The organism is Micromonospora sp. NPDC005220 (genome assembly GCF_040607895.1).
GTDB lineage: Bacteria > Actinomycetota > Actinomycetes > Mycobacteriales > Micromonosporaceae > Micromonospora.
Genome location: NZ_JBEXHP010000030.1, coordinates 1 through 57407, shown reverse-complemented (window position 1 = coordinate 57407; position 57407 = coordinate 1). Strand labels below are relative to the sequence as shown.

General features: G+C 71.5%; 49 protein-coding genes, 1 tRNA gene and 2 pseudogenes. 24 read left to right on the top strand and 28 right to left on the bottom strand.

The features are described 5' to 3' along the window. Window positions 1–485: 485 nt before the first annotated feature. Window positions 486–611, bottom strand: a complete 126-nt coding sequence (locus ABZU52_RS14925) for a hypothetical protein (protein ID WP_354971588.1) — start codon at window positions 609–611, stop codon at window positions 486–488. Window positions 612–669: 58 nt separating this feature from the next. On the opposite strand from ABZU52_RS14925, the gene ABZU52_RS14920 reads away from it, so the two are divergent. The 3 genes from ABZU52_RS14920 to ABZU52_RS14910 all read left to right on the top strand — a co-directional run bounded on the left by ABZU52_RS14920 (window position 670) and on the right by ABZU52_RS14910 (window position 3276). Continuing rightward, window positions 670–1248, top strand: a complete 579-nt coding sequence (locus ABZU52_RS14920; protein WP_354971587.1) for a TetR/AcrR family transcriptional regulator — start codon at window positions 670–672, stop codon at window positions 1246–1248. Between the two features lie 99 nt (window positions 1249–1347). Next, the gene (locus ABZU52_RS14915) at window positions 1348–2058 is read left to right on the top strand and encodes an HAD family hydrolase (RefSeq protein ID WP_354971586.1); all 711 of its coding nucleotides are present in this window, start codon (window positions 1348–1350) and stop codon (window positions 2056–2058) included. A 435-nt stretch (window positions 2059–2493) separates the two neighbouring features. Further along, window positions 2494–3276 (top strand): L,D-transpeptidase family protein, encoded by a 783-nt coding sequence (locus ABZU52_RS14910; RefSeq protein WP_354971585.1) that lies wholly within the window; start codon window positions 2494–2496, stop codon window positions 3274–3276. Window positions 3277–3288: 12 nt separating this feature from the next. Here ABZU52_RS14910 and ABZU52_RS14905 read toward each other — a convergent pair whose 3' ends face one another. The 6 genes from ABZU52_RS14905 to ABZU52_RS14880 form a co-directional block, all read right to left on the bottom strand. Next, complete coding sequence (locus ABZU52_RS14905; RefSeq protein WP_354971584.1) at window positions 3289–3564, bottom strand: hypothetical protein; 276 nt, start codon at window positions 3562–3564, stop codon at window positions 3289–3291. Between the two features lie 47 nt (window positions 3565–3611). Further along, entirely contained in the window at window positions 3612–4043 is a 432-nt protein-coding gene (locus tag ABZU52_RS14900; RefSeq protein ID WP_354971583.1) for a hypothetical protein, read from the bottom strand. Window positions 4044–4229: 186 nt separating this feature from the next. Continuing rightward, the gene (locus ABZU52_RS14895) at window positions 4230–4988 is read right to left on the bottom strand and encodes a VOC family protein (protein WP_354971582.1); all 759 of its coding nucleotides are present in this window, start codon (window positions 4986–4988) and stop codon (window positions 4230–4232) included. 75 nt (window positions 4989–5063) lie between these two features. Continuing rightward, window positions 5064–5198, bottom strand: a complete 135-nt coding sequence (locus ABZU52_RS14890) for a hypothetical protein (protein WP_354971581.1) — start codon at window positions 5196–5198, stop codon at window positions 5064–5066. A 344-nt stretch (window positions 5199–5542) separates the two neighbouring features. After that, complete coding sequence (locus ABZU52_RS14885; RefSeq protein ID WP_354971593.1) at window positions 5543–5725, bottom strand: DUF397 domain-containing protein; 183 nt, start codon at window positions 5723–5725, stop codon at window positions 5543–5545. Next, window positions 5719–6519 carry a helix-turn-helix transcriptional regulator gene (locus tag ABZU52_RS14880; RefSeq protein WP_354971580.1) on the bottom strand — a complete coding sequence of 267 codons (801 nt, stop codon included), beginning with the start codon at window positions 6517–6519 and terminating at the stop codon, window positions 5719–5721. The genes ABZU52_RS14885 and ABZU52_RS14880 overlap by 7 nt, the downstream gene beginning before the upstream one ends. Before the next feature lie 272 nt (window positions 6520–6791). Here ABZU52_RS14880 and ABZU52_RS14875 point away from each other — a divergent pair, with 272 nt between their 5' ends. Beyond that, window positions 6792–7046: a flavin reductase gene (locus ABZU52_RS14875; RefSeq protein WP_354971592.1), complete on the top strand. Its 255-nt coding sequence runs from the start codon at window positions 6792–6794 to the stop codon at window positions 7044–7046. 18 nt (window positions 7047–7064) lie between these two features. Here the strand turns inward: ABZU52_RS14875 and ABZU52_RS14870 are convergent, their stop codons facing one another. Genes ABZU52_RS14870 through ABZU52_RS14855 form a run of 4 tightly spaced genes read right to left on the bottom strand, consistent with a single transcriptional unit; the run spans window position 7065 to window position 8900 of the window. Continuing rightward, window positions 7065–7463, bottom strand: a complete 399-nt coding sequence (locus ABZU52_RS14870) for a hypothetical protein (RefSeq protein ID WP_354971579.1) — start codon at window positions 7461–7463, stop codon at window positions 7065–7067. Beyond that, window positions 7460–7783, bottom strand: coding sequence for a hypothetical protein (locus ABZU52_RS14865; RefSeq protein ID WP_354971578.1), 324 nt, complete (start codon window positions 7781–7783; stop codon window positions 7460–7462). The genes ABZU52_RS14870 and ABZU52_RS14865 overlap by 4 nt, the downstream gene beginning before the upstream one ends. Window positions 7784–7824: 41 nt before the next feature. After that, the gene (locus tag ABZU52_RS14860; protein ID WP_354971577.1) at window positions 7825–8520 is read right to left on the bottom strand and encodes a hypothetical protein; all 696 of its coding nucleotides are present in this window, start codon (window positions 8518–8520) and stop codon (window positions 7825–7827) included. 2 nt (window positions 8521–8522) lie between these two features. Continuing rightward, on the bottom strand, window positions 8523–8900 hold the full coding sequence (locus tag ABZU52_RS14855; protein WP_354971576.1) for a PadR family transcriptional regulator: 378 nt from the start codon (window positions 8898–8900) through the stop codon (window positions 8523–8525). A gap of 406 nt (window positions 8901–9306) precedes the next feature. On the opposite strand from ABZU52_RS14855, the gene ABZU52_RS14850 reads away from it, so the two are divergent. The 5 genes from ABZU52_RS14850 (at window position 9307) to malQ (ending at window position 15880) form a co-directional block, all read left to right on the top strand. Continuing rightward, a complete protein-coding gene (locus ABZU52_RS14850) occupies window positions 9307–10593 on the top strand; it encodes an ABC transporter substrate-binding protein (RefSeq protein WP_354971575.1) in 1287 nt (428 codons plus the stop codon). Then, entirely contained in the window at window positions 10590–11549 is a 960-nt protein-coding gene (locus ABZU52_RS14845; RefSeq protein WP_354971574.1) for a sugar ABC transporter permease, read from the top strand. Before ABZU52_RS14850 ends, ABZU52_RS14845 begins: the two co-directional genes overlap by 4 nt. Window position 11550: 1 nt before the next feature. Further along, window positions 11551–12387 (top strand): carbohydrate ABC transporter permease, encoded by an 837-nt coding sequence (locus ABZU52_RS14840; RefSeq protein WP_091404101.1) that lies wholly within the window; start codon window positions 11551–11553, stop codon window positions 12385–12387. Window positions 12388–12397: 10 nt separating this feature from the next. Then, a complete protein-coding gene (ugpC, locus tag ABZU52_RS14835) occupies window positions 12398–13606 on the top strand; it encodes a sn-glycerol-3-phosphate ABC transporter ATP-binding protein UgpC (RefSeq protein WP_354971573.1) in 1209 nt (402 codons plus the stop codon). Between the two features lie 219 nt (window positions 13607–13825). Beyond that, on the top strand, window positions 13826–15880 hold the full coding sequence (gene malQ / locus ABZU52_RS14830) for a 4-alpha-glucanotransferase (RefSeq protein WP_354971572.1): 2055 nt from the start codon (window positions 13826–13828) through the stop codon (window positions 15878–15880). Window positions 15881–15926: 46 nt separating this feature from the next. Here malQ and ABZU52_RS14825 read toward each other — a convergent pair whose 3' ends face one another. Further along, complete coding sequence (locus tag ABZU52_RS14825; protein ID WP_354971571.1) at window positions 15927–17036, bottom strand: winged helix DNA-binding domain-containing protein; 1110 nt, start codon at window positions 17034–17036, stop codon at window positions 15927–15929. A gap of 138 nt (window positions 17037–17174) precedes the next feature. Between ABZU52_RS14825 and ABZU52_RS14820 the strand changes: the two genes are divergently transcribed. The 4 genes from ABZU52_RS14820 to wrbA all read left to right on the top strand — a co-directional run bounded on the left by ABZU52_RS14820 (window position 17175) and on the right by wrbA (window position 19635). Further along, window positions 17175–17564, top strand: coding sequence for a hypothetical protein (locus ABZU52_RS14820; RefSeq protein ID WP_354971570.1), 390 nt, complete (start codon window positions 17175–17177; stop codon window positions 17562–17564). Between the two features lie 46 nt (window positions 17565–17610). Beyond that, window positions 17611–18369 (top strand): HipA family kinase, encoded by a 759-nt coding sequence (locus ABZU52_RS14815; RefSeq protein WP_354971569.1) that lies wholly within the window; start codon window positions 17611–17613, stop codon window positions 18367–18369. Continuing rightward, complete coding sequence (locus ABZU52_RS14810) at window positions 18366–18734, top strand: DUF3037 domain-containing protein (protein WP_091404117.1); 369 nt, start codon at window positions 18366–18368, stop codon at window positions 18732–18734. The genes ABZU52_RS14815 and ABZU52_RS14810 overlap by 4 nt, the downstream gene beginning before the upstream one ends. Before the next feature lie 283 nt (window positions 18735–19017). Then, a complete protein-coding gene (wrbA, locus tag ABZU52_RS14805; protein WP_354971568.1) occupies window positions 19018–19635 on the top strand; it encodes an NAD(P)H:quinone oxidoreductase in 618 nt (205 codons plus the stop codon). An 86-nt stretch (window positions 19636–19721) separates the two neighbouring features. Here the strand turns inward: wrbA and ABZU52_RS14800 are convergent, their stop codons facing one another. Next, window positions 19722–21644 carry an anthranilate synthase family protein gene (locus tag ABZU52_RS14800; protein ID WP_354971567.1) on the bottom strand — a complete coding sequence of 641 codons (1923 nt, stop codon included), beginning with the start codon at window positions 21642–21644 and terminating at the stop codon, window positions 19722–19724. Between the two features lie 206 nt (window positions 21645–21850). Between ABZU52_RS14800 and ABZU52_RS14795 the strand changes: the two genes are divergently transcribed. The 3 genes from ABZU52_RS14795 (at window position 21851) to ABZU52_RS14785 (ending at window position 26319) form a co-directional block, all read left to right on the top strand. Next, window positions 21851–23263, top strand: coding sequence for an FGGY family carbohydrate kinase (locus tag ABZU52_RS14795; protein ID WP_354971566.1), 1413 nt, complete (start codon window positions 21851–21853; stop codon window positions 23261–23263). A gap of 99 nt (window positions 23264–23362) precedes the next feature. After that, window positions 23363–25900 (top strand): nitrate- and nitrite sensing domain-containing protein, encoded by a 2538-nt coding sequence (locus ABZU52_RS14790; protein ID WP_354971565.1) that lies wholly within the window; start codon window positions 23363–23365, stop codon window positions 25898–25900. Window positions 25901–25905: 5 nt separating this feature from the next. Then, window positions 25906–26319, top strand: a complete 414-nt coding sequence (locus ABZU52_RS14785) for a roadblock/LC7 domain-containing protein (protein ID WP_203148617.1) — start codon at window positions 25906–25908, stop codon at window positions 26317–26319. Between the two features lie 80 nt (window positions 26320–26399). Here ABZU52_RS14785 and ABZU52_RS14780 read toward each other — a convergent pair whose 3' ends face one another. Continuing rightward, window positions 26400–27743, bottom strand: coding sequence for a GH1 family beta-glucosidase (locus ABZU52_RS14780; RefSeq protein ID WP_354971564.1), 1344 nt, complete (start codon window positions 27741–27743; stop codon window positions 26400–26402). A gap of 845 nt (window positions 27744–28588) precedes the next feature. Here ABZU52_RS14780 and ABZU52_RS14775 point away from each other — a divergent pair. Continuing rightward, the gene (locus ABZU52_RS14775; RefSeq protein ID WP_354971563.1) at window positions 28589–31495 is read left to right on the top strand and encodes a glycoside hydrolase family 48 protein; all 2907 of its coding nucleotides are present in this window, start codon (window positions 28589–28591) and stop codon (window positions 31493–31495) included. A 338-nt stretch (window positions 31496–31833) separates the two neighbouring features. Here ABZU52_RS14775 and ABZU52_RS14770 read toward each other — a convergent pair whose 3' ends face one another. After that, complete coding sequence (locus ABZU52_RS14770) at window positions 31834–32451, bottom strand: DUF3159 domain-containing protein (protein WP_354971591.1); 618 nt, start codon at window positions 32449–32451, stop codon at window positions 31834–31836. A 212-nt stretch (window positions 32452–32663) separates the two neighbouring features. Here ABZU52_RS14770 and ABZU52_RS14765 point away from each other — a divergent pair, with 212 nt between their 5' ends. Both ABZU52_RS14765 and ABZU52_RS14760 read left to right on the top strand, forming a co-directional pair. Continuing rightward, entirely contained in the window at window positions 32664–33551 is an 888-nt protein-coding gene (locus ABZU52_RS14765; protein ID WP_354971562.1) for a phosphatase PAP2 family protein, read from the top strand. 8 nt (window positions 33552–33559) lie between these two features. Further along, on the top strand, window positions 33560–34228 hold the full coding sequence (locus ABZU52_RS14760) for a maleylpyruvate isomerase N-terminal domain-containing protein (RefSeq protein WP_354971561.1): 669 nt from the start codon (window positions 33560–33562) through the stop codon (window positions 34226–34228). A gap of 62 nt (window positions 34229–34290) precedes the next feature. Here the strand turns inward: ABZU52_RS14760 and ABZU52_RS14755 are convergent, their stop codons facing one another. After that, window positions 34291–35154 (bottom strand): DUF1028 domain-containing protein, encoded by an 864-nt coding sequence (locus ABZU52_RS14755; protein ID WP_354971560.1) that lies wholly within the window; start codon window positions 35152–35154, stop codon window positions 34291–34293. Window positions 35155–35201: 47 nt separating this feature from the next. Continuing rightward, complete coding sequence (locus tag ABZU52_RS14750; RefSeq protein WP_354971559.1) at window positions 35202–36422, bottom strand: low temperature requirement protein A; 1221 nt, start codon at window positions 36420–36422, stop codon at window positions 35202–35204. Between the two features lie 154 nt (window positions 36423–36576). Here ABZU52_RS14750 and ABZU52_RS14745 point away from each other — a divergent pair, with 154 nt between their 5' ends. Together ABZU52_RS14745 and ABZU52_RS14740 are read left to right on the top strand one after the other, a co-directional pair. Beyond that, window positions 36577–37560, top strand: coding sequence for an LLM class F420-dependent oxidoreductase (locus tag ABZU52_RS14745; RefSeq protein WP_354971590.1), 984 nt, complete (start codon window positions 36577–36579; stop codon window positions 37558–37560). Beyond that, a complete protein-coding gene (locus tag ABZU52_RS14740) occupies window positions 37557–38348 on the top strand; it encodes an SDR family oxidoreductase (RefSeq protein ID WP_354971558.1) in 792 nt (263 codons plus the stop codon). The genes ABZU52_RS14745 and ABZU52_RS14740 overlap by 4 nt, the downstream gene beginning before the upstream one ends. A gap of 4 nt (window positions 38349–38352) precedes the next feature. Here the strand turns inward: ABZU52_RS14740 and ABZU52_RS14735 are convergent, their stop codons facing one another. The 7 genes and pseudogenes from ABZU52_RS14735 to ABZU52_RS14705 form a co-directional block, all read right to left on the bottom strand. Then, entirely contained in the window at window positions 38353–39156 is an 804-nt protein-coding gene (locus ABZU52_RS14735; protein WP_354971557.1) for a class I SAM-dependent methyltransferase, read from the bottom strand. A gap of 124 nt (window positions 39157–39280) precedes the next feature. Continuing rightward, the gene (locus ABZU52_RS14730) at window positions 39281–41668 is read right to left on the bottom strand and encodes a transglutaminaseTgpA domain-containing protein (protein ID WP_354971556.1); all 2388 of its coding nucleotides are present in this window, start codon (window positions 41666–41668) and stop codon (window positions 39281–39283) included. Continuing rightward, on the bottom strand, window positions 41662–42828 hold the full coding sequence (locus ABZU52_RS14725) for a DUF58 domain-containing protein (RefSeq protein ID WP_354971555.1): 1167 nt from the start codon (window positions 42826–42828) through the stop codon (window positions 41662–41664). The genes ABZU52_RS14730 and ABZU52_RS14725 overlap by 7 nt, the downstream gene beginning before the upstream one ends. A 14-nt stretch (window positions 42829–42842) precedes the next feature. Next, window positions 42843–43838, bottom strand: coding sequence for a MoxR family ATPase (locus ABZU52_RS14720; RefSeq protein ID WP_124777372.1), 996 nt, complete (start codon window positions 43836–43838; stop codon window positions 42843–42845). Window positions 43839–43865: 27 nt separating this feature from the next. Further along, window positions 43866–46490 carry a fibronectin type III domain-containing protein gene (locus ABZU52_RS14715; protein WP_354971554.1) on the bottom strand — a complete coding sequence of 875 codons (2625 nt, stop codon included), beginning with the start codon at window positions 46488–46490 and terminating at the stop codon, window positions 43866–43868. 213 nt (window positions 46491–46703) lie between these two features. Beyond that, window positions 46704–47168: pseudogene (locus ABZU52_RS14710) on the bottom strand (fibronectin type III domain-containing protein); the annotation flags it as partial. A gap of 2067 nt (window positions 47169–49235) precedes the next feature. Beyond that, window positions 49236–49652 (bottom strand): annotated as a pseudogene (locus ABZU52_RS14705) (tetratricopeptide repeat protein); the annotation flags it as partial. A gap of 233 nt (window positions 49653–49885) precedes the next feature. On the opposite strand from ABZU52_RS14705, the gene ABZU52_RS14700 reads away from it, so the two are divergent. From ABZU52_RS14700 to ABZU52_RS14690, 3 genes are all read left to right on the top strand, one after another. After that, window positions 49886–49972, top strand: a tRNA-Leu gene (locus ABZU52_RS14700). Window positions 49973–50109: 137 nt separating this feature from the next. Then, a complete protein-coding gene (locus ABZU52_RS14695; protein WP_354971553.1) occupies window positions 50110–50589 on the top strand; it encodes a hypothetical protein in 480 nt (159 codons plus the stop codon). Next, window positions 50586–51677: a site-specific integrase gene (locus ABZU52_RS14690; RefSeq protein WP_354971552.1), complete on the top strand. Its 1092-nt coding sequence runs from the start codon at window positions 50586–50588 to the stop codon at window positions 51675–51677. Before ABZU52_RS14695 ends, ABZU52_RS14690 begins: the two co-directional genes overlap by 4 nt. A 423-nt stretch (window positions 51678–52100) precedes the next feature. On the opposite strand, the gene ABZU52_RS14685 is transcribed toward ABZU52_RS14690, so the two are convergent. From ABZU52_RS14685 to ABZU52_RS14670, 4 genes are all read right to left on the bottom strand, one after another. Continuing rightward, a complete protein-coding gene (locus ABZU52_RS14685; protein ID WP_354971589.1) occupies window positions 52101–53339 on the bottom strand; it encodes an IS701 family transposase in 1239 nt (412 codons plus the stop codon). A 136-nt stretch (window positions 53340–53475) separates the two neighbouring features. Further along, window positions 53476–53910, bottom strand: a complete 435-nt coding sequence (locus ABZU52_RS14680) for a hypothetical protein (RefSeq protein ID WP_354971551.1) — start codon at window positions 53908–53910, stop codon at window positions 53476–53478. Window positions 53911–54269: 359 nt separating this feature from the next. After that, entirely contained in the window at window positions 54270–55688 is a 1419-nt protein-coding gene (locus ABZU52_RS14675; protein ID WP_354971550.1) for a hypothetical protein, read from the bottom strand. Window positions 55689–56523: 835 nt separating this feature from the next. Continuing rightward, window positions 56524–57033 (bottom strand): hypothetical protein, encoded by a 510-nt coding sequence (locus tag ABZU52_RS14670; protein ID WP_354971549.1) that lies wholly within the window; start codon window positions 57031–57033, stop codon window positions 56524–56526. Between the last annotated feature and the right edge of the window lie 374 nt (window positions 57034–57407).

Below are 57407 nucleotides of genomic sequence, written 5' to 3'. Positions count from 1 at the left end.
GCGCTGCGGCCGGCGGGTCAACCCGTGCTGGCGAAGGGGCTCCTGGTCGATCACCGTAGGTGGAGCGAGAAGCTCGCGCCGATCGTGCGATTTCGGTTGTCGACACGGGCGGAATGCGGCTTGTGTCGGTGCAGAAATTTCACGATCGCGGAGCAGGGGTAGTGCGGGCGCGTCGATCATGCAGTTGTGGTGCCCGGCTTAGTGGTTTACGGGCGTTTTGTTGCCCACCACAACTGCATGATCGGCGAGGCGGCGCCGCTTGACGAACAGCCGTTCCGCCTAACGCATTGGCGTTGAGATCCTGGATGAAGCACGATCTTGCGTGTCGCGGGTCGCGGGTCGCGTGTCGCGTGTCGCGTGCGTTGCCGGGTCTCCCGGCGGCTGCCTGCTGCCGGCCCCGGATGCGGGCTCACTGGTAGCCGACATGGACGACCAACGTGCCGTTCCTGGATCGGCCCCCGGGTACGGCTCGAAGCCGACGCCGGTCAGCACGATCCCGCGATCATGACCATGTGGGCGAACGCCATGTCGGTCGCGAGCCGGGCCGCGTTGCGGGAGCGGTCGACGGCCGCGTCCAGGATCCCGCCCGCCACGGGGAAGTAGACCGACAACAGTCACCAATCCGTCACCTGACCGCTACGGCAGGTGTGCGCCTTTATGCTCGTGGGCGTGCCCGGACCTGCCGAGAAGGCCACTGAACTGGACCGGCGTGACCTCATCGTCACGGTCGCGCGAGAGTTGGCCGAGACGGAGGGCTGGGCGGGGGTCACCACCCGACGGCTCGCCGAACGTACCGAGATCGACATGGGTGACATCTACCGGCACTTTCCGGATCTGGAGGCGCTGATCGCCGCCGTCGCGGTGTGCGCCTTCGCCGATCTGGCCGCCGATCTCGCCGAGGCGCACGCGGAGACCGTCGGCAGCCCCGAGGGGGTCTGGCCGGCCGTCGCGACCGCGTACCTCGACTTCGCGTACACGAATCCGGAGGTCTATGACGCGATGCTCGCGCTGACCCCCGACCTGGCCCTCGGCGTGGATGGCGTGCCGGCCGCGCCGCGGGCGGTCTTCGCCGAGCTGCGGGCGGCGCTGACCCCGCTGGCCGAGGGGCGGGACCCGGACACCCTCGCCGAGGTGGGTTGGAGCCTGCTGCACGGCGTGGTGATGCTCACCCGTGGTGGCCGGCTCCGACCTGAGGGGCAGGAGGAACGCGAGGCGTTGATCGCGCAACGGTTGCTGCGGTGGCCGTGACCGCTCAAGAGCGGGCAAGAAATCATGGGCTGTGCCGCTTGTCTGCCGCCTATCCTGTCCCTCGGCCTGCCGGGCGGTGGGCGCGGGGGAGGGGACGGCATGACGGTCGGCGTGGCGGCGCGGCGACAGGCGCAGGTGTTGATTTTCGACGCGGACGACACGTTGTGGGAGAACAACGTCGTCTTCGAGCGCGTGATCGACGACTTTCTGGGCTGGCTGGACCACCCCACCCTGGACCGGGCCGAGCTGCGGGCCGTCCTCGACGACATCGAGCGGGCCAACGCGGTGGCGCACGGGTACGGCAGCAAGGTCTTCCTGCGCAGCCTGGCCGAGTGCCTGGAGCGGCTGCGCGAGCGGCCGGCCACCGACTCCGAACGTCAGGAGATCGACCGGCTGGCGGTGGCCCTCGTCGAGCACCAGGTGGAGCTGATGCCCGGGGTGGCCGATGCGCTCGACGAGTTGGCCGGCCGGCACGAGCTGCTGCTGCTGACCAAGGGCGACCAGGAGGAGCAGCAGCGCAAGCTGGACGCCTGCGGCCTGCTGCACCACTTCGCGGCCGCCCACATCGTCGCCGAGAAGAACGTCGACACCTACCGGTGGCTCACCCGGCAGCACGGCTTCGCACCGAACAGCGCGTGGATGATCGGCAACTCCCCGAAGTCCGACATCCTGCCGGCGCGGGCGGCCGGGTTGAACGCGGTGTTCATTCCGAACGCGAACACGTGGGTGCTGGAGGACGACGAGCTGGACCCGACCGACGACGGGGTGCTGCGGCTCGCCGCGTTCCGTGACCTGCTGCGGCACTTCTGACCGTACCGAAACCGAACAGCGTCTCTGACCGTACCGAAACCGAACAGCGTCATCGGTCATGATCACGTTACGTCGATCTGCCCGATTTTCACCGTGCGCGCAGTCCTGCCGCCGGTCATCCGACGTGGCTTGTCCGGCCGGTCGGAGCCCGCCTAACCTGGTTCGGCGCTCACGGCCTTTCGGGGTGTGTCGGGGCGCGTCGGCGTTCGGCGGGTGAGCACCGTGGAGCTGAGTGCGGAGTGGCCGGCTCACCCCGTTCTGGTGCGTGGCGTCGTGCCACGCCCGCGCGGCGGGTGTCGGAGCTGTCCGCTTCCTGCCGGACGCCCGAGGGGTCAGGGCCGGGTAGTTGCGGACCCGGTCCTGACCCGCCCGCGAATCGCTCGACCGTGCCGTGCGGGGCAGACCGCGCGTCGGTTCAACTGTCAGGATGGCGGCATGAAGCGCAGATCACTCCTACTCGGCGCGGCCGCAGGTCTGGCCGCCCCGGCCGTGCTCACCCCGGCCGCGCCCGCACTCGCGGCGGACCGGCCGCTGCGGCCGGCCTGGGGCACCGTCCCGATGCAGCCACCCTGGCCGGGGCGGCAGCGCCAGAACCGGGCCAGCGCACTGAAAACGCTGCCGGTGGAGACGAAGCAGGTGATCATCGTCGGGGCCAGCAGCTACACCGCCACCTACGCCACGCTGGAGGCGTACGTGCGGGCCCGCAACGGGTGGCAGCCGGCCTCGGCGGTGTTGCCCGCCCGGATCGGCTCGAAGGGCTTCAGCGACAACCACGTGGAGGGTGTGCCGACCACGCCGACCGGCGTCTACTCGATCGGCCCCACCATGTACGGCATCGCCGCCAACCCGGGCGTGCGATACCCCTACCACCGGCTGGTCAGCGGCGACTGGTGGAACGAGAACCCGTCGTCCTCGCTCTACAACACCTTCCAGCACAGTGCGACCAACCCGGGCGGGGCCAGCGAGGCGCTGTGGCTGGAGGACCCCGCGTACACGCACTTCGCGGTGATCACCTACAACATGACGCCGAACGTGCCGAAGCCGGTGCCGAACGCGGGCAGCGGAATCTTCCTGCACCAGTTCAGCAAGAGCGCCGGCCCCACCGCTGGCTGCGTCTCCCTGGCCCACGATCACCTGGTCGACGTGCTCAACTGGCTGGACCCGGCGCTGTCGCCGCGCATCGTGCTCAGCCCGTACGCCCAGCTCGGCCGATACTGAGGCCGCTGCGACTCAGCCGGCCTCGCGCCGGACGATCGCCACCGCAACCCGGCAGAACTCGTCCATGTCCGGGTTGAACCCGGCAGCGATGTCGGGATGCAGCCCGGAGCGGGTCTCCTCCAACAGTCGCTGGCAGACCTGCTCGACCGGTTCGCCGGCGTAGCCGGCGCGGACCCGGTCGGTGGCCGCCTGAAGCGCCGAGGTCAGCTGCTCCTCCAGCGGCCCGCGCAGCTTCTGCTGCACCGGGTCGAGCCCGCGGGGGTCGAGCGTGACATGTGGCTCCGACATCGGTGCTCCCTTCGTCGGCGTCCGCGATACCCCACCGCGGACGTCGGTCAAACGCCGGTCGGTACGGCGGCGACCCGCACCTGATACGAGAACTCCTCCGCCGGCTCCTCGTGGTACGACAACCGGCGGATCTGCCGGTCGTCGTCGTAGAGGGCGACGTCCACCAGGACGCCGAGGTGGGCGAGACCGATGTTCGACACCCGCTTCTTGTTCTGCAACACCGCGCAGACGCCGCCGAGCAGGGTGCTCGCGTCGGACGTACGGTGCCCGGGCGGGCAGCGCAACACCAGATCCACCTCGATCGGCCCGGGCAACGGCGTCCAGCCGGTGCGCTGGGCCGCTTCGAGGGCGGCCTGGAGCAGGGTGCGGACCCTCGTCGCCTGCCGATGCCCGGCGGCGAAGATGGACAACGCTTCGGTCTTGACCGGTGGCAGGCCGCTCACCTCGAACGTCAGGGCGAGAGCGCGGGTGTCCTGCACGACGGCACCTCCTCGTTGGGACGATCCTGCCGAACCGGGAGAGCGGGGGTGAGGAGTTCCCGCGATTACCAACCGATCGGGCAGACATGGGGTCGGCCGGAGGCGTGTCGACGGCGGCGGCGAACGCGCCGGCTACGGCGCTAGGAAAACGCTAGCCGACGACGCCCGCGCTCGGTAGTCGGTCGTTCACCCAATGGGGCGTGGCGCGAAGGCGCAGAACTCGTTGCCCTCGGGGTCGGCCAGCACCCACCACCAGTGCGCCTCGTCGAGCGGCTCGCGCAGCAGCGTCGCGCCCGCCGCGATCAACGCCATCGGCTCCGGGGCAGCCAACTCCACGTCCCAGTGCAGGCGGTTCTTCACCGTCTTCGGCTCGGGTACCCCGGCGAACACCCAGCGCTCCCATGGGAACCCGGCCGCGCCGACCACCGACGAGGTGGTCGATTCGTCCTCGACGGTGCCGCCGAGCACGCCGGCCCACCAGGTTGCCTGGGCGGCCGGGTCGAGCGCGTCCACCACCAGCTGGAACGGACCCGGATGGCTGTTGGCGTCGGCCGCGAGCGCGCAGAACTCGTTCCCCTCCGGGTCGGCCAGCACCCACCGGCCGGCGTCGCCGTCCGACTCGCTGACCAGCCGGGCGTCGTTCGGCTCGCGGACCGGCCGGGCGTCGTCCGGCTCGCGGAGCAGCTGGGCGCCGTCCGCGAGCAGCGCTGCCGGGTCCGCGCCGGCCAACCGCAGATCCAGGTGTACGCGGGTCTTGCCGACCCGAGGCTCGGGCACCTTGTTCACCCAGAGCGACTCGGCGTTGGAGCGGGCCGAACGGGGGTCGATCCGAGTGTCACCGTCGCCAGCGTCGGCCAGATCGGCGTCGAGCAGCCGGGCCCAGAAGCCGCCGAGTGCGAGCGGGTCGTTGGCGTCCAGACAGAGATCCTTGAAGCGCGCGATCATGGCCCCAGCATGCCTGGTCCGCGGGTGACCGTGGGGCAAGCGCCGTTCGGCGGTGTCAGTTGCCGTTGGGCGGTGTCAGTGCCGTTGGGCGATGCGGTGCCGTTGGGCGGTGCGGTGCCGCTCGGCGTAGGCGGCGGGCGCCTTCCAGGCTCTCGGGTCGACATGCGGGGCGCCGCCGTCGCGGTCCTCGGTGTCGCGCGCCAGTACCACGCGCGGCTTCTGCGTAGATCTTGGACAGTTTCCGTCCGCGCAGGACGGAAACTGTCCAAGATCTCCAGATCAACGCCGTTGCGTGAGGCAAGTGGCTGTTCGTCAGTCCGCACCGCCTCATCGATCATGGAGTTGTGGTGGGTGACGAAATCCACGTCTGGCACCAAAACGGGCACCACAACTCCATGATCGACGGACCGAGCCGTGATCTTGCACCTACTGTCCCGATGTATTGGGCATTCCACGCTTTTCGGCGACCGGAAACGCAAGATCGGCGCAGGCGGCCGGTCGGGGCGTGTCGTCTTCGGAGAAGCCCTCGCGTGAGGGCTTCTCCGGGTTCGCGTTCAGTGCTGCTTGGCGTACGCGATGAATGCCTTCCAGGCCGTCGGGTCGACGTGCAGGGTGCCGCCGTCGCGGTCCTTGGTGTCGCGCACCAGCACCACCGTCGGCAGGTTGTCGGCGACCTCGACGCAGGCTCCGCCGTTGCCGCCGGACCGGGTCGACTTCCGCCACTGCGGGGTCAGCATGTCCATGACTTCGCCACTTCCTTGATCAGCTCGATTGACTGCCGGCGGGGGAGCGCCTCGTTCCGCACGATCTCCCACGTCTTCGCCAGCTTAGCGATGTCCGTCGACGCGTCGACGATCTGCGCGGTGAGCTGGTTGTCGGCATAGGTCACGCGCTCGCCGTCCGGCATCTCGGCGATGATGAACTGCCCGCCCATCCCCAGATACATCCCAGCATCCGTCGGGACGACGTGCACCTGGATATGCTCCGCCGCCGCCAACTGGACCAGGTGCTCGCACTGCTCGACCATCAGGCCCGGCTGATCGAGCACCGGCCGACGCAGCACGGCCTCGTCCAGCACGGCGATGAGCTGCGGCGGGCGCGGGCGGTGCAGGATCGCCTGGCGCTCCAGTCGGGAGGCGACGATCCGGTCCACGTCCTCGGCGTCGAACCGGCCGCCGGCCAGCGTGGCGCGGGCGTACCGCTCGGTCTGGAGCAGGCCCGGCACGTACGCCAACTCGAACCAGCGCAGCGTCGTCGCCTCCCGTTCGAACTCGATCCACTCGCGCAGCCACGCCGGCTCGGCGTCGAGCCGGGCCAACCTCTCCAACATGCGCTGGAAGCGTCCGCCGGTCTGGTGGTGGGTGTCGACCGCCCTCATGTACTCCTTCGTGGGCGGTCGTCCGCCCGTCTCCACCGAGCTGACGTGTGAGCCCGAATAGCCGATGCCCCTGCCGAAGTCCTCCTGACTGAGCCCCGTTTCCGCCCGGAGCAGACGCAACTCCTCCAGCACGTAGTCGGTGACGGTCCCCATCGATTCCCCAACTTTCGCTCAGTGTGGCTCGGCGCGTCCCTCATCTGTGCTCGCCTGGACCGTGAGCTGCACGGATGGCGCGAGCACGTATCGACGGTAGTCGCCCCATCACCAGACTGTCACCAGTGGCGGGTCCGCTGGTGGCCGGAATGGCGGCGGTGGGCCCTGCCCCCGGGGTCGCTCCCGTCTCCCCCTTGCGGGAGCGGCCCCTTCCCCGAGGAGGTCAATGTGTTGAGCGCGATGCGCCAGCAGCCCGCCGTGCGGTGGCGGTGATGGTGGTCCGGCCACCCGTCCCGCACGTCGCCATGCGCCCGCTGTGGCGGTGCCGGAACTGTGGCACCGAGTGGCCCTGCCAACCGGCCAAGCTCGCCCTGCTGACGGAGTACCGGACCGACCGGACCGCACTGCTGATCTACCTGGGCACGCTGATGCACGAGGCGACGAACCAGCTCACCCAACTCCACCCGGATCACCCACCGGCCCGGATGACCGAGCGCTTCCTCTCCTGGGCGAGAGCCCAGAGCTGACGCTCGGCCCACCGTGGTTCATCCGGCGAAGTGGATCAGCGGCACCCCGTCGGAGTATCCGGGGCCCTCGCCGGTGAGCACCGCGGCGTCGTGGGTCAGGCCCGCCACGGCGGCCGCGGCCAAGTCGAAACGGCGGGTCCTGCGCTGCCAGAAGGTCAGCTCCGGCAGGTCCTGCGCCCGCTCCGGCAACAGTGCGCAGGCGGGCAGGGCCAGCAGCTTGTGCAGCAGGGCCAGGTCCTTGCCGGTTGCCATGTTCAGGGCTTCGGCGGCTGCCACCACCGGCACCCCGAACCGCACCCCGTCCTCAATGACCTCGTGGACGGGCTCGCCCACGTGCACCGTCCGGAGGACGGCGTATCCCAGCAGGGCCGACCGGTCCAGGATCAGTCGGACCGGTCGTTGCGGCTCAGAGGTCATGCGGCGTCGGCATGGGGTGCAGCGTCGTCGCCGTTCATCTCGGCCTCCATGGCGGCGCGGATCTTGGCGCGCTCCGCCTCGAACCGCTCCGAGGGCCACTCGGCTTCCACGCCCAGGCGACGGGCCCGAGCCTCGGCGACACCCTGGTCAGTGATGTGCATGCCGGCGGCCAGCAACAACTCCTTGTGCTCCTCCACCCGCCTGCGCCGACGCACCGACTCGGTGACGTAGGCGCTGGCCATGCGGTTGCCCTGGCTCTCCAGGATCTGACTCACGTCCGGGGGGACGGAGATCGTGAAGCGGCGCTGAGGCTCTGTCATACGCGCAGCTTACACCTGTCATACTGTTGCGCCTTCGACCGTCAGGCAGGTTTGACATTCGTGGCATCTGGGTGGGGGGTGTCGGAAGCGACCCGGCCCTCGCGGAGCGACAGGCGGCGGGCCAGAACCGTGGCGCCAGCGAGTGCGGCCAGAACCATGCCGATCTCGGCGACCACCACTGCCGGTGCCGTGCTGTAGTCGGTGGACCATGCGAACGCGATGGTGATCGGCGTGATGATGATGCCGGCCGCCGGCAGGAGCATGCTCATGATTCGGGCTGTCTTCTGGATCCTGGGCAGGTCGCGTAGTCGAGTCCTGACCGCGATGACTGCCCCCACAGCGACCACGGCGGCCGGTACGCCGTAGTAGACGGCGACGGCGAGCTGGGTCGGCACGTGGATCGAGCGGGGGGCATCGAACATGCGGACGAACGCCGGGTAGGCAGCCATCAGGAGGCCGTAGCCGAGCACAGCACCGAGCACCGCGCCGATCAGTGCGGTGCCGAGAATTCGGCCGTAGCCTCGGCGCACTCGTCGGACGCCAGCCTCGTCGGCAAGCCGGCGTGCGAAGCCGGCCACGTCACCGCCGATCAACTGCACGGGATCGCCGCCGTCGGCAGCCGCGGCCCGCAGATCGAGGCGCAGGTCCGCGGCAAGTGCCGCGCGGTCGGCCGAATCGACCCCGTACGCGCGCCACGCCTGGTCGGCTTCGCCCAGAAGACTGTCGATGATGTCCATGGTCAACTCCTCGTGGGGCTGTGCTCGATCGGGTCGAGAACGGCGTTAACGGTGTCGGCGAAGCGATTCCACTGTTTCTGCCAGGCATCCAGGTGGATCCGGCCGGACCTGGTCAGGGCGTAGACCTTCCGGGGTGGGCCGGTCGGGCTGGCCTGCTGTTCATGAGCGACAAGGTCAAGTCGGCGCATCCGGGTCAGCAGTGGATAGATAGTGCCGTAGCTGATTGCGCCGAAGCCGGCGGTCTCCATCCGCCGAACCAGCTCGTAGCCGTGCGCGGGCTCCCGTGCTAGCAGCGCCAGGAGGCACATGTCCAACGCGCCCCGCAGGAGTTGGGTCTGCCGGTCGTTGTCATCAATCGACTGACTCTCTGCGGCTACCATGCGGCACATAATAGCTTGGTAGTTGGCGTCGCGATATACCGGAACTGGAGAGTCGCCGACCCGATCCAGGTGCGGCAGGCCCGCCGTCTGCTGGGCTCGCCGTCTTCCGGGCTCGCCGTTTAAGCGCGTGATCGACTCGGCTTTCAGAAAAGCGGGGCTTCCCTGCCGTGGTGACAGCCCGACTTGCAGGAAGTTGAGTCGATCACGTGCGCCGGGCCCAGACCGCCGGTCGCTGCGCGCACGCTCGCTGTGACGGCCAGGTTTCGCGAGGTTATGGGCGGGGCAGAGTAGCCGCTACAGAGCATCCGCGCCGGAGTTTCCGCAGCTTGTCGGCTCGGAATCGGCTCGCCGTGCGCCGGGGCACGGATGCCCTCCCCGGTCTTTCGCCGAGGAGAGGGGGAGGGCGATGACGGACCCCGAAACGGCTCGACACCGACGCCGGCCGGTCGTTCGGCTGGGCGCGGCGGCTGCCGCGCTGGCACTCGTCGCGCCGCTGGCCGCGTGCGGCACGGACGAAGCCGGCGGCCCACCGACGATCAACCTGTACTACCCGCCCGAGCAGAACCTGCAGAAGGTCGTCGACGACTGCAACGCGCAGGCCCAGGGGCGGTACGAGATCGCCTACCGGGTGCTGCCCCGGCAGGCCGACGACCAGCGCGTGCAGATGGTGCGCCGGCTGGCCGCCGAGGACAGCGGGATGGACCTGCTCGGGCTGGACGTCACCTGGACCCAGGAGTTCGCCAGCGCCGACTGGATCCGCGAGTGGACCGGCCAGGACAAGGCCGAGGTCGAGCAGGGCACCCTCGCCGGGCCGTTGGACACCGCCCGCTACGAGGGCAAGCTGTACGCGGCGCCGAAGAACACCAACGTCCAGCTGCTCTGGTACCGCAAGGACCTGGTGCCGCAGCCGCCGACCACCTGGGACCAGATGATCGGCGCCGCCCAGCAGCTCAAGGATCAGGACAAGCCGTACCAGGTGCTCACCATGGGCGCCCAGTACGAGGGTCTGGTCGTCCTCTACAACACCCTCGCCGAGAGCGCCGGTGGAGAGATCCTCAACGACGACGGTACGCAGGCCGTGATGGACGACGGCACGGTCCGGGCGTTGGAGCAGCTGAAGAAGTTCGCCACGTCCGGCGTGACCTCGCCGTCGTTCAGCAACGCCACCGAGGACCCGGTTCGGCTGGAGTTCCAGTCCGGCGCGGGCGCGTTCCAGGTGAACTGGCCGTTCGTCTACCCGGCCCTGCAGGAGGCGAACCCGGAGCTGGCCAAGCAGGTCGGCTGGGCTCGGATCCCCGGCATCGACGAGGGCACCCCCAGCAAGGTCACCATCGGTGGGGTCAACCTGGCGGTCAGCTCCTACTCCAAGCACCCGGAGCAGTCCTTCGAGGCGGCCCGGTGCATCCGCAGCGCCGAGCACCAGAAGTTCTCCGCCATCAACGACGGGGTGCCGCCCACCATCGAGGCCGTCTTCGACGACCCGGAGATGACCGAGGCGTACCCGATGAAGGACACCATTCTGGAGGAGCTGAAGGAGCCGGCGACGCGTCCGCTGACCCCCGCCTACCAGAGCATCTCCACAGTGATGTCGGCGATCCTGTCGCCGCCGTCCGGGATCCGTCCGCAGCAGACCGCCGACGAACTGCGCGACGCCATCGCCGACGCCCTCCAGTCGAAGGGGGTCCTGCCATGAGCGCGGACACCGTCACCGGGAAAACCACGACACCGGCCGTGCCCACCCAGCGTGGCGGCCGTCGTAAGCCCCCGTTGAGCGAGAACAAGAAGGCCGAACGCAGGCTCGGTCTGCTGCTCTGCGCGCCCGCCGCGCTGGTCATGATCGCGGTGACCGCGTACCCGATCATCTACTCGGTCTGGCTGTCGTTGCAGCGCTTCGACCTGCGCTTCCCGGACCAGCGGGAGTTCATCGGGCTGGAGAACTACGTCACCGTGCTCACCAACGAGTTCTGGTGGACCGCGTTCGGGGTGACCACGCTGATCACGGTGGTCACCGTCGCCGTCGAACTGGTGCTCGGCATGGGCCTGGCGATCATCATGCACCGCACCCTGGTCGGTCGCGGCCTGGTCCGCACCTCGGCGCTGATCCCGTACGGGATCGTCACAGTGGTCGCCGCGTTCTCCTGGCGGTACGCCTGGACGCCCGGCACCGGCTACCTGGCCGACCTGTTCAGCGACGGCGCGCCGCTCACCGAACGGGCCAGCTCGCTGGCGATCATCATGCTGGCGGAGATCTGGAAGACCACCCCGTTCATGGCGCTGCTGCTGATGGCCGGGCTGGCGCTGGTGCCGGAGGACCTGCTCAAGGCGGCGTCCACCGACGGCGCGACCGCCTGGCAGAAGTTCACCAAGGTGATGCTGCCGGTGATGAAGCCGGCGATCCTGGTCGCGTTGCTGTTCCGCACCCTGGACGCGTTCCGGGTCTTCGACAACATCTTCGTGTTGACCGCCGGCGGCAACGAGACGTCGTCAGTGTCGATGCTCGCCTACAACAACCTGATCCGGGGCCTCAACCTCGGCATCGGTTCGACGATGTCGGTGCTGATCTTCATCACCGTGGCGATCATCGCGTTCGTCTTCGTGAAGCTGTTCGGCACCGCTGCCCCGGGCAGCGACGACGGGGAGAGGCGCTGACATGGCTGTCGAAACCACTACCAGGGCAAAGCTGCGCTGGGGTCTGCTCGACGTCCTCGTGGTCGTCTTCGCGCTGGTCCCGGTGCTGTGGATCGCGTCGTTGTCGTTCAAGACGCCGGCCACCCTCACCGACGGGAACTTCATCCCCCGGGAGTGGACGCTGGACAACTACCGGACCATCTTCGACACCGACCAGTTCGTCCGGGCGCTGGTCAACTCGATCGGCATCGCGCTGATCGCCACGCTGATCGCGGTGGTGCTCGGCGCGATGGCCGCGTACGCGATCAGTCGGCTGGACTTCCCCGGCAAGAAGCTGCTGGTCGGCGTCTCCCTGCTGATCGCGATGTTCCCGCAGGTGTCACTGGTCTCGCCGCTGTTCGAGATCGAACGTCAGCTCAAGATCTTCGACACCTGGCTCGGGCTGATCCTGCCGTACATCACCTTCGCGCTGCCGCTGGCGATCTACACGCTGTCGGCGTTCTTCAAGCAGATCCCGTGGGACCTGGAGAAGGCCGCGAAGATGGACGGCGCCACCCAGGGGCAGGCGTTCCGGCGGGTGATCGCACCACTGGCCGCGCCCGGGTTGTTCACCACGGCGATCCTGGTCTTCATCTTCTGCTGGAACGACTTCCTGTTCGCCATCTCGCTGACCTCGACCGAGCGGTCCCGCACGGTGCCGGCGGCGTTGTCGTTCTTCACCGGCGCGTCGCAGTTCGAGGACCCCACCGGGGCGATCTGCGCCGCCGCCGTGGTGATCACCGTGCCGATCATCCTGTTCGTCCTCTTCTTCCAGCGTCGCATCGTGTCCGGTCTGACCTCCGGCGCAGTCAAGGGATAGGTGAGTAGTCATGGCTGACATCGTGCTGGACAAGGTGAGCAAGAGCTTCCCGGACGGGACCGTCGCCGTGCAGGACGTCGACCTGGAGATCGCCGACGGCGAGTTCGTGATCCTGGTCGGGCCCTCCGGCTGCGGAAAGTCCACCACCCTCAACATGATCGCCGGGCTGGAGGACATCAGCTCCGGTGAGCTGCGCATCGCCGGCCAGCGGGTCAACGACAAGGCCCCCCGGGACCGGGACATCGCCATGGTGTTCCAGTCGTACGCGCTGTACCCGAACATGACCGTGCGGGAGAACATGGCGTTCCCGCTGCGGCTGGCGAAGCTCGCCAAGGAGACCATCAATGAGAAGGTCGACGAGGCGGCGAAGGTGCTGGAGCTGACGTCGCTGCTGGACCGCAAGCCGGCCAACCTCTCCGGCGGGCAGCGTCAGCGGGTCGCGATGGGCCGGGCGATCGTCCGCCAGCCGAAGGCGTTCCTGATGGACGAGCCGCTGTCCAACCTCGACGCCAAGCTGCGGGTGCAGATGCGCACTGTGGTGTCCCGCCTGCAGAAGCAGCTCGGCACCACCACCGTCTATGTCACCCACGACCAGACCGAGGCGATGACCCTCGGCGACCGCGTGGTGATCATGCGGGGCGGCGCGGTGCAGCAGGTCGGGCCACCACAGGAGCTGTACGACCACCCGCGCAACCTGTTCGTGGCCGGCTTCATCGGCTCCCCGTCGATGAACTTCCTGCACGCCGCGGTGCAGGACGGCAGCCTGCACACCGCCCTGGGTCAGGTGCCGCTCGGCGACCGGGTCCGCCAGGAGCTGGAGGCGGCCGACGCGCCCCGCGAGCTGATCCTCGGCATCCGGCCGGAGCACTTCGAGGACGCCGAGCTGGTCGACGACGACAGCCGTCGGCGGGGTATGGAGTTCGAGGCGCCGGTGGACATCGTCGAGTCGATGGGCTCGGACAAGTACGTCTACTTCACCGTCGAGGGTGAGAAGGCCAGCGCCGCCGAGTTGGAGGAGTTGGCCGCCGACGCGGGCGCCGCCGACTTCGCCGGCACCGGCGGCAACCTGGTGACCCGGTTGTCCGCCGAGTCGCCGGTCGCCGAGGGGCAGACGCGGCGGGTCTGGCTCAACCTGGAGAAGATTCACCTGTTCGACCCGGCCAACGGCCGCAACCTGACCCTGCACGAGGGTCGGGCCGCCGGCGCGCTCGCCGACTGAGCGTCCAGCCCGCGCCGATCTTGCACTTTCGGCTGTCGATACAGGTGGAATGCCCCCTGTGTCGGGACAGGAAGTGCAAGATCGGCACGGCACGGCACGGCGCGGCACGGCGCGGCACGGCGGGGCGGGGGCGGGGGCGGGGGCGGGGATGCGTGCCCTGCGGCGGGTGGCCAGGCGTGGCAAGGTGGTCGGAGGTCGCATCGCGAGGCGGGGGGCGGGATGGACCGACGACTGGCCGCGCTTGCCAAGGCGCACGGAGTGTCCACCTGGTACGAGGACTGGCGGCACCGCCGCGTCGAGGTCGCACCGGAGACCGTGGTGGGTGTGCTGGGGTTGCTCGGCGTGGACGCCACCAGCCCGGCCGCCGTGGCCGACGCGCTCGCCGCCGCCCGCGCGGTGGACCGGACCGCGCTACCACCGACCGTGGTGCTCACCGAGGGCGTGACGCGCGCGTTGCCCGGCCCGGCGACGGTGTCCCTTGAGGACGGTGGCCGCCGCGCGGTCGACGGTGAGCTGCCAGCGGACCTGCCGCTGGGTTGGCACCGGCTGGCCTGCGCCGACCGGGAGGTGACAGTGGTGGTGGTGCCGCGCCGGCTGCCGGTGCCGCCCCGGGCCTGGGGGTGGATGCTCCAGCTCTACGCGCTCACCTCGGAGCGCTCCTGGGGCATGGGCGACCTCGGCGACCTCGCCGAGTTCACCGGTTGGGCCGGTGCCGCCGGGGCGGGGCTGGTGCTGCTCAACCCGCTGCACGCGGTCGGGCCGGCGCACCCGGTGGCCACCTCACCGTATTCGCCCGCCAGCCGACGCTTCGTCAACCCGCTCTACCTGCGGGTCAGCGACACCGCCGCGTACCGTGCGGCGGACCCGGCGACCCGGGCCGTGGTCGACGCGTTGCGTCCCGACCGGGGTCCCCTGATCGACTACGACGAGGTGTGGGCCGCCAAGCGGCGCGCCCTGGAGTTGCTGCATCCGTACGCCCAGGCGGTGGACCTTGCCGCGGACCCGGCGCTGACCAGCTTCGCCACCTGGTGCGCGCTCGCCGAACGGCACGGCAACGACTGGCGTGCCTGGCCGGCGGAGCTGCACCACCCCGACGCCCCGGCGGTCGCCGAGCAGCGTCGGCAACTCGCCGACCGGGTGACCTTCCACGCCTGGCTGCAACACCTGTGCGACGAGCAGCTCGATGCCGTGACGGCGGCGGCCCGCTCGGCGGGAATGCCGGTCGGCGTCGTACATGATCTGGCCGTCGGCATCGACCCGGGCGGCGCGGACGGGTGGCAGCTCGCCGACGTGCTGGCCCAAGGGGTGCGGGTGGGTGCGCCGCCGGACGACTTCAACCAGCTCGGGCAGGACTGGGGGCTCGCCGCGTGGCGTCCGGACCGGCTCGCCGCCACCGGCTACACCGCCTACCGGGACATGCTGCGCCGCGCCCTGCGGCACGCGGGTGGCCTGCGGGTCGATCACGTGGCCGGCCTGTGGCGACTGTGGTGGGTGCCGCCGGGCGGCGGCGCGGCCGAGGGCACCTACGTGCGCTACGACGCCGAGGCGATGCTCGGCATCCTCGCGTTGGAGGCGCACCGGGCCGGTGCGGTGGTTGTCGGTGAGGATCTCGGCACGGTCCAACCGGCGGTGACCCGAGGGTTGCGGGGGCGCAACATGCTCGGCTCGACAGTGCTGTGGTTCGCCCGCGACGAGGCCGGTGACTTCGTCCCACCGGCCCGGTGGCCGCGCAACGCCCTCGCCACCATCTCCACCCACGACCTGCCCACCGCGCCGGGTTTCCTGACCGGTGAGCACGTGCGGGTGCGCGACGAGTTGAAGCTGCTCGGCACCGACGTGGCGGTGGAGCGGGCCCGCGCCGCCACCGATCGGGACCGGCTACTCACCATGCTGCGCGCCGAGAACCTGCTGCCCGAGCCGGCGCCGCAGCTACCGACCGTGACTGTCGCCTCTGAGGGTGCAGAGCAAAGGACGGATGACGATCCGGCGTTGCCCGATGCGACTGCGACACCCGACGACGGCGAGGTGGTGGTGGCCATGCACGCCGCGCTCGGGGCCAGCCCGACCCGGCTGCTCGGTGTCTCCCTGTACGACGTGTTGGGCGAGGTACGCCAACCCAACATGCCGGGCACGGTGGACGAGTATCCGAACTGGCGGCTGCCGCTGCCGGCCAGCGTGGCGCAGATCCGCGTGGACCCCCGGGTGACCCGGATCGTCGACCTGCTCAGCGCCGCCCGCCCCCGACCGGCCGACCCGGCACCGCCGAAGCAGTGACGCGCCGGCTGGCAGTGACGCGCCGGCTGGCAGTGACGCCGCCGGCTCAGGTCAGCCAGTCGAAGCGGGCCGGCAGCCCGAGGAAGTCGGCGTAGCGCCCGAGCGCCTGCTCCACCCGGGCCCGCGCGGCTACGTCGAGCGTGCTGAGCGGCTGGATGGTCACGGTGACCGCGACGCGGCCGATCTTGCGCTTCCACACGCCCACCACCCGACCGGCGCGGACCACGGTGGCCTGGAAGATGCCGTTGTTGCCCGGCACCACGGCCGCCTGGTGGGCGGGGTCGAGCATCAACGTGCGGTCCCGGAAGCCGAGCAGGTACTCATCGAAGCCGGGCAGCGCCAGCACGTCGTCCGGCGTGTCACGTGGCGCGTCGGCCACTGCCGCGTCGACGTACATCGGCGTGCCGTCGACACCTACCGTGCTCAGCGCGTCGTCGGCGGCGGCCAGGCCGCGCCGGGCGTCGGTGACGGTGAGGCCGCTCCACCCGGCGAACTCGCGGTCGGTGACCGGGCCGTGCCCGCGCACGTAACGGTGGGCGAGAAGCGCCAGCGCCTCGTCCCGTTCCAGCCGACGGGACCGGGGCGCCCACTCGTCGAGCAGGGCGAAGGTCTGCTCGGTGCCGACGTTCGGCGCCACACAGGTCATGCCGCGAACGCTGGCATACCACAGCAGGTGGTAACCACGCTGCCCGTCGGTGCCCAGGCCGGCCGCCCGCAGGGTGGCCAGGCACTGCGCGCGGGTGAGTCGACCGCCGCCGGCCAACGCGGCGCCGAGAACGTCCACCGCCCGGTCCGCGTCCGCCTCGGTGAGCCCGAGCTGCGCCCGCCGCGTCGCCACGCCGGCCAGCGATCGTACGCCGGTCAGCTCCAGCATCCAGCGGGCGTCGGCGGCCGGGACGAGGTGTACGGTGCCCCGCATCGGCCAGGTGCGCAGCGCCTCCCGCCGCTCCAGCGCGGCCTGCACGTCGGCGACGCTCCGGCCGGGTAGTCGAGCACCCAGCGACCACAACCCGCTGGCCAGGTCCTGTGCCTGCATCGCGCCGAACCACTCGACCACCTCGGCGACGGTGTCGGGCCGGATGCTCGGATGGGGACGTAGCAGCAGGCTGGTCATCCGCAGCGCCAGGGCGTCGGCCGCGCTGAGGTCGACAGGCATCGAGCGCTCCTTTTTCGTGCCGGGCGGCCAGCCTAGGGCCGACCACCGACACTCCTGCTGATGGGAGGCGTAACGGCGGTCGTCGGGGGAAAGCGGCTGGCCGGAAGTGCGCGCGCCGCGCGTACGGAGGGGAGTCCCATGACTGCCGCAAGCGAGCCGGCCCGGGGTTCCGGCGTAACGGCCGGGTCCCGGAGCCACCGTGGGGACGCCCGTGCGAAGACGAGCGCCGCCGCGACCTTCGCCCTGGTGTTCGGAGTGGCCGCTCTGTTCAGCGTGTTGACGGCGATCCTCGCCTGGCTGGGGCTGGTGCTCGGCATCATCGGGATCATCCTCGGCATCGTCGGCCTCAAGATGGCGCGCCGACCCGGGGTCACCGGTCGTGGCGTGTCGATCGGCGGCCTGGTGCTCAGCATCATTGCCGTGCTGATCGGTCTCGGTCTGGCCGCGGGAATCACCACGTTCGTCAACAACGAGAACGCGGTGAACCGCCTACAGACCCAGGTCGACAAGCTGCGCGACAAGCTCTGACGCCGGGCCGCTACCGGTCACGACCGGCCCCAGTAGGGTGGGCGGCGTGCTCCGCCAGGTCACCGCGATCCGCTACGTCACCCCGCTGCGCGAGGGTGGGTCGCTGCCGGGCGTGGTGGAGGCCGACGACCTGGGCACCTACGTGGCGAAGTTCCGGGGCGCCGGGCAGGGGCCCAAGGCGCTGATCGCCGAGGTGATCTGCGGTGAGCTGGCCCGCCGGCTGGGGTTGCGGGTGCCGCCGCTGGTGGTCCTCGACATCGACCCGGTGATCGGGCGGGCCGAGCCCGACCAGGAGGTGCAGGAGCTGCTGCGCAACAGCGGTGGCGCCAACCTCGGGATGGACTTCCTGCCCGGGGCGCTGGGCTTCGACCCGGTGGCGCACCCCGTCGACCCGGCGCTGGCCTCCCGGGTGCTCTGGTTCGACGCGTACGTGGAGAACGTCGACCGGAGTTGGCGCAACCCGAACCTGCTCGTCTGGCACCGGGAGCTGTGGCTGATCGACCACGGTGCCTCGCTGTACTTCCACCACAACTGGCCGCGCGCCGAGGCCGCCGTGCACCGGGCCTACCGCGCGGAGGATCACGTGCTGGCGCCGTACGCGTCGCGGCTGGCCGAGGCGGACGCCGAGCTGGCCCCCCAGGTCACCCCGGAGCTGCTCGCCGAGGTGTTGGCCCTGGTGCCGGGGGAGTGGTTGACCGCCGCCGACTTCGAGACGGCCGACGGGGCGCGCGGCGCGTACCTTGATCACCTGTCCCGCCGGGTCGCCCGCACGGCCGACTGGCTGCCATCGGGGAGCGGGGCATGAGGCAACCCTTCGAGTACGCGCTGATCCGGCTCGTGCCCCGCATCGAGCGCGGTGAGCAGATCAACGTCGGGGTGTTGCTCTACTGCCAGCAGCGCGACTTCCTGGCCGCCCGGACGCACCTGGACGCCGACCGGGTTCGCGCGCTGGCACCCGACGTCGACCTGCCGGCGGTGGCCGCGGTGCTCGACTCCTGGGACCGGACCTGCTCCGGTGACGGGCCGGCGACCCGGATGCGGCTCGGTGAGCGGTTCCACTGGCTGGCCGCGCCGCGCAGCACGATGATCCAGACGGGGCCGGTGCACACCGGCCTCACCGTCGACCCGGCGGCCGAGCTGGACCGGCTGATGGCGACCCTGGTTCGCTGACCGAGGCGGGACGGACCAACCCCTGATCGCGCTACGCCAGCGCCGTTGCCGGCGGAGCGCGATCCCCCGTTCAGGTGCCCGGTGCGGGGCGGCGGCTCGATCCCGCCGGCACCGATGGCATCAGGATCGCCGTCCGCGGGCGGCGTCGGGCCGGAACGACCGGGAAGTTGCGGAAAACTTGAGCCGGCGGACCGGTAACCGGGGGCGCCGGGGGGCTGTCGTTAGATCGCGCCCGCAGCGGGTAGTCGCGGGAGCTGATCCGAGACGAGAAGGGGACACTCTGATGGCTGCCCAGACCAAGGTAGCGGTGATCTACTACAGCGCCACCGGCATCACGTACCAGATGGCGCAGGCCGTGTGCGAGGCCGCCGGGGACGCCGGTGCCGACGTGCGCCTGCGCAAGGTGCGCGAGCTGGCACCGGATGAGGCGATCCGCTCCAACTCCGGTTGGCAGGCGCACCACCTGGAGACCCAGGACGTGCCCGAGGCGATGCTCGACGACCTGGCCTGGGCCGACGTGGTGATCTTCGGTGCGCCGACCCGGTACGGCATGATCGCCGCCCAGTTGAAGCAGTTCATCGACACCACCGGCCCGCTCTGGGCGCAGGGCACGCTGGCCAACAAGGTCTACTCCGCCTTCACCTCGACGGCTACCGCGCACGGCGGGCACGAGACCACGCTGACCTCGCTCTTCAACGTCTTCTACCACTGGGGCGGTGTGGTGGTCACCCCCGGTTACACCGACACCAGCCAGTTCATCGCCGGCAACCCGTACGGCCCCTCGCACACCAGCAACAACGGGGAGATCGCCCCGGACGCCGTGGCGCTCGAGGCCTGCGCGCTCACCGCCCGGCGCTCGGTGCTGCTGGGGACCGCGCTGAAGGCGGGAATGGCCGGCTGACGAGCGAGGCGACCGGTGGCGAGGGCGGGGGCTCTCGGCCCGTCCCCGCCACCGGTCCATCCAGCCCTACCCCCGGACCAGGCTGACTATGCGCCTTTACGCGTCGCGGACAGCTCGTCCGGGCTTGACGCGGGTAGCAACTCGGTCACCAGCTCGCTCAGCACGGCGAGCCCGTCCGGGCTGAGCACCGACTCCGGGTGGAACTGCACCCCGGCGAAGCCGCGCCCCCGCAGGGCGTGCACGGCGCCGTCACCCGGGTCCCGGGCCAGCTCCACCGGCCCGTACGCGGTGGCCAGCCGGTCGGCGTCGGCGCGGGCGGTGAAGGTCGAGTAGAACCCGACCCGGCGGGTCCGGCCGAACACCGGCACCTCCCGCTGCAACCCCTGATAGGGCGCCTCCCGGCGGTGCAGCGCCAACCCCAGCAGCCCGGCCAGCACCTGGTGGCCGAGGCAGACGGCGAGGGTGGGACGGCCGGTGGTCAGCAGCCCGGTCAGCAGTTCCCGCAGCGCCACCATCTTCGGCGCGTCCACGCTGCCCGGGTCGCCCGGTCCGGGACCGGCCACCACCAGGTCGTAGTCGTCGACCGGGCCGCCCTCGTGCCACGGCCGGGTGGTCACCGCGAGACCCAACGCGCCCAGTTGGTGGGCCAGCATTCCGGTGAAGGTGTCCTCGGCGTCCACGATCAACACCCGGCGGCCGACCAGGCCGGGCAGTCCGGGAGCGTCCGGTGACCGCTGGTCCAGCCAGAACCGCGCCAGCGGCGCGTTACGCGCGGCCAGCGCGTCGCGTACCGCCGGGTCGTCGGTCATCCGCGCGACCAGCCCGCGGTCGCCCACGGACGCCGCCGGACCGAGGCCGAGCGCGGCCAGCACACCGGCGGCCTTGGCGTGCGTCTCGGCCACCTCGCCGGCCGCCGTCGAGTGTCGGACCAGGGTCGCGCCGACCGGCACCCGCAGTCGGCCGGTGGGGGAGATCTCGGCGGTACGGATCAGGATCGGGGCGTCGAGCGTCTGCCGACCGGCCTCGTCGTGACCGAGCAGCGCCAGCACACCCCCGTAGTAGCCCCGGCCCCGGCGCTCGTGCCGGGCGATCACCCGGCAGGCGTTCTCGATGGGGCTGCCCGTCACGGTGGGGGCGAACATCGTCTCGCGCAGCACCTCCCGCACGTCACGGGTGCCCCGCCCGGCGAGCAGGTACTCGGTGTGCGCCAGGTGCGACATCTCCTTCAGGTACGGCCCGACGACCTGCCCGCCGTGCTCGGCGACGGTGGCCATCATCTTCAGCTCCTCGTCGAGCACCATGTACAGCTCTTCGATCTCCTTCGGGTCGGCGAGGAAGCGCAGCAGGGCCGGCCGGTCGACGACGCCACCGGGGCAGCGGAAGGTGCCGCTGATGGGGTTCATCATCACCAGTCCGTCGTCGACGCTGACGTGCCGTTCCGGGCTGGCCCCGACCAGCGTCCGCGCGCCGGTGTGCACCACGAAGGTCCAGTAAGCGCCGCGTTCGCCGATCAGCAGCCGGCGCAGCGCGGCCAGCGCGGCCCTCAACGGTGGGCCCTGCACGGTGGCGTGCAGGGCGCGGTGGATGACGAAGTTCGCGCCCTCGCCGCGGCCGATCTCCTCGGACAGCACCCGCTGCACGGTCCGCGCGTACTCCTCGTCGCTGACGTCGAAGCCGGCGTCGGTGGTGTGGACCGGTTCGTCGGGCAGAGCGGCGAGCGCGTCGGCAAGCGTGATCCGCTGGTGCTCGCGGACCTGGAGGAACTCCAGCGGGGCGCCGTCGTCGACGCAGGCGAAGCCGCGTTCGGTGATCTGCCGGTACGGCACCAGGGCCAGCGTCCGTGCCCCGGCAGGACCCGGCGGCAGTGGTATGTCGGTGAGCCCTTCAACGGTGTCGACCGGGCCGGTGAACAGGTCCAGTTCGTCCGCGCCGTCGCGGCGCAGCAGCGCGAACGGGCCGGGGTCGACGCCGTGGGCGACGGCGGCGAGCAGGTCGGTCAGGTGGGTCATGGGGTGTCTCCGTCGGGCTGGGCGCCGCCGTCGGGCGGCCCTCCGGCCGGGGAGATCCGGCGACCGCCTCGATGGCGGCCGCGTGGTTGGAGCTACGCGCGGGAGATGGCCGCCGGGTCGGCGGGCCACCAACTGGTCAGTTGCGCGAGCATGCGATCCACCCTACGCGCCCGTCGGCCGGCTGGCACGGGGTAACTTGACCGGCGATGAACATTCTCGCGCTCGACCTGGGCACCTCCTCGGTACGCGGGCTGGTGCTGGACGCGGACACCCAGCCGCTGCCCGGCGCCCTGGCCCGCCGCAAGGTCGACCTCGCCATCGGCGACGACGGCACCGGCACGCTGTCTGCTCGGGACTATCTGGCGAGCCTGGTCGAGTGCCTGGACGAGCTGGCCGACTCGGGGCACCTGCACGACGTCAGCCTGGTGGCGATCTCCGCCCAGTGGCACTCGGTGCTCCCGCTGGACCGCGACGGCGCCCCCCTGGGCCCGGTGGTCACCTGGCTGGACACCCGGCCCGCCCCGGTCGGGCGTACCGCCGGGCCGGCCGACCCGGACAGCTTCCACCAGCGCACCGGCTGCTGGTGGCACCGCTCGTACTGGTCGATGCGGTTGCCCTGGTTGCGCGCGCAGTCCGGCACCCCGATCGCCCGGTTCGTCGGTCTGCCCGAGTACGTGCTGGGCGAGCTGCTCGACACCGCGCCCATGTCGATCTCCCAGGCCTCCGGGACCGGTCTGCTGGACCTGCGCACCCTGCGCTGGGACGAGGAGGCGCTGACGCTGGCCGAGGCGCGACCGGGGGACCTGCCGCCCCTCGGCGAGCTGGACTGGCACGGCCGGCTCCGGGTCGACCTGGCCCGTCGGTGGCCGCAGTTGGCGCAGGCCCGCTGGTCACCGCCGGTGGGTGACGGTGGGGCGTCGAACGTCGGCTCGGGCTGCGTCGACCCGAGCCGGGCCGCCGTCACAGTGGGCACCTCCGCCGCCGTACGGCTGATGCAGCGGATCCCGGCCGGTGAACCGATGCCCCGCCTGCCGGAACGGTTGTGGCGGTACCGGGTCGACCACGACCACGTGGTGACCGGGGCCGCGTACGCCAACGGGGGCAACCTCTTCGCCTGGGCGGACCGGGAGCTGCGGTTGCCCCGGGGCGCCGAGCTGGACGCGGCGTTGGCGCTGGTGCCGGCGGGTGGTGGCCGACCGGCGAACCCCCGCTTCGGTGGCGACCGGGCGCCCGGGCTGGCGCCGGCGGGCAGCGGTGAGCTGCGCGGCCTCAGCTTCAGCACCACCTCCGTGGACATGCTGGCCGGGCTGATGCAGGGGCTGTGTGAGCTGGTCGCCGAGGATCTCGGGGTGCTGGAGTCCACAGTCGACAAACCGGTCGGCGTGGTGTTGGGCGGCGGTGCGGTGGCCGCCTCGGTGTGGTGGCGGCAGGCCTTCGCGACCGCGCTCGCGCCGCGACCGGTGGCGCATCAACGCAACCCGGAAATCGGCGCCACCGGTGCCGCGTTGGTCGCGCTGGGGCGCTTCGGTGACGCGATCGAGCTCGCCGACATCGGCCGGACGGACGAGCTGGTTTTACCGACCACGGCAGGACGTTCCCACCCGCAGTATCCTTCCTGAACCTTGGCCTCGCCCGGGCCGTTGACAGCGGTACCGAGCCTGGTTGGATGGACTGCGCTCCCCCGACCGCGGTGGACGCGGTAGGACGGAGGAAGCAGGGTGGCGGCAGGTCCCGACCCGTCGAACGGCACGGTGTCGAACCATCGCCGGCGCCGCTTCGACGTCCGAGTCGTTCCGCATCGACGGCGGTCGCCGTTCCGGCTGCGCGACTGGCGGATGAGCACGAAGCTCGCCACCGTGCTGGTGGTGCCGTCGATGGCGTTCCTCCTGCTCGCCGGGGTGCAGACCAGCACGCTGGTGGGGCGGACCACAGCGTTGAACGACTTCTCCAGCCAGGTCGGCATCGGCCGGCAGATCACCGCGGCGGTGCACCAGCTCCAGCAGGAGCGCGACCGCTCGGCGGGGGAGCTGGGTGACCTGCGTAGGGGCGGTGACCGGCAGACCGCGGAAAATGACCTGAAGCCGTTGCAGGCGGCCACCGACAAGGCCATCGTGGACCTCAGCCGGGCCGCCGAGCCCCTGGCCGACGCGGACGCGTCCTGGCGGGTCGCCTTCTCCGAGGCGTTGGAGGCGTACGACCAGGTGGTCGACATCCGTCCGGCGATTCCGCCGGCGGTACTCAGCAGCGACACCATCCTGAGCAACTACCACCGGGCCGTCGGGGCGCTGCTCGACCTGCTCGCCGAACCGACGCCGGGTCAGAACCAGCCGGCGTTGAACGACGCGGTGCTGCGCTACGTCCAGCTGGCCCGGGTGAAGGAGCTCTCCTCCCGGGTGCGGGCGCAGCTCTACGCCGCAGCCCGCGCCGGTGCGTACGGCACCGAGGACCGGGTGGTCCTCGCTGACCTGCGTGGCCAGCAACTCACCGCGCTCGGCGCGTTCCGGGTGGCCGCGACCAGTGATCAGATCCGCCGCTACGACGAGACCTCGGTGTCGCCGATGTTCCTGCTCGCCACCGGGTTGGAGGAGCGCAGCCTCTCCTCCGGCGGGGCGTCGCCGCAGGTGTTGCCGTCGGAGCAGTGGTGGTCGGCCAGCCAGCAGCGCCAGGAGCTGCTGCGCCAGCTTGAGGCGGGTGTGCTGGACGACGCCGTGCGGCAGGCCGAGGAGGCCAGCGACGACCAGCTGCGCACGACCCTGCTGGTCGTCGGTGGGATCGTCACGGTCCTGCTGGCCGCCCTGCTGATCTCGCTGCTCATCGGGCGGTCGGTCGCCCGGTCGATGCGCCTGCTGCGCAGCCAGGCGCTGCGGATCGCCCAGATCGAGTTGCCGGACGCCCTGGACCGGCTGAAGACCGTCACCGGCGGGGTGCCCCGCATCGAGGTCGCGCCGGCGGTGGTCCGCTCGCTGGACGAGATCGGCGAGCTGGCCGAGGCGTTCGTGGCGGTGCACCGCAGCGCGGTCACGGTCGCCGTCGAACAGGCGATGATGCGGCGCAACGTCAACGCGATGTTCGTCAACCTGGCCCGCCGCAGCCAGGTGCTGGTGGAGCGCCAGCTGGAGCTGCTGGACGACCTGGAGCGCGAGGAGAGCGACCCGGACCAGCTGGAGAACCTGTTCAAGCTCGATCACCTGGCCGCCCGGATGCGCCGTAACGACGAGAGTCTGCTGGTGCTCGCCGGCACCGACTCCACCCGCCGGTGGAACCGGCCGGTCGGCCTCGGTGCGGTGCTGCTGGCCGCCGCGGCCGAGATCGAGCAGTACCAGCGGGTCCGGATCGAGTCGGTGGCCGACGTGCACGTGGTCGGGCACGCCGTCGGCGAGCTGGTGCACCTGCTGGCCGAGCTGCTGGAGAACGCCACCGCCTTCTCCCGCCCGGACACCGTCGTGGTGGTGACCGCCCGGCTCGGAGCGGGCAGTCCGCTGGTCGAGATCGTCGACCATGGTCTGGGCATGAGCCCGGCCGCGCTGGTGCAGGCGAACGAGGTGCTGGCGAGCCCTCCGGCTGCGGACGTCGCGACGGTGGAGCGGATGGGGCTCTTCGTGGTCAGCCACCTGGCGGCCCGGTTGGGCCTCCGCGTGCGGTTGGAGGGCGGCGAGGACGGCCTGGTCGCCCGGCTCGCCCTGCCCGCGGAGTTGCTGGCTGCGCCGGGCAACGTGGAGCTGGACGCGCCCCCGTCGGCGCGGATGCTGGCGGCGAGCGCGGCGCGCGGGGCGGCTCCGCCGCCCGGGGCGGTCCGGCAGGCCGCTGCCCCGATGCCGGGCGGCGCGGTGCGGGACCTGCCGGTGGCCGGCCGCCCGCCGGGCGTCGGCGTGCCGCGTCAGGGCCGCCCGATGCCGGTGCGCGCCGAGGACGTGTTGACCCCGGCCGCTGCGCGCGGTGCCGGCGGGGGCTGGTATTCGCGGCAGGGCCCGACCGCGCCGGCGGCGCCCGCACCGGCGGCGCCGCCGACCATCCCGGTGACCGCCGGCACCAACGAGCGGGGACTGCCGGTGCGGGTGCCGATGGCGCAGTTGAGCGCGGTCACCCGTTCGGCACAACCGACGACGGCACCGACCCGCACCGACCCGGACCCGGAGGCGGTCGGCGGCATGCTCTCGCGGCTCTACAGCGGGGTACGGCGCGCCGAGGCTGAGGACACCACCGAGATATCCGTGCCACCGTCCGGGGGGCACGACGAAGGGGGACGACGACAGTGACGACGTTGAGCCAGGAGGCGCGTGACCTGAGCTGGCTGGTGAGCGCGTTCGCGGAGCGGGTGCCGGGTGTGGCGCACGCGGTGGTGGTCTCCTCTGACGGGTTGCTGGTGGCGATCTCCGATCACCTGCCCCGGGACAACGCGGACAAGCTCGCCGCGGTGACCTCCGGGCTGATGAGCATCACCGCGGGCGCGGCCCAGATGTTCGACGGCGATGTGGTCAAGCAGACGGTGGTCGAGATGGGTCGTGGCTACTTTCTGGTGATGCAGATCCGCGACGGTTCGATTCTGGCCACGCTGGCGGCCGGTGACGCGGACATCGGTGTGGTGGGCTACGAGATGGCCCGGCTGGCGAAGCAGGCGGGGGAGATGCTCACCCCGGCCCTGCGGGCGGAGTTGCAGCAGGCGTTGCCCCGCTGAGTGTGCCGGCCGTGGCCCGGACGGTCACCGGCTCACCCGAGCCGAGCCGTCCGGGCCCGGCCGTCCGGGTGGCGACGCGTTCAGAAGCCGCCGTCGGCGATGACGGAGCGGTACCAGGTGGCGCTGTTCTTGAGCACCCGCCGCTGGGTGGCGTAGTCCACGTAGACCAGGCCCCAGCGCTGCTCGTAGCCCTGGTCCCATTCGAAGTTGTCCATCAGTGACCAGACGTGGAAGCTCTCCAGCGGTACGCCGTCGGCGATGGCCCGGTGCGCGGCGGTGAGGTGGTCGCGGAGGAAGTCGATCCGACCGGTGTCCTGGACGGTGTCGTCCGCGCCCAGCGTGTCCGGTGTGGGCAGCCCGTTCTCGGTGATGGTGAGCGGGATCGGGCCGTAGTCGCGGGTGATCCGGGTCAGCAGGTCGTACATCCCCTCGGGGTAGATCTGCTGCCACTCGGCCTCGGAGGTTGCCCAGCGGTGCGCGGTGCCGCCGTCGGCGGTGACGTAGATCGGGGTGTAGTACTGCACGGCGAGCAGGTCGATCGGCGCGGAGATGATTTTCAGGTCGCCGTCGCGGATGCCCTGGACCATCCGGCTCTGCGGGCCCAGGTCGGCCAGCAGGTCCTCCGGGTAGCTGCCCTTGAGCAGCGAGTCGAGGTAGAGGCGGTTCTCGTAGCCGTCGTAGAGGTGGGCGGCGGCGGCCGCCTGCGGGGAGTCGTCGGTGGGGTAGCAGGGGTGCAGGTTCAGTGCCGGGCCGATCCGGCTGTCGCTGCCGCTGGCCCGCAGCGCGCCGACGGCGAACCCGTGGGCGAGTTGCAGGTGGTGGGCGACCAGGTAGGCGGCGTCCGGGTCCTGCCGGCCGGGGGCGTGGTGGCCGGTGAGGTAGCCGTTCTGCACCACCGTCTTGGGCTCGTTGATGGTGAGCCAGGCCGGCACCCGGTCGCCGAGGGCGCGGAAGACCACGTCGGCGTAGTCGGCGAAGCGGTGGGCGGTGTCGCGTGACTCCCATCCGCCGGCGTCCTGTAGCGCCTGCGGGAGGTCCCAGTGGAACAGGGTGGCCATCGGGGTGATTCCGCGTTCGTGCAGACCGTCGAGCAGACGGCGGTAGAAGTCGAGGCCGCGCTGGTTGGGCGTGCCGGTGCCGTCGGGCTGGATCCGGGGCCAGGAGATGGAGAAGCGGTAGCTGCGCAACCCGAGGTCGCGCATGAGGTCGAGGTCCTCGGCGTACCGGTGGTAGTGGTCGATGGCCACGTCGCCGGTGTCGCCGTTGCGGGTGCGCCCCGGGACGCGGCTGAAGGTGTCCCAGACCGACTCGCCGCGCCCGTCCTCCTTGGTGGCGCCCTCGATCTGGTACGCGGAGGTGGCCGCGCCCCAGCCGAAGTTGTCCGGGAAGCGCAGCGGGCCGGCGGGCCCGATAGGTATCGACATGGATTCTCCTCATGGATACGGGGCCACCGCCGAAAGATTCGGGAGCGCTCCCATGATAGGGCAGACGCTGCCGGCCGGTCAGCCGGCCGTCATGACGGCCGGCGCTGGCGGGTGGGAGGCGGTGTGTGGGCCCCGGGCAGCGAACGAGGCCGTCCGGGCGGCGCGGCGCGCCTGTCCCGTCGGCCTCTTTTCCTATCGTGTACGGGGGTTTAGTGTGGGGACGGGGGAGGGCAACCCCCGTCCCCACCGTAACTGCACACACACGGGCGGAATTTAGGTCCTGCCGTGCGTGTCGCGCGGGAGCCGGGCCACGCGAGTGGCTCTGGTTCCACCTCCCTCCCTGTGGCGGGACGATGGCTGACGACGGCGTCCGGGCTGGCCCGTCGTCGGCCCTCGGTCTGGTTCCCTGAGCTCGTCAGAGACGACCCCAGCGATCTTCTTGTTGGAACCTTGTCGATGGAAGCGCTCCCATCGACCGATGTTGCGACTGTAACGCCCGTCACGCCTTTGTGAAAGCCCCAAAACGAGATCGAAACAAGGAGCTGATCCGGCGCTCCGCGCGCTTGTTGTGGGAGCGCTTCCATGGCACACTGTCGATTCGACGCGACAGGAGCCACATCGCGCGAGTGCGGGTCCACCGAGGGCAACCGGCAGCACCAGCTCCGGTCACGGTCACCCAATCAGCCGGCGGGACCCCCTCCCGTGCGGGCCGCACCGCCGTAACCCCGGCCGGGCCCGGGGAAGACCACCTTCCCGGCGCCTCGACATCCCCGCGGACCACCACCCTCGCGGGCAGGCGCCTCGCCGGGGACCATCCCGGCCTGGTCCGAGGAGACACCGCGCACATGAGACAACTGGCAATACGCCGCCGCGTGGCGCTCGCCGCCGCCGCGCTGCTCGCCATCGGCGGGGTGACAGTGCCTGCCGGCGCCGCACAGGCCGCGCCCGCCTGCGACGTGGTCTACGCGACCAACGACTGGAACACCGGCTTCACCGCCAACGTCACCATCAAGAACCTGGGCGACCCGATCAGCAACTGGACGCTCAAGTGGACCTTCCCGAACAGCGGCCAGCGGGTCACCCAGGGCTGGTCGGCCAGGTTCAGCCAGTCCGGCAGCGAGGTCACCGCGACCAACGAGTCGTACAACGGCAACCTCGGCACCGGGGCTTCCACCACCATCGGCTTCAACGGCGCCCACACGGGGAGTAACCCGAAGCCCACCGCGTTCACCCTGAACGGCACCCCCTGCAACGGCACCCCGGCCAACCGGCCGCCGACGGTCTCCCTCAGCCTGCCGACCGGGCCCTTCACCGCGCCGGCGGACGTGCCGCTGACCGCCACCGCCAGCGACCCGGACGGGACGATCAGCAAGGTCGAGTTCTACCGCAACGGCCTGCTGATCAACACCGACACCAGCGCTCCGTACGCCTACACGCAGGAGGACCTGCCGGCCGGCAGCTACACCGTCCAGGCCAAGGCGTACGACAACGCCAACGGCATCGGGGTCGACGAGAAGGCGTTCACCGTCGGCACCGCCACCGGCCCGACGCTGATCGCCACCCCGTCCGCGGTGAGCGTCAACGAGGGTGGCACCACCACCTTCAACCTGAAGCTCAGCGCCGCGCCGACGGCCAGTGTGCCGGTCACCCTCACCCGCACCGGCGACTCCGACATCACGGTCTCGCCGACCAGCGTCACGCTGACCTCGAGCAACTGGAACACCGGGGTCACCGTCACGGTCGCCGCGGCGGAGGACACCGACACCGTCGGCGGCGCCGCCACCATCACCGCCTCCGCCACGGGCCTCGCTTCGCTGGCGGTCACCGCCACCGAAATCGACAACGACACCCCGGGCGGCGACAACGCCTACATCAAGAAGTTCCTCGACCAGTACGGCAAGATCAAGAACTCGGGCTACTTCAGCCCCGAGGGCGTGCCGTACCACTCGGTGGAAACGCTGATCGTGGAAGCACCCGACCACGGTCACGAGACCACCTCGGAGGCGTTCAGCTTCTGGCTCTGGCTGGAGGCGAACTACGGGCGGGTCACCCAGAACTGGGCCCCGTTCAACAACGCCTGGACGGTGATGGAAAAATATATAATTCCGAATCATTCAGACCAGCCAACGGCTGGCTCCGCGGGCACCCCGCAGTACGCGGCGGAGTACAACCTGCCCAGCCAGTACCCCTCGGCGCTGAACCCGAACATCCCGGTCGGGCAGGACCCGCTCCGCTCGGAGTTGCAGTCCACCTACGGCACCGGCGACATCTACGGCATGCACTGGCTGATGGACGTCGACAACACCTACGGCTTCGGCCGCTGCGGTGACGGCACCACCAAGCCGGCCTACATCAACACCTTCCAGCGGGGCACCCAGGAGTCGGTGTGGGAAACCGTTCCGCAGCCGTCCTGCGACACCTTCAAGCACGGCGGTCAGTACGGCTACCTCGACCTGTTCGTCAAGGACACCGGCGCCCCCGCCAAGCAGTGGAAGTACACCAACGCCCCGGACGCCGACGCCCGCGCCGTGCAGGCCGCGTACTGGGCGCTGACCTGGGCCAAGGCGCAGAACAAGCAGGCCGACGTCGCGGCCACCATCGCCAAGGCCGCCAAGATGGGCGACTACCTGCGGTACGCGATGTTCGACAAGTACTTCAAGAAGATCGGCAACTGCGTCGGGGCCAGCACCTGCCCCGCCGGCAGCGGCAAGGACTCGGCGCACTACCTGCTGTCCTGGTACTACGCCTGGGGCGGCGCGTACGACACCAGCCAGAACTGGTCCTGGCGGATCGGCTCCAGCCACAACCACTTCGGCTACCAGAACCCGTTCGCGGCCTGGGCGCTGACCAACACCCCGGAGCTCAAGCCGCAGTCGTCGACCGCCGTCGCCGACTGGACCAAGAGCTTCGATCGGCAGCTGGAGTTCTACACCTGGCTGCAGTCCGCCGAGGGCGGCATCGCCGGTGGCGCCACCAACAGCTGGGACGGTAGCTACGCCCAGCCGCCGGCCGGCACCAGCACCTTCTACGGCATGTTCTACGACGTCGACCCGGTCTACAACGACCCGCCGTCGAACCAGTGGTTCGGCATGCAGGCCTGGTCGATGCAGCGCATCGCCGAGCTGTACCTGCAGACCGGCAACGCGAAGGCCAAGGCGCTGCTGGACAAGTGGGTGCCGTGGGCGATCGCCAACACCACTCTCGGCACCAACTGGTCGATCCCGTCGGACATGGCGTGGACCGGTCAGCCGACCACCTGGAACCCGTCCAACCCGCAGCCCAACACCAACCTGCACGTCCAGGTCACGGTGAAGGGCCAGGACGTTGGCGTCACCGCCGCCTACGCCCGGACCCTGATCGCGTACGCGGCCAAGTCGGGCAACGTGGCGGCGAAGGACACCGCCAAGGGGCTGCTCGACGCGCTGTCGGCCGCCAGCGACGCCAAGGGCGTCTCCACCACCGAGAAGCGTGGCGACTACGGGCGCTTCGATGACGTCTACAACGCGTCCACCGGGCAGGGCCTCTACGTCCCGCCGGGCTGGACCGGGAAGATGCCGAACGGCGACGCCATCGCCGCCGGCAAGAGCTTCCTCGACATCCGGTCCTTCTACAAGAAGGACCCGGACTGGCCCAAGGTGCAGGCCTACCTGGACGGTGGTCCGGAGCCGAGCTTCAACTACCACCGGTTCTGGGCACAGGCTGACGTCGCCATGGCGTACGCCGACTACGGCAGCCTGTTCCCGAACGGCTGAGACGACCCGGGGTGGGTGGCGTGCACCGCCCACCCCGGGGTCCGGCCCGGGTCCGGGGAACGACGGACCGGGGCCGGCGGACGGCCTGACACCCACGGTCAGGCCGGGGTGGGCCGGCCATCTGGCCGACGCAGCGGATCGGTCGGCCCGCCCCACCGCCCGGACTGAAGCCAGCCGCGAAAAAGCCCAGAATTTCGGGCCGTAGCGGGATCACACCGAGGTCCGTGACGGAGTAACGTACGTCACCGGAGAGGCCGCTCCCCCCGTGGCGGCCTCTCCACTTTTTTGCCCCGGCTCCGGGCGCTTCTCCGCCCCGGGGCCGGCCGTCCCCGGCCGGGTCAGCGCGGCGGCGCCACCGGGTGACGCAGACCCGGGTGCCCGGCCGGCAGCGACCGCCGCAGCACCACCCAGCTCAGTGCCAGCGCCGCCGCGACCAGCGGCCAGGTCAGCGCCACCCGGGCCACCACCAGCGCGAGCACCTGCCCACCCAGGTACAGCGGCACGAACACCGCGAGCCGCAGCAGGTAGGTCGCCGTCCACACCCAACTGGCCCGGCCGTACCCGCGCAGCAGCACCGGGTCGCGCCGCCACCGGGCGCGCTGGCCCAGCACCGCACCGACCAGCACGCCGAGCAGTGGCCAGCGCACCACGATGCTGACCGTCCACGCCAGAGCGCTCGCGGCGTTGGACAGCACCTGGATCAGAAAGAAGTTCTCGGCCCGGCCGGTGCGCACCGCGATCAACGCCGCGACGCAGACGGCCAGCAACCCGATCAGCACCGAGCGCGGGCGGTCACCCCGACGCAGCCGTACGCCGGCCACCACCGCGCCCACGGCCAGCGCCGCGCCGACCCCGCCCCAGAGCGACTCGCCGCCCAGCAACCAGCCCACCGCGAACGCCAAAGGCGGCAGAGTCGCGTCGATGGCACCGCGTCGCCCGCCCAGCAGGTCCGTCAGCGACTCGGCCCGCGCCGACCCACCCGGACCGACGTCGGCCCGCGCCGGCTTACCCGGACCGACGTCGGCCGTGCGCTGCTCCGGACCGGGTTCGGCCGGGCCGCTGTCGCGTTCCGGTGTTCCGCTCACCACCGCCTCCTCGCCTCCGGCACAACCTAACCGGCGACTGACGGCGGGCCACCGCTTGGACCGCTGACACCTGCCGCTACGGTGTGCGGATGCGCGCGACGGCACGGGGATGGACCGCGGTCTGGTTGGTCGTACTGGCCCTCATCCAGGCGGCCGCCTTCCTCGCCGTGTGGCGGGTGGCGGTGCACTTCGAGATCGGGCAGTGGGTGGACACTGTCGCCCTCACCGGCAACCGGATCGGGCAGGACACCATCGACGGTCCGGTCGACCGGATCCTCAACGCGATGTCGGTGGTCTCGCTGCTGGCCGCCACCGCGACGATCGGGTTCATCGCGCTGCTCCGGCGGCGGATCGCCCTGGCGATCACCGCGACCCTGCTGATCGCCGGAGCGAACGTCACGACCCAACTGCTCAAGTACGGGCTGAACCGGCCCGACTACGGCCTCGACCCGGAACGCGCCGCCGTCGGCAACAGCCTGCCCAGCGGGCACGCCACGGTGGCCGCCTCGGTGGCGGTCGCGCTGATGCTCGTGCTGCCGCGCAAGGTGCGGGCCGCCGGTGCCTTCATCGGTGCCGCCTACGCCGCCGTCGCCGGAGTCGCCACCCTCTCCGCCGGCTGGCACCGGCCCAGCGACGCGGTCGCCGCGTACCTCGTGGTGGGTGTGTGGGCGGCGCTGGCCGGGCTGCTGCTGTTGGTCACCCAGCGGGAGCGGGCCGAGGTCGCCCCGGGCGACGCGCACCGGCTCGCGGCGCTGGTGCTCGGGCTCGGCGGGGTGCTCGCCCTGGTCGCCTGCGGGCTCTCCCTGTCCTGGTTGCTCGACCTGCGCGACACCGGGCCGGAGGAGTTGGCCCGCCGCCCCCTGTTCGTCGGGTACGCGGGCAGCGCCGCCGGGATCGCCGGCACGATGGCCGTGGTGATGGCGTTGGTGCTCAGCGTCGTGCACCGGCTGGTGCCCCGGGTCAAGGGCTGAGCCGTCCGATGGAGCGGGTCCGCGCGGCGTTCTCCGCCGAGTGCGCGCGGTTCACCGAGATCCTGGCCGAGCTGACCCACGATGATCTCAGCCGGCCCACCGACTGCCCTCCCTGGAACGTCCGGGACCTGATCGGGCACGTCCGCACCGGGGTCGGCCGACTGACCGACATGCTCGCCGCGCCCGCCCCGCCACACGCCGAGGTGGACGCCGCCGGCTACTTCGGCACGGCGAAGTTCACCGCCGAGGTCGACGCCGACCGGATCGCCGACGGCCAGCGGGACGCGCTGCGGGTGGACCGGGCGGCGCTGGCGACCGAGTTCGACCGGGCCTGGCGGGCCACCGAGGCGGCGGTCGCCGCCGCGCCGCCCGACCGGGTGGTGCGAACCCGGCACGGCGACGCGATGCGCCTCGGCGAGTTCCTGCGGACCCGGGTCGTCGAGGTGGGCGTACACGGGTTGGATCTGGCCGCCGCGCTGGGCCGGCCCCCGTGGCTCACCCCACCGGCGGCCGTGGTCATCGCCGAGCTGCTCACCGGCGGACGACCGACACCGGCCGGGTTGAGCTGGGACCGGCTGACCCTGATCCGCAAGGCCACCGGCCGGGCGGTGCTGACTGTCCCGGAACGGGCCGCGATCGACGCCGCCGGCTTCCGGTGGCTCGCCTTCGGCCGCTGACCCCTGGTCCTTGCCCGACCGCGGCCGTCAGCGGCGGCTGCCGTCCCGCTGGCGCTGCCGGGTCAGCTCGCCGAGCGGGGCGCGGGGACGTGCGGGGCGACACCGCGCAGGTGTGTCAGCACCACCGGGTCGATCCGCCCCGGCACCAGCCGCTCCTCCAGGTTCTCCAACCCGGCCCAGGAGATCAACGCCGCTTCCGTGCCGTCCTCGTGCACCGGATGGCCGAGCGCGCCGAGCAACGCCGCCACCTCGGCGGCGACCGCGCCGCTCAGGTCGAGCAGGGTGGCCGGGTCGGGCCGGCCGAACAGCATGGTGTGCACCGTGAGCAGGCGACCCAGCTCGGCCACCGGGTCCGGGTGGTCGTCCACCCGAAGGTCCACCACCACGTCGCTGGTGCCGCCGTACCCGCCGCCGCGCTCGACCACCAGCAGGCCGGCGCTCTGCCGACCACGCCGGTCGCCGCCGGCCTCGTCGCCGGCTCGCAGCGCGGCGACCAGCCGCTCGGCGAACGGCAGCGCGGTTCCCGCCTGCCAGGCCGCACCGAGCGCGTCGACGACCTCCGGCCCGGTGAGCACATTGCCCTGCGCGGCCCAGCCGTCGCCGGTCCGCCCGCCGGCCCACAGATGGCAGGCCGGCCCGGTCCAGGTGGCCCCCGAACCGCTGGCCCCGACGACGCCGAGCTGGCGGTGTTCGCGCTGGGGGTCGGCGGCGATCAACCCGGCCACCACGTCGGCGGCGGCCACCCCGGTCCGTAGCAGGGTGAGCCCCTGCGGGCGGTAGGCGAGGTTGACGTGCGCCTGGGTGGCCAGCGCGCCGACCTCGGCGGCGGCGGCCGGCACCAGCGCCCCGGCGGCGAGGAACTTGCTGGCGACGGCCACGCCGTGCAGGCGGCCGTCGGCGGAGCGGGCGACGAGCGAGAAGGTCACCGGCCGAGAGTAACCCTGCGCGCTGCCGCGGCATTTACGCGCGACGCTCAGAAGGGTGGCGCGGCGGCCTCCGGTGGTGCACCGCGGGCCCGACGGGCGTCGGCCACCGCGACCGCGGCCAGCACCAGTGCCCCGACCGCTGTCGCGATCACACCGGGCAGGTGCAGCAGCGGCACCGACGACAACAACAGCACCGTGAGGGCGATCCACCGGGACGGGGAGACCCGCGCGAACACCTCGTACTCCAAGCGGGCCCGGCCGGCCAGGAACAGGACCGGGCCACCGAGCACCATGGCCAGCCACGCTGCCGGGATCCGCTCCAGCGGATCTTCGATGATCAGCTCATATCCGATCGCGGTGGAAGCGAGACCGATCACCATCACCAGGTGGGTGTCGGCCGCGGAACGGCCGATGTTGGCGGGGTGCCGGGCCTTCGTCACCGCCTCGCCCAGGATCTGCCCGGCCCGCTGCACGTAGATCCGCCACAGCACGATCGAGGTGGCCAGCGCCAGCGCGAACGCCCAGGCGTGTCCCTCTTCGTACGGCCCCTTGCTGTACGCGAAACCGGCCACCAGGATCGTCTCGCCCAGCGCGACGAGGAAGAACTGTTGATACCGCTCGGCCAGGTGATCCCCGGCGATCTCCCACTTGGAGACCGTCGAACGGCCCAGGCCGGGCACCGGCCAGCCGAAGCGGGCGGCCAGGTATTCGATGGCCAGCGCCGCCGACCAGAGCACCACCTGCGCGTTGATGCTCAGCATCGCGCCGCTGATCCACAGCACCCCGCTGACACTGAAGATCACCGCCATCCGCACCTTCAACCGGCGGTACGGGTGCGCGCCCAGCGCGATCGACAGGATCACCGGCCGGGTCACCTGCGCGATCACGTACGCCACCGCGAACATCAGCGCGGTCTCGCTGAACGCCCGAGGGATCGCCACCCCCATCAACATGCTGCACACCAGAGCGGTGATCACCACGGTCTGCAACGGCGCCCGGTACGGGTCGTACCGGCTGGTCGTCCACGCGGTGCCCTGCCAGACCGCCCAGAGCGCCAGCAGCAACAGCAGTGTCTTGCCGCCGCCGGTGACCGTTGCCCAGGTGTGCTCCGGGCCCGGGTCCAGAGTCAGATCCTCGAACGCTCGCGCTGAGATCCGGGTGAGCGCGAAGACGAACACCAGGTCGAAGAAGAGTTCCAGAAACGTCGCCCGGCCGGGCGTGGCCGCGGCTGGCACCGGCTCCAGGTGTCCCGCCGCCCTGGAACCCATGGTCAGCGGCCTGCGCCGTCGGTCCGGTCCACCTCGAAGTGGTAGCACTTCCCACCGGCCGGTACGGCCGGAAACCGGCGATTCTGCCCAACCCGGGGATCTTGCTCGGGCCCGCGTCAACGGGCACGATCGATCAGTGACGAATCGATGGGGCATGACCGTGCCGTTGGGCGGGATCGCGCTGGCGCAGCACGACGCGGCCTACGCGGCCCTCGACCGGGCCGGGTTCACCGACGTGTGGTCGTCCGAGGTCGCCGGGACGGACGCGTTCACCCCGCTGGCGCTCGCCGCGGCCTGGCAACCCGGGCTGCGACTCGGCACCGCGATCACGCCGGTCTTCACCCGGGGCCCCGGGCTGCTGGCGATGAGCGCGGCGGCGCTGGCCGAGGCCGCGCCGGGCCGGTTCTCGCTCGGCATCGGCGCGTCCTCACCCGTGCTCGTTCGGGACTGGAACGCGGTGCCGTTCGACGAGCCGTTCCGCCGCACCCGCGACGTGCTGCGTTTCCTGCGCGCCGCGCTGAGCGGCGAGACCGTCGACGAGGTCTACGACACCTTCGCCGTCCGCCGGTTCACCCTGGAAAGGCCCCCGGCGGTGCCGCCGACGATCCTGCTCGCCGCGCTGCGCCCGGGGATGCTCCGGCTGGCCGGCGCCGAGGCCGACGGGGTCATCCTCAACTGGCTCAGCGCCGACGACGTGCCCCGCGCCCTCGCCGAGCTGGGTGAGCGCCGCGCCGGCTTCGAGGTCGCCGCCCGGATCTTCGTCTGCCCCACCGAGGACACCGCGTACGCCAGGGCGCTGGGCCGCCGGCTCATCACCAGCTACCTCACCGTCGGGGCGTACGCCGAATTCCACCGTTGGCTCGGCCGCGACGAGGCGCTCGCGCCGATGTGGGCGGCCTGGGCTGCCGGTGACCGGCGCGGTGCCAACGCGGCGGTGCCCGACGAGGTGGTCGACGCGCTGGTGCTGCACGGCTCACCGGAGCGGTGCCGCGCCGAGGTGCGCCGCTACGCCGACAACGGGGTGGACGTGCCGATCATCGCGCTGCTACCCACCCCCGAGGTCACCGCCGGCGGCGCGACCGCGCTGCTCGGCCTCATCGCCCGGTTGGGCACGACCGTCGTGGAGGCGTCCGCGTGAACCTCACCGACCGGATCGTGGTGGTCACCGGCGGGGCCGGCGGGATCGGCGCGGCGCTGTCGCGCCGGTTCGCCGCCGAGGGGGCCGCGGCCGTGGTGGTCGCCGACCTGGACGCCGACTCGGCCCGCGCGGTGGCCGAGGGCATCGGCCCGGTCGGGCACGGCCGCGCCCTCGACGTCACCGACGAGGAGCAGGTCCGCGCGCTGGTCGCCGACACCGAGCAGCAGTACGGCCGGATCGACCTGTTCTGCGCCAACGCGGGGGTGACCACCGGCGGGGGAGTGGAGGTCGACGACGCCGGCTGGGACCGCGCCTGGCGGGTCAACGTGCTGGCCCACGTCTACTCGGCCCGCGCGGTGCTGCCCGGCATGCTCGCCTGGGGCGGCGGGCACCTGCTGCACACCTGCTCGGCGGCGGGTGTGCTGACCGCGGTGGGCGACGCCGCGTACACCGCGACGAAGCACGCCTCGGTGGGGTTCGCGGAGTGGCTGGCCATCACCTACCGGGACCGGGGCATCCGGGTCAGCGCGCTCTGCCCGCAGGGGGTGGACACCCCGATGCTCGCCGACGGGCTCGCCGACGGTCACCTCGGCGCCCGGGTGGTCGCCGCGTCCGGCGCGGTGCTCACCCCGGACCAGGTCGCCGACGCGGCCATCGCCGGGCTGGCCGAGGAACGGTTCCTGATCCTGCCGCACCCCGAGGTCGCCGACTACGCGCGCCGCCGCGCCGAGGACCCGGACGGTTGGCAGGCCGGCATGCGCAAACTCGTCCGCCGGCTGACCGCCTGACGCGTCAGCGCACCGGAACGCGTCCGGTGGCCAGGAGATGCGCGCTCGAACTGATCAGCGCCGGTTCGCTGCTGTAGAGCCGGGCGAGGTCCAACGCCGCGGCGAAGACCACGTCCTGCGCCGGCCCGTTCGCCGCTGCCTCCGCTGCCGTCCAGGCTGGACCCTCCACCCCGTGTACGACGACGTCGGTCAGCCCCGCGGCCGAGAACTCGTCGGTGATCTCCTCGACCCGGTGGAAGTAGGCGTGGGTGAACCCGATTTTTGGATCGTTGACGCCGTCGGTGAGCAGCGCCCTGGCCTCGTCGAGCAGTCTCTCGTCGAGTCGTCCGGTGGCGGCGAAGTCCAGCGGGCCGGCGAACCGGGAGATGACGGCGGCCACGACGAGACCGCCGGGGCGGGTGACCCGGACCGCCTCGCGTAGGGCCTGTAGCCGGTCGGCGCGGCGTACCAGGTGGTAGAGCGGGCCCAGGAGCAGCGCGGCGTCGTACCCGTCGTCGGCGTCGGGAAGCGCCCGCGCGTCGGCCACCTGTGCCTCGACCGGAGGGTGCCCACTGGCGGCCTGCGCGACGTGGTTCGGCACCAGGTCGACGAGGCGTACCTCGTAGCCGGCGACGACGAGGGCGCGCGCGTACTCGCCGGTGCCGCCACCGATGTCCAGCACCCGGGCACCCGGACCGGGCAGGAGATCCCGCAGGAGCTGCATCGTGCGGATCCACTCCAGTCGCGCCTGCGGCCTGCGGGTGAGCCGCTGGTCCTCGCGGTAGCGCTGCGTGTAGTAGTCGACGATGTCGCTCGAATGCTGATCCACCCCCTGATGGTCATCGTCGCGGGTCCACACCGCCACCGTGTTTCCCCCTCCCCCCGGGGGCCTGCTGCCGGTGATCAAGAAGTTTGCGTCAGGAGTGGGTTCGCAGTTGACGCAAAGCTCTTGATCACCGCGGGGAGCGGCGGGGGCGGCGCAGGGGTCCGGGGTGCACGGACCAGAGCAGGCGGCGCCACCAGGGGCGGGCCGAGCGCAGGGTGGTCACGTAGGCGGTGGCCACCTCGGCAGCGCGAGCCGCCTGGTCGGGTGTTGCGGCGCCGGGGGCGAAGCCCACCTGATTGAGCAGGGCCGCCAGCTCGTCGACGGCCGCACCGGACGCGTCTGCCGCTGCTGTTCGTTGGACCTGGCCTCCCTGCCGGCCGCGGCGGTCGCCGAGCGGCGCGGCGGTGTCCGGATCGGCTGGCCCACCGACCACGTCACCTCGGCTTCGGCCGAGGCGGGCGTCGGCGAGGGTCTGCCGGGCGTGCCCGGCGACCTCGGTGGCGGCCAGGTCGTCCCCGACCGGTCTGCCGGCCAGCCGGAGCGCGTCGGTGACCTCCCGCCAGGCGCCGGCGATGCGCTGGCCGGGGTCGCCCCGCACGAGCCGACTGCGGGTCAGCGAGCGGCGCATCGTCAGCAGGGTGAGCAGGAGTGCCCCCACCACCAGCAGCAGACCGCCGCTGCCACCGGCGACCAGCACCGGAGTGGAGAGCCCGGCCGGGCCGGGCGGGGCGTCGGCGGCGGCCACCGGCTCCGGCGAGGCGCTCGGCTCCGTGGTCGGTGCCGGCGCCTCCGACGGCGGCGGGTCCTCCGGCGTCGGGCGGAAATCCTCCTCCACCGGTCTCGGCTCGTTGTCCGGGCGGGGCATCGGGTCGAACGGCACCCACCCCAGCCCGTCGAAGAGCACCTCCGGCCAGGCGTACGCGTCGCCGGCCAGCACCGGCCCCTGCCCGCTGGTCCGGAAGCCCACCACCACCCGGGTGGGCAGCCCGGAGAGCCGGCCGAGGACCGCGAACGCCGCCGCGAACTGCTCCGAGGTGCCCTCCTGCCCGCCGCCGTTGCGGGGCCCGAACAGGAAGAAACCCAGATTCGGGTACGCGTGCCCGCTCGGCGCGTCCGCCACCACCCGGTAGTGCTCGGCCAGGAACTGCTCGATCGCCGACGCCCGCGCGAACGGCGCGCCGTTCTCCTCGGCGAGCTGCGCGGCCAGTCGGCGCATCGGGTCGGGCACCCCGTCCGCGACCCGCAGCACCCGGGCCACCTCCTCCCCGGCGGGCACGTTGGCGGTGGGCAGCAGGTTCGACTCCGGGCGTTCCTCGGCGGAGGTCACCGTGTAGCGCAGCCCCGGCGTCAGCCCCTCGGGCCGGATCAGCGTCCCGCTCGCCGGGTCGTACGCCACCCGCGCCCCGCTGACCTCCCGGGGCGTCGCCACCGCGGGTAGCAGACCGCCGCTCAACTCCGCCACGCTGATCTGCTGTCGGACCGTCTGCACCGTGCTGTCCCGGGCCGGGGTCGCGGCCGGCAGGATCCGCCCAGCGTTGCGGTACGTCGCGCCGACCCGCCAGGTCACCCCGTCGTAGTCGCTGAGCACCGCCAACCGGATCCGCACACTGCGCGCGGTGTCCGCCGCCGGGTCAGCCTCCGGCGCGGCACCAGCGGTGCGTTCCGTGCTCACGTCGAGGAGCTTCTGCTCCGGGTGCAGCGCCCAGCCGGAGATCCGGACCAACGGGTTCTCGTCCAGCGTCTGCACCTGCGGCGGCTCCACGTACCGGCGCGGGTCCACCGGCCGGCCGTCGACCTGCTCGGCGACGACCGGGCCGAGCAGCGCGACCAGCCCGACCACCGCTGCCACCCCGAGCGCGGCGCTCATGGCCAGCCGCAGCCGCACCGCCGCGCGTACCCGAGGGGTCAGATCGGCGGTCGGATCGCCGCCGCTCGCCGCGGCTCGGGTGGGGGTCGCCAGGCCGACCGCCGCGACCGCGACGAACGCCAGCGTCGACCCGACCGCCGGTTCGGCGTTCGGGCCGACCACGTAGAGAGCGCCGACGTAGAGCCCCGCCGCCGGCAGGTAACCCAGCAGCACCCTGCCCGTGCGCAGCGCCACCTCCGCGCCGGCCAGCCCGGCCAGCCAGGCGGCGACGACCGGCACCAGCACCGTGTCCGGGGTGGGCTCCACCGGGATCATCGCGGTGAGCAACCGGGGGATGCCGTTGCGGGCGGCGTCCGTGGCGACCTCCAGCAGGCCGCCCGGCAGCTCGGCGCGGGTGGCGGCCAGTCGCAGCGACCACAGTGTCCAGCCGGCCATCGCGGCCACCGACACCGGCGCCACCAGCCAGGACGGCAACCGTCGGGCGGCCACGCTGACCAGCACCGAACCCGCCGCCGCGCCGATCACCAGCCAGGTCAGCAGACTGCCCGCGTACACCCGGCCGAGCACCACCCCGGCGAGCGCCGTCAGCCCGATCAGCGCCAGCGGCAGGACCGCCGCCCGCAGCACCCGCACGGCGCCCGTCACCACCGGCGCACCCCGTCCCACTCGGCGGCGAACTGCGCGCCGTCCGCCGCGTCGACGACCACCAGGCCGGCGGCGCCCGGCGGCGTCGGGTCGGCCGCGCCGAACACCCCGACCACCACCGACGGGTACGCCCCGCGCAGCGCCCCCACATGCCCCAGCTCGTCCCGGCCACCCGGCCCGGTCAGGAAGATCAGCGTGTCGCCGAGGCGGTCCTGCCGCAGCCGGGTGGTGGCCGCGCGCACCGCGTCAGCGTCGGCGGACAGGTCGGCGGCGGCGAGCCGATCCAGCGGCCCGAGCGCGGTCTCCCCGCCGGGCGGTTCCGCGTCCGCCGGGTCCGCCGCGACGAACAGCAACAGCACCGGCAGGTCGGCGCGGTGCGCGGCGGTGACGATCGACGCCGCCGCCTCACAGGCCGACTCGAACGACTCCGCCACCCCGCCGACCCGCTGCGGGTGCGCGGCGACGCGATTGTCCAGCAGGACGACCAGGCGCGGCAGGCTGGTGTCCACGTTCTCCCGCACCATCAGCTCACCCACCCGGGCGCTGGTGCGCCAGTGCACCCGGCGCAACTCGTCGCCGACCACGTACTCCCGCAGCGAGTCGAACGTGATCGACCCGTGCGGAACGCCGTCCACCCGGCCGTCGAGGCTGCGCCCCGCGCCGCGTGGCACCGCCGTCAGCGGATGGATCCGAGGATGCACCCAGACCGGCACCGCCGCGCCGTACGGGCGGGCCAGCGCCACCAACCCCAGCGGGTCGCGCCGGGTCACCCGCAGCGGACCGACCGGCACCACCCCACGACGGTCGGTCGGCACGTCGTAGCGGACCTCGGTGTCCCGGCCGGGCCGCAGGCGCAACACCGGCACCGGCACCGTCCGCTCCCCGCACCGGTCCTCGGCCAGCAGGTTCGCCGACCGCAGCCGCCCGGTGTTGCGCACTGTCACCGTCATGCTCGCCGGCTCCCCGCGGGCCACCCGGTCCGGGTCCGCGCGGCGGGTCACCGTCAACCGGGGCCGCCACGCCGCGACCAGCGCGGCGTAGCCGACGGCCGCGCCGGCCGCCGCGCCGAGCAACGTCAATTCGGGGTACGCGAACCGGAAACCCGCACCCAGCAGCAGCACGGCGGCGACGAGCAGCCCGACCCCACGGGCGGTGATCCCCATCGCGTTGCTGCCGGTCAGCCCTGCACCGGAGCGGGTTGCCCCGACGGCAACGGCACCGGCACCGAGGCGACGGCCTGGCGCAGCACCTCGGCAGGGGTCATCCCGCGTACCTGGGCGTCCGGGGTGAGCAGCAGCCGGTGCGCGAACACCGCCTCGGCGAGCGCCTTCAGATCCTCCGGCATGATCCAGCCCCGCCCGTCGATCAGCGCGTACGCGCACGCCGCGCGGGTCAACGCGATCACGCCCCGGGGGCTGACCCCGACGCGTACCTGCGGGTGGGTGCGGGTGGCCGCCGCCAACCGCACCGCGTACGCGTAGAGCGGCTCGGCGATGTGCACCCGGCGGGCCATCCGGACCATCTCGCCGACGGTGGCGGTGTCGGTGACCGGGGCGAGCGCCTCGGGGGACCGCACGGTCGCGCCGCGCAGCACCTCGACCTCGACCGCCTCGTCCGGGTACCCGACGGACAGCTTCACCAGGAACCGGTCCAACTGCGCCTCGGGCAGCCGGTAGGTGCCGTCCATCTCCACAGGGTTCTGGGTGGCCACCACCAGGAACGGCGACGGCACCGGGTGGCGCACCCCGTCCACAGTGACCGTCCGCTCCTCCATCACCTCCAGCAGCGCCGACTGGGTCTTCGGCGACGCCCGGTTGATCTCGTCGGCGATGACGATGTTGGCGAAGACCGGCCCCGGATGGAACTCGAAATCCCGGGTCGCCTGGTTGAAGATCGTCACGCCGGACACGTCCGAGGGGAGCAGATCGGGCGTGAACTGGATGCGCCGCCACTCGCCCTTCACCGTGGCGGCGATGGCCCGCGCCAGGGTCGTCTTACCGACCCCCGGCACGTCCTCCAGCAGCACATGACCCTGGGCGAAGAGCGCGGTCAGCGCCAGCCGCACCACTTGCGGCTTGCCGAGCACCACCGCGTTGACGTTCTCGGCCAGCCGGGCGGCCAGGGCGGCGAAACCCTGCACCTCCGGCTGGGTGAGCGGCTCGTGGGTGTTCACGGTCGGCGGTGCTCCTCGCCTGGTGGTTCAGCAGGTGGGCAGGGTGTTGATGTTGTCGCCGCCCTCCAGGTTGAGCCAGGCCCACGGGATGTAGTTCTTCCCCTTGTAGTTGATCTGCACCCACCAGGTGCTGCGCTTGTCACTGTTGTAGATGTAGGCGTAGACCTCTTCGCCCGACTTCTTGCAGTACGCCTGCAGCCGGGTGCCCGGGCTCGCCCAACCCACCTGCTGGTCGTTGTCCTGCCGGGTGACCGAGAAGATCTCGTTGCCGTTGCGGCCTTCCCGGTCCTGGTCACAGTACGTCGACTCGGGCCCGGACGCGCCGTTGCGGCAGGTCGCGATCCCGTACATCGGTTCCGTCTTCTGCGCCCGCGTCGCGGTGCCCTTACCGGCGGCGTTGGTGGCCGTCACCGTGAACGTGTAGTTCGTACCCGGCGTCAGACCCGCCATCGTGATGCTGGAGCACGCCCCGGCCTTCGCCGGCTCGCCCGCCGTGCTCAGCGAGCAGGTGGCCTGACCCCCACCCGCGTCCACTGTGAACGTCACCGTCGCCCCGGTGGCCGTCGACGACGAGCCGGTCACCGTGACCCGTGGCTCGGCCACCGTACGGGCGGTGGCGGTGGCCTCCGGGCCCGGCCCCGCCTCGTTGACCGCTTTCACCTTCACCGTGACGCTCTGGCCGTTGCCCAGCCCGGTGACTGTCGTGCGGGTGTCGGTCACCTCGCTGACCCGCCCACCCACGTCCACCAGGTACTTCGTCACCGGCCGCCCGTTGGCCTCAGCCGGCGCCCACTGCACCGTCACCGCACCCGGCTGGTTGGCGACAGTGCCGGCGCGCAGGTCGAGCGGCCGACCGGGCGCCGCGAACGGCACCACCGTGTTGCTGACCGGTGACGCCGCCGACCCGGCGCCCTTGCTGTTGACCGCCACCACGGTGAACGCGTACTGGGTGCCGTACTCCAGCTCACCGGCGGGCACCACCAGCTCCGTCTTGGTCGACTCGCCGGCCGGCGCGTTCGTGCCCGCCGAACTGGCCGTCACCGCGTACCTCGCGATGGTGTTGCCCTGCCCGTTCGCCGCCGGCCACTTCACCAGCACCGTGCCGTCCGGCCGCTCCTGCGCGGTGACGCTCGCCGGCGGGTCGGGCACCGCGGCGGTCGGCGTCACCGGGTTGCTGGTACGCGGCGGGCCGTCGCCCTTGGCGTTGACGGCGTGCACGGCGAACCGGTACGTCTCGCCGTTGGTCAGACCCTTGACCTCCACCGCACGCTGGTTGGCGCCCACCTCCAACCGCTGGTCGGCGCCCTGCACCACGTACTTGATGATCTCGGCGCCGTTGGCGGCGGCCGGCCGCCAGCTCACCCGCGCCTGGGCGTTGCCGGCGGCGGCGGTGACGCTGCGCGGCGCGCTGGGCTTGCCCACCCGGGGCTTCTTCGGCGGAGGCGGCGGCGGGGGGACCGGCGGCGGATCGCCGCCGAGCACGTCGTTGGCGTACTTGTTGACCTCGCGCACCTGGTGCTTGTCGTCCACCACCCGGGCGGTCGCCGAATCGGGGGAGTTGATGAACAGGTGGTTCTCCCGGACCTCCAGCTCCAGCGGCCCGTTGGCCCGCCCGCGGATGGTCTCGACCAGCTGACCGGCCGCGTCGAAGGAGTAGATGGTGCCGGTGGCCTCGTCGGCGCAGTAGAACCGGTTCGCCCAGGCCACCGCCGGGCTGAGCCGATCCCCCTCACCCGGCACGGTGAACGCGCTCTCCTGCCCACCGTCACCCACCAGCAGCACCCGCCGGTCGGCGGTCACCGTGACCGGCACCCGGGAACCGCTGGTGCGCGTGGGCAGCGCCGCCGGGCCGGACAGCGTCAGCGCCGTCGGGTGCACCTCACCGCCCTGCACCCGCACCAGCTTCCCGGCCGTCCGGTCGAGCACCGCCACCCCGTCGTCTAGGGCGGAGACCACCAGCTCGTGGCTGGCGTCGGCGACGTCGTACGACTCGACCTGCTGCGGGCTGAGCCCGGCGCCCGCGGACGCGGCCGACGCCGGCGCGGACGGCAGCTTGGCAGCGGTGATCGCCGAGACGGTGCCCTGGCTGGGCACCGCGATCCAGAGTCGACCCTTACCGTCGAAGGTGCCGCCGGTGATGCCCGGTGGATAGCGCACCGGCTCACCGACCGGGGTCAACGATCGCGGGTCGAGCTGCCGGACGATCCCCTGCACGGCGTCGACGATGAACGCCGCGTCCTCGTGCAGGGCCACACTCACACCCAGCCCGGGGGTGGTCCGGGTGGTCGCGCTGAGCTGGAGGGTGGCCAGGTCCAGGGAACTGACCTGCCCGGTCTGCAGGTCACGCAGGAGCAGCAGCCGGTCGGTCTGGGTGATCTGCATCGGGTGCTGCCGGGCGCCGGGAATCTCGGTCCGAGTGTCCACCCGGGCGGTGACCCCGTTGACCCGGGCCAGCTCGCTGCGTGCCGCGCTCCACAGCCAGGAACTCGCGTCGTAGTTGGCCACCGCGTTGTCCGCCGCACCCAACCCCAGGACGGTAAGCCCCATGGCGGCCAGCAGAGCGGCCACCGTGCCGACGGTCACCAGCCCGCCGCGCAGCCGGGACCGGGAGCGGGGAGCCTCGGTCGGTACGGCGTCGTCGATGCTGGCCACAGCCGGCTGCCTCCCTGAGTCGTGGCAGGTGGCGCGCCTCGCGGCGACCCCTCCCCTGAGCCGGGTGCCATCATATGGCGCTGGTGATGGCGGGGGAACCCGCACCGTCACCCCTGTGGATACCGAGCGTGTGCGTTGTGGACGTCCAGCTCAGCCCGGGTTCCGCTCGACCCGGCGCGGTTTCAGGTCGACTCGGCGCGGTTCCCGCGCGACTCAGCGCGGCGACGGTCGGCCCGACGGCTCCCCGCTCGACGTGGCTCTGCCCTCCCGCGCGGTGCACACCTGTCCCGAAGTCGCAAAGCTGTCAGTGGAGTAGACCGCCAACACGGTGAAACAGTGATCCACACGGGAGTTCAACCCGTTGACCGTGTAGCTGGTCCGGCCCGGGTCCACGGTGGCGATCACGCCCAGGGCCTGCCCGGCCCGGCCTGCGGCGACCATGAACGGCACCGCCCCGCCGGTCGGGTCCGTCCAGGTCAACGTGATCGTGGTCGAATCGTCCCGCAGCTTCAGGTCGCCCGGAGCAGGCCCGGCCGCCGTCGGCGCCGACGCCGCCGATGGCGCGGTCCCGGTCGGCGGCGGGTCGTCGCGGGTCAGCACCACCGCACCCAGGCCCACCACCGCCACCACGGCCACCCCGGCCGCCACGACCGCGCCGATCAACGCCGCCCGGTTGCGGCCCGTCGACCCCCCTTCATCGGCGTACGCCGGCCGGTAGGCGTCCGGCACCGGGTGGTACTGCTGGCCCGGGTACGGCGCCTGGTGCTGGTGCTGGTCCTGGATCGGGTACGGCGCCTGGGCCGGTTGATGGTGGTACTGCTGCACCGGTGTCGGTGCGGCAGTCGGAGCCGGATCGGTGCCCGGTGACCAGGCCGGCTGCGCACCGGGGCTCGGGCGCGCGGCGATCGGGCTTGCCTGAGCGATGTTCGGGTTCGTCTGGGCGGTGCTCGGGTTCGCCTGGCCGGCGGTGAGGCTCGCCTGGGCGGTGGCGGGGTTCGCCTGCGCGGTGGTGAGGCTCGCCTGTGCCGCGGTGGGGTTCGCCTGTGCGGCGGTCTGCGTGGCGGCGGGCCAGCCCGGACTGGCCCCGGCCGGGCCGCGATCCGACGGCACGGCCGGCAACACCACGGTCTGGTCGGTCAGCGCGCTACCGGACAGCCGGGTCGGCGTCACCGGGGCGTCGAGAATGCCCAGCCCGGAGTCACCGTCCGCACCGGTGCCGCTCGCCTCCATCATGGTCTGCCCAGCGGCCGTGCCCTGCCCAGCGGCCGTGCCCTGCCCAGCGGCCGTGTCCTGCCTAGCGGCCGTGTCCTGCCTAGCGGCCGTGTCCTGCCCAGTGGTGTTGGGCTGCGCGGGGGCCGTGGTCTCGGCGGAGGTTGTGGTCGGGGCGGTGGGGTCGGCAGCTGGAGTTGGCAGGGGCTGTGATGGAGCGGTGCTGCTCCAGGGCGGTGCGGTCAACCCCCAGGGCGGCACGGGTGGAGCGCTCACCGGAGGTGCAGAGACGGGTGGTCCGTAGGGCGGCCCGGAGACAGGCAGCCCGTAGTCGGGTGGTGCGGACACCGGGTAGCTGTGCCCGGGTGGTGCGGACACCGGGTAGGCATGGCCGGGTGGTGCGGACACCGGGTAGGCATGGCCGGGCGGTGCGGACACCTGATGGGCCTGCCCGGGCGGTGCGGACACCGGATAGGTCTGCCCGGGCGGTGCGGAGACGGGTGGATCGTAGCCTGGTGGTGCGGACACCGGGTGGGCGTAGCCGGGTGGTGCGGAGACGGGGTATGGCTGGGCTGGTGGTCCGGAGATCGGGTACAGCGGGCTGGGTGGCGCCGAGATCGGGTGCGGGGTCACCGGCGGTGCGCTGATGGGCTGGGCCGGTGGTCCGCTCATCGGGTACGGCGGCCCCGGATGCTCACCGGCCGGGCTGGGCCTAACCGATGAGGTCGCCTGGGCGCCGGACACTTGGTGCGATTCGCTCGGGCCGGTTGGCTGGGCGGCGGCTCGGGCGGCCTCTTCGGCGAGCAGTGGCTCGATCTGCCGTACCCGGATGGTGGGGTTGTCCCAGCGAGGTGCCGGCGCTGCCGGCGGCGCGGGTGGGGCCGGCGGCGGGGGTGGCACGTCGACCACCGGCGGGGTCGGCTGGTCACCCACTCGCTGACGTGGTGCCACAGGTGGCCCGGGCGGCGGTCGGTGTGGTGGCCGCTGCCCGGCCGGCGTTGTCGACGGACCTTCAGAATTCGGCCGGGGCATCGGGCCGACCGGCGGCCGGGACAGATGCTCGTCGGCGTGTTGGACCGGCGGTAGCGCTTTCGTGGGGAACTGCCCACCGGCGCATGAGCCGAGCGACATCGCGGTCGCTGACGGTTGCTCGTCACCGCGCGGGTGTGGCGGCATCGGAGGTCTGGGTGCGGCCGTCGGCGGGCCGGGCTGCGCCGGCGCGATCGTGGAAGCTGCCGGCTGAACGGGCGCGGACCGAGGCGCGGGGACCGGTGCCGCAGTGGCGTTGCCGGGCGACGTGGGTGCGCGTACCGCCGGAGGGGTTGGTGGGGGCGTGGCCGGCGGTTGCGGCGGCGCCCAGGGTGAGACGGCGGCCGGCGGGCCGCCCGCGGAGGGCCGCATCGCGGCGAGGGTCGCCAGCGACAGGGTCGGACCGGTGAGCGCCGAGCGGGCACCCGGCTCGCTCACCAGGGTGACCGGGGCCGGACCGGGCGTCGACGCGGAGTGCTGCTCGCCCGGCGTCGACGCGGGTGGGCCGAGGTAGTCGCGGGCGGCGCGTACCGCCGGGTGGTTCTCCCCGAGCGCGGCGGGCCCGGCGGTGGCGACGCGGGTGTAGTTGCGGCGGGCCTCGTGTCGGTTGCCCAATTCCTCCGCTACCTCCGCGAGCTCGAAGGCGAGCGCGAGCATCAGCGGGTCGGAGTGCTCCCAACGCCGCTCGCCCGCCGCGAACGCCTCCTCCAACACCCGGCGCGCGGCGAGCGGGTCGTCCCCCTCCCGGTGCAGTCGAGCCAGCACATGCGCGGTGTGCAGCACCTCGGGATGATCGCCACCGTACGGCGGGGGAGCGGATTCGACGGCCTCCGCGAGCAGTTGCCGGGCGGCGCTGAGATCGCCCGCGGCGCGCAGGGCGAGGGCTCGGTGCTGGGCGGCTGCGAAGGGGGAGGGATGGGACACGTGGCAATGCTGCCGTCAGAGGGCCGCCGGACGCTACCCGGACCCGCACCGACGGTGTGTCGCCGCGGCCGTTTTCAGGTGACTTGAGCAGCGGCGGAAGCGCCGGGGGAGAGGCGCCGGAAGGCGATGTGCATGATCCACGAGCGGCGTGTACAGTAACTCCCCGTGCGGCCCGCCGTGCCGACCACCGGATGGAAAGATCATCTGGTCGGCGAGGTAGGCTGAACGTGTAGGTCCGGGTGGCGGAATGGCAGACGCGCTAGCTTGAGGTGCTAGTGCCCGTATAGGGCGTGGGGGTTCAAGTCCCCCCTCGGACACCACTTCTCGTGGATATCCACGCGAGATCAACTCCCCTCGCGTGGGGACGAGAACCGGTACGTTGCATCTGTGCACCCAGCCGCCGGGAGTGGCTTCTCCCTGCGCTGACACCGCTGTGTCCGCCCTGGCGGGGTCCTAGGTGAGTCCCGGCCGCCCGCGTCCCCGCCAGCCCGACGAGCAGCTCGTCGAGGCCCTCGTGCCAACCCCGCTGCCCGTCGCGGTACCGGAGCCGGCACCGCTGCCGACGTTGCCCACGCCCGCCGCCCCCAGTGGCGATGGCCGCCTGCTGTTCGACGTGGCGCGCCCCGACGCCGCCGGCCGCGTCACTGCTCGTGCGCTGCTGCGGGCGTTGGGCTGGACACCGGGCCTCACCCTGCACGTCGACGTCGTGACCGGCGCAATCCTGATCACCCCGGCCGCCGAAGGCGCGCACACCGTGGGCACCCGCGAAGAGCTGCCCCTACCGGCCGCCGCCCGACACCTGTGCGGCATCGCTCCCGGCGAACCCGTGCTTCTGGCTGCCCTGCCCCACCAGAACCGCATTGTCGCGCACCCCTCAAACACCATCGCGGCGGTCCTGGCCGACCTGCACGCCCGCATCCTCGGAGAGCCCTCATGACCACGGATCCCGATCGTGTCGCCACGGCACGGGCGCTGCTCAAGCACCTGGGCGTTACTGCCGCCGACCTCACCGACAGTAACCGGCCCGCCGTGCCGACAGTCGCCGAGTACCTTCCTGTTGTGGTCGCGGCGGCGAGCCCGGCCACCCGACGCACCTACGGCAGCTCTTGGCGACGAATGGCCGCCGCCTACGGCGATCGGCGCATCGACGCAGTGCGGGCCAGCGACATCGAAGCCCTCATGCGCCAGGCCGCCGCAGGCGCCCGCCCTCGCCGCAACTCCCGAAACGGCCGGCACGCCGGTGAACATCTCATCGCCGCCGCCCGCGCCTTCTACAACCGCGCCATCGCCGACGGCTACCTGACCATCATGGACAGCCCCGCCCACAAGGTCCGCAAACCTCGGCGGCTGCCCAACACCCGCCGCGCCCTCACCCCCGGCGAACTGGCCGACATCAACGCCGCCGCCCGCAGCGGCGGCCACGACATCGTGCTCGACGCACTACTGCTGCGCCTGCACACCGAAACGGCCTGCCGACGCTGCGGCGCTCTCGCGCTACGCCTGATCGACCTGGACACCGACCACGCGCTGATCCGCCTGCGCGAAAAGGGCGGCACGCAACGCTGGCAGCCCATCACACCGATGCTCGCCAGCCGACTGAACGACCACGCCCGAGCCCGCGGCGCCGTCCTCCCGACCGATGCGCTGCTGCGCTACCGCAACGGCCAACCTGCCACTTATCGGCGCTACGACCTGATGTGGAAACGCATCGGCCGGCAGTTGCCGTGGGTCGCCGTCCAGGGCATCTCCATCCATTGGCTGCGCCACACCACCCTCACCTGGGTCGAGCGGCACTTCGGCTACGCCGTCGCCCGCGCCTACGCCGGGCACACCGACAGCAGCGGACCCGCTACCACCACCTACATCAAAGCCGACCTGCACGCCGTCGCTACCGCGCTGGCTGCCCTCACCGGTCAGCCACACCCGCTGGCTGTACCTGAGAGCGAGCAGCGGTTCCCCGCCCAGGATGCGGAGGATGGGAGCGGCCGCATACCGCGTCGGAATCCACCGCTAGACGGGTCTTAAAGCGCCGTCGCGATCGCCGGTGCTGGCGGGCAACGGTGCCATGGGCGGCAGCAGGTGGCCGATCCCCGCAGCGACGACCCACTGGGCCGCTGGCTGTTCCAGTAGCCATGGAGCGCGCAGTAGGGATTGCCGTAACCCGCTGCGGTCTTGCACCTGCACAGGTTCCTGCCGCAGCCCGCGACGCCACTGGCCGTCAGGCCCCCAGTGCCGATCCGACGGGTCGTCGAGAACCGCGACGAAGGCGCGGACAAGGCCGGGCCAGCTCGGCGTGCCCCACCAATGGCGGCACGCCAGCCCACCGTGGGTTGCGGCCCGCCAGGCCGCATACCGCCCACCCCGTTTCTCCGCCGTGGTCGCCCAAGCGCCCAAAGTGCCCGCTACGTGCTTGTCGTAGTCTGCTAGTACTCCAGCAGGAGATCCGTTTCAGGGTTCTGTGAGGGCTTGCCGTGCATAGTGGCTGATCTTGGCTTGTCCTTGGTGCCGACGTCGGTAGATGGACCAGGCGATGACGTCGGCGATGCGTCGCGCGGGTTCGATGACCAGGGCGTGGAACAGGCGGCGTAGTTCGTTGACGGTGATGGCGATCAGGCCATCCGGGCTGGTGGTGCTGGTCGCTCTTGCTGCGGCGAGGAACGCGTGGGCAGCGATGACCAGGGTGGTCCAGCGGTGCCAGGCTTTCCATCGGCGGTGTTGGTGCTGGTCCAGACCGAGACCGGTTTTGGTGGCTTGGAAGGATTCCTCGATGCTCCACCGCTTGCCGGCGACGGCGACCAAATGCTGCAGCGGGACAAGGTCGGGTGACCAGCAGCGGTAGAACGCCCACTCCCCGGTGGTGCGGTTGCGGCGGATCAGCAGCCAGTGATTGCCTTGATGTTGGTCGGCGGCTCGGGGCAGGGCGATGAACGCCCAGTCGTAGTAGCGGTGTCCCTTTGCCCCGGCGCCGGCGGAGATCCGCTGCCACGCCCGTTTCGGCAGGCCGGCGGCGATCTGGTCGGCCCGTTGAATACCGAGGCCGGTCGGCACGCGGTGCGAGCAGGCGACCGCGAGGACGTAGCCAAGCTGATGCCCGCGAAGGGCTGCGGCCAACTGCGGGTCACCGCCGTATGCCTCGTCGCCGGCGACCCACCGGCAGGGCAACCCGCCGGCCACGGCTGTTTCGATGAGGCCGCGCGCCAGCTGCGGTTTCGTCGCGAAGGCGACGGTGTCGGGCACCCCCGCTTCGGCGCGTCGCTCAGGGTCCTCGGTCCAGGATTTCGGTAGGTAGAGAGCCACGTCGACCAAGGTGTGCCCGAGTGGTGAGGCATAGGACAGGTGCACCGCGAGCTGGCAATTCTCGATCTTCCCGGCGGTGCCGGAATACTGCCGTTGCACCCCGACGGTGTGGGTGCCCTTCTTCAGGTCCCCGGTCTCGTCGACCAGCAGCACTCCGTCCGGGTGCCCGAGGTTCGCCGCGACGAAGTCCCGCACGTCGGCACGGACGGCAACGTCGTCCCAGCTTGACCGGCTGATCAGGTCCTGCATGCCGCCCGGCCCGACGTCACCGGCGTGTTCCGCGATCGTCCAACAGTTCTTCGCCGGCAACGGCGCAAGCAGCCCGGCCACGAAGTCCCGGACCCGTCGCCGAGGTTCAGGCCGGTAGAACCGCGACGCGACCACGTCCATCAACTCGCTGAACAGCTCAGACCATCGCTGAACGTCTACTCTGTAAGCGGCAGCCACCGCCGCATCTCTTGAGGTCCACACAACCCGTGAGACTCGACGGTGGCTGCTCGCTGTTCACGGACAAAACCACACGCCATCACAGGCCCGAACGGATCTCCTGCTGGAGTACTAGGTCGCCACCGGCGATCTCGACGAGCCGGAAACCACCCGGCAGCAGACGCTGCGGATTGACTAACCAGCGCCATATCCGCACGGCCAGCCAGTCCCAATCGTCCACGCTGACGTCGTCGAGCTGTCCGGCGTCGGCGTCTGCCGGCAGTCCCACCTCATAACGCCAGCGCCGGACAATCTGCCGGATCCGCCAACTCGTATGCGCGTTGATACGGAGCATGTCACCGTCGCTGAGGGGGCCATCCCCGGCATGCCAGTCCTCAACAGGGCTATTGCGCCACGCGTTGTTGACCACACCGACCGCCGCGAGATCCAGAACCGCTGCCGCACGGTCGGGCTCGATCCCCACCTGATGGGCGAGCATGCCGCGCAGGAGCTCATCCTCGCGCTGCGGTGTCATCGCATCATCGTTACTACGGCCAGCGGCGTTCCCCATGAACGCCGAGAATGCCAGGTCGTAGGCGGCCGGGCCAGTGTGTGCTCGATCGGGGCAGCCGCGTAGCTTCCGCGGAAGCAACGCGCCCTGGATTTTTCGGCGCGACGGTTCCGCTCGAGCCGGCCGGTGCGGCAGCAGACGATTCGTCAAACCGCCTGCGACTGCGGATGTATAGCCGCACCGGTTTGGTCGCCATGCGCGCCGAGCAGCTCGATTCAGGGTTGTATCAGGCCGCACACCATGACGAACGCGCCACCCTGATCCGGCCGATCAGCGTGAATTAGCCTCCTTGGAGTGCATCGCCGACCGCCGGGATGGCTGCGCTACCCCGCTACGCGGAACTGACGCAACCAGGCAATGTTGGTGTCCCCGGTGGTGGCGACGAGGCCTGCGCACAACCAGGTCATGGCGGGGAACAGGTGGATGCCTAACAGATCGGATAGGTCGTTGAAGGTCGGCTCCTGTACACCGGAGCGGTCGGCGAGCATGGCTTGGCCTTCCGGGTGCCCGGCGAGGCCGGAGATGATGGCGGCGGGCCCAACGCATGCGGCGCCATATTCGTTGCCGAGCCAATTGACGGCTGCGGTGATCTGATCAGCGGTGACGCCGTTGTCACGCATGTTGACGAGGTAGCCCATGGCGCGTCCTATCAGCAGGGCGATCAGCCGGCCGCCCTCGTCGGCGTCCTGCAGTTGGGTGAGCGAGGTGATGATGTCGAGGGGGATGTCCGGCTGGTCGTATTCGAGGAGAGCTGCAACTATCTGTTCGCAGATGTCGTCTGCTTCCAGATTGAAGTCGGCCTCATCGGTCTCACCGTCGCCTGTAAAGGCCTCGTTGGCGGCGAAAGCGGCGAGCAGGACGGCGGGATCGTTGTGTACACCGTCGCTGGCGGCCTGCTCGACCGCCGCGGCGAGATCGGCACCCGCCCAGGCGCGCGCGAACTCTTGAGCTCTGCTCATGGCGCTGTCATTGGTGGTCAGCCGTTCGAAAAAGGTGCCGGCCATGCCTTGCAGCACCGCGCGAACCGGGGAGGCATCGCTGTAGCCGCTGGTGGCGGCGTTGGGCAGACGTTCGATAAGCGACGTCGCGTAGTTGGGGTCGGTAGTCGCCATATGCAACGAGGTCACGGCGGCGCCGACTCGCAGCTTGCGCAGTTGCTCGGTGGTGTCGACGACCGTGACGGGATGGGTGCTCAGGTAGCGGGCGACGGCGTTGTCCCACTCGCGGCGGTCACGGTCACTGCGGAAGCTGCCGTCGAGCGCGGGCAGTAGACCGTCGGTGTGCTGGGTGGCGTAGATCAAGGCCGGAGAGATGTTGAGAGCTTCCAGCTTGGCCACGGTGGCGCGTTCGAGATCCACGGGGTTCACCGCGACCGGGTCGTCGCTGTCGCTGTCGCTGTCGCTGTCGCTGTCGCTGTCGCTGTCGCTGTCGCTGTCGGGGTCGAAGAGCAGAGGTTCGTCGGGTGCGGGTGGTCGGCCGAAGCGCTCTTCGAAGCGTTGCCGCTGCACCTGTAGCAACGCGGCGGCACCTTCACTGAGCCGCAGGACCGTGTGGTCGCGGGTGTTGACTTCGGCGAATCCCAGTCGGAACGCAATCGGGGGGAGCGCCAGTCCGGGGCTGCTGTGCCAGGCCCGATCGCCTGCCCGTACCGCGTTGGTGAACGCCGGTAGACCGTAGAGCCGAGCCAGGATCTGCGACGAGGTCAGGCCCTGCTCGGTGGCGTGGCGGATGGTGTCGACCACCGGGATCAACGGTGAATCGTCGGCAAGCCCTCTGCGCCCAGGCCTCAGCACGCTCTGGCATCTCCTGCAATACCTCATCGTCGCGGGTGACCAGCGTCATGTACAACGCCGGGAGCAGCACGCCTGCCTCGTCGGCGGCGTTCAGCCCGGACCTGCGCAGCAGCCACACCCCTTCGCGTAGGGCGTCGGCGGCTGTGCAGTCGTCCGCGACAGCAAAATCCGACTCTGTGGACCGCCAGAATTGGCCGACCAGCTCATCGGCGGCGGGCGTGGCACCTGGCAGCACCGCCCTGGTAGAAGGTCCTGCGGCGATGCGGGAATCGGCCAGCGCCGTTTCCGGCAGCAGCGTGCGCGGGAGCTTTCGCTGGTCGAGGCGGGCGTCCTCAACTCGACCGGCGATGACCAGCATAAGCTCGCCGTCGCCGATCGGCCGGTCGAACTCGTCACTGGTGTGCACGCTGAGCCGAACGAAGTCCACGATGCCTTTGCCGTGCACGGTGCCCTGCAGCAGTTCCAGCCAGCGGTCACGGGCATTGGCGAACTCGTACATGCTCGCGAACATCTTCGGAAACGCGGTGCCGAGAAAGAGGGCGTCCAAGGGGTCGAGTAGGTCATACCAGTCAGGGCCGCTGTCCTCGAACTGCGCCAGCCCGAGCGTGCCGTATCCCAGCGCGTACGCGCCGGCCAGGCTCATCCGACCGGGCTCGTTGAACCGGGCCAGACGGGCCACCGCAGCCTCGCCGTCGGCGCGGGCTTGTGCGAACACGGCATCTGCTGTGCCGGAGGTCATGACGGTCTCCCAAAGCGGTGAAGTAATGCTGCGGCGCGCGCGGGTTTACGCGCTGAGGCTTCGGCGGCGTACCCGCACGGTGAAGCGGTCGCCGCTGCCGCTCCACCCGGAGGAGGTGGCCACGTCCCAGCCCCGCTGGGCGCGCATCTGATCGGCGAACGCGCGCAGGTCCCGGATGGCGCAGCCGCACTCGAAATGCACGACCACGTAGATGTAGGTGCCATGGCCGTTCGAGTCCAGGTCGGCGGGCTGCCAGCGGATCTGATGCTCATGCTCGGCGAGGCCAGTGCGCTCTTGGTCGTGAACTATCCCGACTGCACGGGCGTACGCGTCGAGGTCGTCGATCGCGAACAGGTCGCTGGAGTAGGTGCCAGGCCAGACCGCGAACAACCGCGACGTGCCTTCCACCGCACGCTCGTAGGCCTGCACGTCTATGCCTTGCGACACGCTGCCGTCGCTGCTGACCTCGATGAAGCATGTCGTGGGTAGGCCGTACGGGAAGTCCTTGCCCGCCGCTGCTGCATTACGCGGCTTAAGTGCGATCAACCCACGCACCAGAACGGGTCTGGGCCTGGTCACGATGGCGCCGACGACGCCAACACCAAGCCCGAACCTGCCACTACCGACCACACGGCTACCCCTGACCAACTGCCGCCGCGGCACGACGAGGGCGCGGATAGGGGGGCGAGCCAAGGTGCCCGCTGGGGTGGGGCCCGCAGCAGGAAGATCGCACCGCCGACCCTCGTTGGACGGGGGGCGAACCAGGCACCGCTCTCACGAGGATCGGGCGCCGAACGACGTCTGTCAATAGATGTTGGATTATGTGCTGCTTAGTACTCCAACGTCACATGGCTTGTCTGCGTTGGTAGTGGGCTCGGCGGGCTCGGGCTTGGGATGTTCGTCGCCAGATCGACCAGTGCAGGGTGTGC

What these genes read in the sequence shown, in the direction of transcription:
- ABZU52_RS14915 (WP_354971586.1), top strand. Translation starts at nt 1,348, where the DNA reads ATGACGGTCGGCGTGGCGGCGCGGCGACAGGCGCAGGTGTTGATTTTC.
- ABZU52_RS14910 (WP_354971585.1), top strand. Translation starts at nt 2,494, where the DNA reads ATGAAGCGCAGATCACTCCTACTCGGCGCGGCCGCAGGTCTGGCCGCC.
- ABZU52_RS14905 (WP_354971584.1), bottom strand. Translation starts at nt 3,564, where the DNA reads ATGTCGGAGCCACATGTCACGCTCGACCCCCGCGGGCTCGACCCGGTG.
- ABZU52_RS14895 (WP_354971582.1), bottom strand. Translation starts at nt 4,988, where the DNA reads ATGATCGCGCGCTTCAAGGATCTCTGTCTGGACGCCAACGACCCGCTC.
- ABZU52_RS14885 (WP_354971593.1), bottom strand. Translation starts at nt 5,725, where the DNA reads ATGCTGACCCCGCAGTGGCGGAAGTCGACCCGGTCCGGCGGCAACGGC.
- ABZU52_RS14880 (WP_354971580.1), bottom strand. Translation starts at nt 6,519, where the DNA reads ATGGGGACCGTCACCGACTACGTGCTGGAGGAGTTGCGTCTGCTCCGG.
- ABZU52_RS14875 (WP_354971592.1), top strand. Translation starts at nt 6,792, where the DNA reads ATGGTGGTCCGGCCACCCGTCCCGCACGTCGCCATGCGCCCGCTGTGG.
- ABZU52_RS14870 (WP_354971579.1), bottom strand. Translation starts at nt 7,463, where the DNA reads ATGACCTCTGAGCCGCAACGACCGGTCCGACTGATCCTGGACCGGTCG.
- ABZU52_RS14865 (WP_354971578.1), bottom strand. Translation starts at nt 7,783, where the DNA reads ATGACAGAGCCTCAGCGCCGCTTCACGATCTCCGTCCCCCCGGACGTG.
- ABZU52_RS14860 (WP_354971577.1), bottom strand. Translation starts at nt 8,520, where the DNA reads ATGGACATCATCGACAGTCTTCTGGGCGAAGCCGACCAGGCGTGGCGC.
- ABZU52_RS14855 (WP_354971576.1), bottom strand. Translation starts at nt 8,900, where the DNA reads ATGGTAGCCGCAGAGAGTCAGTCGATTGATGACAACGACCGGCAGACC.
- ABZU52_RS14850 (WP_354971575.1), top strand. Translation starts at nt 9,307, where the DNA reads ATGACGGACCCCGAAACGGCTCGACACCGACGCCGGCCGGTCGTTCGG.
- ABZU52_RS14845 (WP_354971574.1), top strand. Translation starts at nt 10,590, where the DNA reads ATGAGCGCGGACACCGTCACCGGGAAAACCACGACACCGGCCGTGCCC.
- ABZU52_RS14840 (WP_091404101.1), top strand. Translation starts at nt 11,551, where the DNA reads ATGGCTGTCGAAACCACTACCAGGGCAAAGCTGCGCTGGGGTCTGCTC.
- ugpC (WP_354971573.1), top strand. Translation starts at nt 12,398, where the DNA reads ATGGCTGACATCGTGCTGGACAAGGTGAGCAAGAGCTTCCCGGACGGG.
- malQ (WP_354971572.1), top strand. Translation starts at nt 13,826, where the DNA reads ATGGACCGACGACTGGCCGCGCTTGCCAAGGCGCACGGAGTGTCCACC.
- ABZU52_RS14825 (WP_354971571.1), bottom strand. Translation starts at nt 17,036, where the DNA reads ATGCCTGTCGACCTCAGCGCGGCCGACGCCCTGGCGCTGCGGATGACC.
- ABZU52_RS14820 (WP_354971570.1), top strand. Translation starts at nt 17,175, where the DNA reads ATGACTGCCGCAAGCGAGCCGGCCCGGGGTTCCGGCGTAACGGCCGGG.
- ABZU52_RS14810 (WP_091404117.1), top strand. Translation starts at nt 18,366, where the DNA reads ATGAGGCAACCCTTCGAGTACGCGCTGATCCGGCTCGTGCCCCGCATC.
- wrbA (WP_354971568.1), top strand. Translation starts at nt 19,018, where the DNA reads ATGGCTGCCCAGACCAAGGTAGCGGTGATCTACTACAGCGCCACCGGC.
- ABZU52_RS14800 (WP_354971567.1), bottom strand. Translation starts at nt 21,644, where the DNA reads ATGACCCACCTGACCGACCTGCTCGCCGCCGTCGCCCACGGCGTCGAC.
- ABZU52_RS14795 (WP_354971566.1), top strand. Translation starts at nt 21,851, where the DNA reads ATGAACATTCTCGCGCTCGACCTGGGCACCTCCTCGGTACGCGGGCTG.
- ABZU52_RS14780 (WP_354971564.1), bottom strand. Translation starts at nt 27,743, where the DNA reads ATGTCGATACCTATCGGGCCCGCCGGCCCGCTGCGCTTCCCGGACAAC.
- ABZU52_RS14775 (WP_354971563.1), top strand. Translation starts at nt 28,589, where the DNA reads ATGAGACAACTGGCAATACGCCGCCGCGTGGCGCTCGCCGCCGCCGCG.
- ABZU52_RS14760 (WP_354971561.1), top strand. Translation starts at nt 33,560, where the DNA reads ATGGAGCGGGTCCGCGCGGCGTTCTCCGCCGAGTGCGCGCGGTTCACC.
- ABZU52_RS14750 (WP_354971559.1), bottom strand. Translation starts at nt 36,422, where the DNA reads ATGGGTTCCAGGGCGGCGGGACACCTGGAGCCGGTGCCAGCCGCGGCC.
- ABZU52_RS14745 (WP_354971590.1), top strand. Translation starts at nt 36,577, where the DNA reads ATGACCGTGCCGTTGGGCGGGATCGCGCTGGCGCAGCACGACGCGGCC.
- ABZU52_RS14725 (WP_354971555.1), bottom strand. Translation starts at nt 42,828, where the DNA reads ATGGGGATCACCGCCCGTGGGGTCGGGCTGCTCGTCGCCGCCGTGCTG.
- ABZU52_RS14690 (WP_354971552.1), top strand. Translation starts at nt 50,586, where the DNA reads ATGACCACGGATCCCGATCGTGTCGCCACGGCACGGGCGCTGCTCAAG.
- ABZU52_RS14685 (WP_354971589.1), bottom strand. Translation starts at nt 53,339, where the DNA reads ATGGACGTGGTCGCGTCGCGGTTCTACCGGCCTGAACCTCGGCGACGG.
- ABZU52_RS14680 (WP_354971551.1), bottom strand. Translation starts at nt 53,910, where the DNA reads ATGACACCGCAGCGCGAGGATGAGCTCCTGCGCGGCATGCTCGCCCAT.